The organism is Weissella ceti (assembly GCF_018394055.1).
In the GTDB taxonomy this organism is placed as follows: domain Bacteria; phylum Bacillota; class Bacilli; order Lactobacillales; family Lactobacillaceae; genus Weissella; species Weissella ceti.
In genome coordinates, this window is sequence record NZ_CP074441.1 from 692,059 (window position 1) to 745,614 (window position 53,556).

General features: G+C 42.1%; 74 protein-coding genes (2 of these 74 cut by a window edge). 5 read left to right on the forward strand and 69 right to left on the reverse strand.

Annotation, left to right across the window (positions count from 1 at the left end; genetic code table 11):
* The 55 genes from KHQ31_RS07880 to KHQ31_RS03720 form a co-directional block, all read right to left on the reverse strand.
* Positions 1-266, reverse strand: the 5' portion of a protein-coding gene (locus KHQ31_RS07880) for an N-acetylmuramoyl-L-alanine amidase (RefSeq protein WP_264336068.1). It extends 613 nt beyond the left edge of the window; the window shows 266 of its 879 coding nt (coding positions 1-266); the start codon lies at positions 264-266; its stop codon lies off the left edge, out of view.
* Positions 266-568 carry a phage holin, LLH family gene (locus tag KHQ31_RS03460; RefSeq protein WP_213409598.1) on the reverse strand — a complete coding sequence of 101 codons (303 nt, stop codon included), beginning with the start codon at positions 566-568 and terminating at the stop codon, positions 266-268. Before KHQ31_RS03460 ends, KHQ31_RS07880 begins: the two co-directional genes overlap by 1 nt.
* On the reverse strand, positions 568-816 hold the full coding sequence (locus KHQ31_RS03465) for a hypothetical protein (RefSeq protein ID WP_213409599.1): 249 nt from the start codon (positions 814-816) through the stop codon (positions 568-570). The genes KHQ31_RS03460 and KHQ31_RS03465 overlap by 1 nt, the downstream gene beginning before the upstream one ends.
* 10 nt (positions 817-826) lie before the next feature.
* Entirely contained in the window at positions 827-1,825 is a 999-nt protein-coding gene (locus tag KHQ31_RS03470; protein ID WP_213409600.1) for a pyocin knob domain-containing protein, read from the reverse strand.
* Positions 1,825-2,361 carry a putative phage tail protein gene (locus tag KHQ31_RS03475; RefSeq protein WP_213409601.1) on the reverse strand — a complete coding sequence of 179 codons (537 nt, stop codon included), beginning with the start codon at positions 2,359-2,361 and terminating at the stop codon, positions 1,825-1,827. The genes KHQ31_RS03470 and KHQ31_RS03475 overlap by 1 nt, the downstream gene beginning before the upstream one ends.
* Positions 2,361-3,500, reverse strand: a complete 1,140-nt coding sequence (locus tag KHQ31_RS03480) for a baseplate J/gp47 family protein (RefSeq protein ID WP_213409602.1) — start codon at positions 3,498-3,500, stop codon at positions 2,361-2,363. The genes KHQ31_RS03475 and KHQ31_RS03480 overlap by 1 nt, the downstream gene beginning before the upstream one ends.
* Positions 3,497-3,931: a DUF2634 domain-containing protein gene (locus KHQ31_RS03485; protein WP_213409603.1), complete on the reverse strand. Its 435-nt coding sequence runs from the start codon at positions 3,929-3,931 to the stop codon at positions 3,497-3,499. The genes KHQ31_RS03480 and KHQ31_RS03485 overlap by 4 nt, the downstream gene beginning before the upstream one ends.
* Entirely contained in the window at positions 3,931-4,224 is a 294-nt protein-coding gene (locus KHQ31_RS03490) for a DUF2577 family protein (protein ID WP_213409604.1), read from the reverse strand. Before KHQ31_RS03490 ends, KHQ31_RS03485 begins: the two co-directional genes overlap by 1 nt.
* The gene (locus tag KHQ31_RS03495; RefSeq protein ID WP_213409605.1) at positions 4,224-5,222 is read right to left on the reverse strand and encodes an XkdQ/YqbQ family protein; all 999 of its coding nucleotides are present in this window, start codon (positions 5,220-5,222) and stop codon (positions 4,224-4,226) included. The genes KHQ31_RS03490 and KHQ31_RS03495 overlap by 1 nt, the downstream gene beginning before the upstream one ends.
* Positions 5,222-5,914: a hypothetical protein gene (locus KHQ31_RS03500; protein WP_213409606.1), complete on the reverse strand. Its 693-nt coding sequence runs from the start codon at positions 5,912-5,914 to the stop codon at positions 5,222-5,224. Before KHQ31_RS03500 ends, KHQ31_RS03495 begins: the two co-directional genes overlap by 1 nt.
* Positions 5,915-5,982: 68 nt before the next feature.
* Complete coding sequence (locus KHQ31_RS03505; RefSeq protein WP_213409607.1) at positions 5,983-9,462, reverse strand: tape measure protein; 3,480 nt, start codon at positions 9,460-9,462, stop codon at positions 5,983-5,985.
* A 44-nt stretch (positions 9,463-9,506) separates the two neighbouring features.
* Entirely contained in the window at positions 9,507-9,656 is a 150-nt protein-coding gene (locus tag KHQ31_RS03510) for a hypothetical protein (protein WP_213409608.1), read from the reverse strand.
* 44 nt (positions 9,657-9,700) lie between these two features.
* Entirely contained in the window at positions 9,701-10,111 is a 411-nt protein-coding gene (locus KHQ31_RS03515) for a phage tail assembly chaperone (RefSeq protein ID WP_213409609.1), read from the reverse strand.
* A gap of 73 nt (positions 10,112-10,184) precedes the next feature.
* On the reverse strand, positions 10,185-10,658 hold the full coding sequence (locus KHQ31_RS03520) for a phage tail tube protein (protein WP_213409610.1): 474 nt from the start codon (positions 10,656-10,658) through the stop codon (positions 10,185-10,187).
* Between the two features lie 8 nt (positions 10,659-10,666).
* Positions 10,667-12,016, reverse strand: coding sequence for a phage tail sheath family protein (locus KHQ31_RS03525; protein WP_213409611.1), 1,350 nt, complete (start codon positions 12,014-12,016; stop codon positions 10,667-10,669).
* Complete coding sequence (locus KHQ31_RS03530; protein ID WP_213409612.1) at positions 12,016-12,360, reverse strand: hypothetical protein; 345 nt, start codon at positions 12,358-12,360, stop codon at positions 12,016-12,018. Before KHQ31_RS03530 ends, KHQ31_RS03525 begins: the two co-directional genes overlap by 1 nt.
* On the reverse strand, positions 12,335-12,766 hold the full coding sequence (locus KHQ31_RS03535) for a phage tail terminator family protein (RefSeq protein ID WP_213409613.1): 432 nt from the start codon (positions 12,764-12,766) through the stop codon (positions 12,335-12,337). The genes KHQ31_RS03530 and KHQ31_RS03535 overlap by 26 nt, the downstream gene beginning before the upstream one ends.
* Before the next feature lies 1 nt (position 12,767).
* Positions 12,768-13,187, reverse strand: coding sequence for an HK97 gp10 family phage protein (locus KHQ31_RS03540; protein ID WP_213409614.1), 420 nt, complete (start codon positions 13,185-13,187; stop codon positions 12,768-12,770).
* Positions 13,180-13,563, reverse strand: coding sequence for a hypothetical protein (locus KHQ31_RS03545; RefSeq protein WP_213409615.1), 384 nt, complete (start codon positions 13,561-13,563; stop codon positions 13,180-13,182). Before KHQ31_RS03545 ends, KHQ31_RS03540 begins: the two co-directional genes overlap by 8 nt.
* Before the next feature lie 2 nt (positions 13,564-13,565).
* The gene (locus tag KHQ31_RS03550; RefSeq protein ID WP_213409616.1) at positions 13,566-13,961 is read right to left on the reverse strand and encodes a hypothetical protein; all 396 of its coding nucleotides are present in this window, start codon (positions 13,959-13,961) and stop codon (positions 13,566-13,568) included.
* 17 nt (positions 13,962-13,978) lie between these two features.
* On the reverse strand, positions 13,979-14,980 hold the full coding sequence (locus tag KHQ31_RS03555) for a major capsid protein (RefSeq protein ID WP_213409617.1): 1,002 nt from the start codon (positions 14,978-14,980) through the stop codon (positions 13,979-13,981).
* A 3-nt stretch (positions 14,981-14,983) separates the two neighbouring features.
* Positions 14,984-15,562: a phage scaffolding protein gene (locus tag KHQ31_RS03560; protein ID WP_213409618.1), complete on the reverse strand. Its 579-nt coding sequence runs from the start codon at positions 15,560-15,562 to the stop codon at positions 14,984-14,986.
* Between the two features lie 96 nt (positions 15,563-15,658).
* On the reverse strand, positions 15,659-15,790 hold the full coding sequence (locus tag KHQ31_RS07885; protein WP_264336069.1) for a hypothetical protein: 132 nt from the start codon (positions 15,788-15,790) through the stop codon (positions 15,659-15,661).
* 59 nt (positions 15,791-15,849) lie between these two features.
* The gene (locus KHQ31_RS03565) at positions 15,850-16,065 is read right to left on the reverse strand and encodes a hypothetical protein (RefSeq protein ID WP_213409619.1); all 216 of its coding nucleotides are present in this window, start codon (positions 16,063-16,065) and stop codon (positions 15,850-15,852) included.
* A complete protein-coding gene (locus KHQ31_RS03570; RefSeq protein WP_213409620.1) occupies positions 16,066-17,772 on the reverse strand; it encodes a minor capsid protein in 1,707 nt (568 codons plus the stop codon).
* A gap of 16 nt (positions 17,773-17,788) precedes the next feature.
* Positions 17,789-19,243 carry a phage portal protein gene (locus KHQ31_RS03575; RefSeq protein WP_213409621.1) on the reverse strand — a complete coding sequence of 485 codons (1,455 nt, stop codon included), beginning with the start codon at positions 19,241-19,243 and terminating at the stop codon, positions 17,789-17,791.
* A 10-nt stretch (positions 19,244-19,253) separates the two neighbouring features.
* Complete coding sequence (locus tag KHQ31_RS03580; protein WP_213409622.1) at positions 19,254-20,501, reverse strand: PBSX family phage terminase large subunit; 1,248 nt, start codon at positions 20,499-20,501, stop codon at positions 19,254-19,256.
* Between the two features lies 1 nt (position 20,502).
* Positions 20,503-20,859, reverse strand: a complete 357-nt coding sequence (locus KHQ31_RS03585) for a phBC6A51 family helix-turn-helix protein (protein ID WP_213409623.1) — start codon at positions 20,857-20,859, stop codon at positions 20,503-20,505.
* 380 nt (positions 20,860-21,239) lie between these two features.
* Complete coding sequence (locus KHQ31_RS03590) at positions 21,240-21,641, reverse strand: hypothetical protein (protein ID WP_213409624.1); 402 nt, start codon at positions 21,639-21,641, stop codon at positions 21,240-21,242.
* 38 nt (positions 21,642-21,679) lie between these two features.
* Positions 21,680-21,937, reverse strand: a complete 258-nt coding sequence (locus tag KHQ31_RS03595; RefSeq protein ID WP_213409625.1) for a hypothetical protein — start codon at positions 21,935-21,937, stop codon at positions 21,680-21,682.
* Between the two features lie 3 nt (positions 21,938-21,940).
* Positions 21,941-22,228 (reverse strand): hypothetical protein, encoded by a 288-nt coding sequence (locus KHQ31_RS03600; protein WP_213409626.1) that lies wholly within the window; start codon positions 22,226-22,228, stop codon positions 21,941-21,943.
* Positions 22,229-22,233: 5 nt separating this feature from the next.
* Entirely contained in the window at positions 22,234-22,452 is a 219-nt protein-coding gene (locus tag KHQ31_RS03605; RefSeq protein ID WP_213409627.1) for a hypothetical protein, read from the reverse strand.
* A gap of 3 nt (positions 22,453-22,455) precedes the next feature.
* Positions 22,456-22,953 (reverse strand): SAM-dependent methyltransferase, encoded by a 498-nt coding sequence (locus KHQ31_RS03610; RefSeq protein ID WP_213409628.1) that lies wholly within the window; start codon positions 22,951-22,953, stop codon positions 22,456-22,458.
* 1 nt (position 22,954) lies between these two features.
* Complete coding sequence (locus tag KHQ31_RS03615; RefSeq protein ID WP_213409629.1) at positions 22,955-23,404, reverse strand: hypothetical protein; 450 nt, start codon at positions 23,402-23,404, stop codon at positions 22,955-22,957.
* A gap of 338 nt (positions 23,405-23,742) precedes the next feature.
* A complete protein-coding gene (locus KHQ31_RS03620; RefSeq protein ID WP_213409630.1) occupies positions 23,743-24,399 on the reverse strand; it encodes a hypothetical protein in 657 nt (218 codons plus the stop codon).
* A 6-nt stretch (positions 24,400-24,405) separates the two neighbouring features.
* Complete coding sequence (locus tag KHQ31_RS03625) at positions 24,406-25,206, reverse strand: prohibitin family protein (RefSeq protein WP_213409631.1); 801 nt, start codon at positions 25,204-25,206, stop codon at positions 24,406-24,408.
* Positions 25,207-25,225: 19 nt separating this feature from the next.
* Complete coding sequence (locus KHQ31_RS03630; RefSeq protein ID WP_213409632.1) at positions 25,226-25,846, reverse strand: DUF3310 domain-containing protein; 621 nt, start codon at positions 25,844-25,846, stop codon at positions 25,226-25,228.
* A gap of 26 nt (positions 25,847-25,872) precedes the next feature.
* Positions 25,873-26,223 carry a hypothetical protein gene (locus tag KHQ31_RS03635; protein ID WP_213409633.1) on the reverse strand — a complete coding sequence of 117 codons (351 nt, stop codon included), beginning with the start codon at positions 26,221-26,223 and terminating at the stop codon, positions 25,873-25,875.
* On the reverse strand, positions 26,216-26,365 hold the full coding sequence (locus tag KHQ31_RS03640) for a hypothetical protein (protein WP_213409634.1): 150 nt from the start codon (positions 26,363-26,365) through the stop codon (positions 26,216-26,218). Before KHQ31_RS03640 ends, KHQ31_RS03635 begins: the two co-directional genes overlap by 8 nt.
* Positions 26,358-26,735: a RusA family crossover junction endodeoxyribonuclease gene (locus tag KHQ31_RS03645; protein WP_264336072.1), complete on the reverse strand. Its 378-nt coding sequence runs from the start codon at positions 26,733-26,735 to the stop codon at positions 26,358-26,360. Before KHQ31_RS03645 ends, KHQ31_RS03640 begins: the two co-directional genes overlap by 8 nt.
* The gene (locus tag KHQ31_RS03650; RefSeq protein ID WP_213409635.1) at positions 26,728-27,000 is read right to left on the reverse strand and encodes a hypothetical protein; all 273 of its coding nucleotides are present in this window, start codon (positions 26,998-27,000) and stop codon (positions 26,728-26,730) included. The genes KHQ31_RS03645 and KHQ31_RS03650 overlap by 8 nt, the downstream gene beginning before the upstream one ends.
* 175 nt (positions 27,001-27,175) lie before the next feature.
* The gene (locus KHQ31_RS03655; protein ID WP_213409636.1) at positions 27,176-28,006 is read right to left on the reverse strand and encodes an ATP-binding protein; all 831 of its coding nucleotides are present in this window, start codon (positions 28,004-28,006) and stop codon (positions 27,176-27,178) included.
* Positions 28,006-28,839: a phage replisome organizer N-terminal domain-containing protein gene (locus KHQ31_RS03660; protein WP_213409637.1), complete on the reverse strand. Its 834-nt coding sequence runs from the start codon at positions 28,837-28,839 to the stop codon at positions 28,006-28,008. The genes KHQ31_RS03655 and KHQ31_RS03660 overlap by 1 nt, the downstream gene beginning before the upstream one ends.
* A gap of 17 nt (positions 28,840-28,856) precedes the next feature.
* Positions 28,857-29,327 (reverse strand): single-stranded DNA-binding protein, encoded by a 471-nt coding sequence (gene ssb / locus KHQ31_RS03665; protein WP_213409638.1) that lies wholly within the window; start codon positions 29,325-29,327, stop codon positions 28,857-28,859.
* 11 nt (positions 29,328-29,338) lie between these two features.
* Positions 29,339-30,157: a PD-(D/E)XK nuclease-like domain-containing protein gene (locus KHQ31_RS03670; RefSeq protein WP_213409639.1), complete on the reverse strand. Its 819-nt coding sequence runs from the start codon at positions 30,155-30,157 to the stop codon at positions 29,339-29,341.
* Positions 30,157-31,164 (reverse strand): recombinase RecT, encoded by a 1,008-nt coding sequence (locus KHQ31_RS03675; protein ID WP_213409640.1) that lies wholly within the window; start codon positions 31,162-31,164, stop codon positions 30,157-30,159. Before KHQ31_RS03675 ends, KHQ31_RS03670 begins: the two co-directional genes overlap by 1 nt.
* Before the next feature lie 303 nt (positions 31,165-31,467).
* A complete protein-coding gene (locus KHQ31_RS03680) occupies positions 31,468-31,722 on the reverse strand; it encodes a hypothetical protein (protein WP_213409641.1) in 255 nt (84 codons plus the stop codon).
* Between the two features lie 14 nt (positions 31,723-31,736).
* Positions 31,737-32,150, reverse strand: coding sequence for a hypothetical protein (locus KHQ31_RS03685; RefSeq protein ID WP_213409642.1), 414 nt, complete (start codon positions 32,148-32,150; stop codon positions 31,737-31,739).
* 100 nt (positions 32,151-32,250) lie between these two features.
* Positions 32,251-32,430 carry a hypothetical protein gene (locus KHQ31_RS03690; RefSeq protein ID WP_213409643.1) on the reverse strand — a complete coding sequence of 60 codons (180 nt, stop codon included), beginning with the start codon at positions 32,428-32,430 and terminating at the stop codon, positions 32,251-32,253.
* The gene (locus KHQ31_RS03695; protein ID WP_213409644.1) at positions 32,427-32,585 is read right to left on the reverse strand and encodes a hypothetical protein; all 159 of its coding nucleotides are present in this window, start codon (positions 32,583-32,585) and stop codon (positions 32,427-32,429) included. The genes KHQ31_RS03690 and KHQ31_RS03695 overlap by 4 nt, the downstream gene beginning before the upstream one ends.
* Positions 32,586-32,771: 186 nt before the next feature.
* Positions 32,772-32,969 (reverse strand): helix-turn-helix transcriptional regulator, encoded by a 198-nt coding sequence (locus KHQ31_RS03700; protein ID WP_213409645.1) that lies wholly within the window; start codon positions 32,967-32,969, stop codon positions 32,772-32,774.
* Complete coding sequence (locus tag KHQ31_RS03705) at positions 32,956-33,231, reverse strand: hypothetical protein (protein WP_213409646.1); 276 nt, start codon at positions 33,229-33,231, stop codon at positions 32,956-32,958. The genes KHQ31_RS03700 and KHQ31_RS03705 overlap by 14 nt, the downstream gene beginning before the upstream one ends.
* A 140-nt stretch (positions 33,232-33,371) precedes the next feature.
* On the reverse strand, positions 33,372-33,656 hold the full coding sequence (locus KHQ31_RS03710) for a hypothetical protein (RefSeq protein WP_213409647.1): 285 nt from the start codon (positions 33,654-33,656) through the stop codon (positions 33,372-33,374).
* A 3-nt stretch (positions 33,657-33,659) separates the two neighbouring features.
* Positions 33,660-34,349: an antA/AntB antirepressor family protein gene (locus tag KHQ31_RS03715; protein WP_213409648.1), complete on the reverse strand. Its 690-nt coding sequence runs from the start codon at positions 34,347-34,349 to the stop codon at positions 33,660-33,662.
* A gap of 14 nt (positions 34,350-34,363) precedes the next feature.
* Positions 34,364-34,603 carry a hypothetical protein gene (locus KHQ31_RS03720; RefSeq protein ID WP_213409649.1) on the reverse strand — a complete coding sequence of 80 codons (240 nt, stop codon included), beginning with the start codon at positions 34,601-34,603 and terminating at the stop codon, positions 34,364-34,366.
* 265 nt (positions 34,604-34,868) lie between these two features.
* Between KHQ31_RS03720 and KHQ31_RS03725 the strand changes: the two genes are divergently transcribed.
* The 4 genes from KHQ31_RS03725 to KHQ31_RS03740 all read left to right on the forward strand — a co-directional run bounded on the left by KHQ31_RS03725 (position 34,869) and on the right by KHQ31_RS03740 (position 38,407).
* A complete protein-coding gene (locus KHQ31_RS03725) occupies positions 34,869-35,213 on the forward strand; it encodes an XRE family transcriptional regulator (RefSeq protein WP_213409650.1) in 345 nt (114 codons plus the stop codon).
* Positions 35,214-35,229: 16 nt separating this feature from the next.
* Entirely contained in the window at positions 35,230-35,625 is a 396-nt protein-coding gene (locus tag KHQ31_RS03730) for a hypothetical protein (protein ID WP_213409651.1), read from the forward strand.
* Between the two features lie 52 nt (positions 35,626-35,677).
* Positions 35,678-37,111, forward strand: coding sequence for a hypothetical protein (locus KHQ31_RS03735; protein ID WP_213409652.1), 1,434 nt, complete (start codon positions 35,678-35,680; stop codon positions 37,109-37,111).
* Positions 37,112-37,246: 135 nt separating this feature from the next.
* Complete coding sequence (locus KHQ31_RS03740) at positions 37,247-38,407, forward strand: tyrosine-type recombinase/integrase (RefSeq protein ID WP_213409653.1); 1,161 nt, start codon at positions 37,247-37,249, stop codon at positions 38,405-38,407.
* Between the two features lie 281 nt (positions 38,408-38,688).
* On the opposite strand, the gene KHQ31_RS03745 is transcribed toward KHQ31_RS03740, so the two are convergent.
* The gene (locus KHQ31_RS03745) at positions 38,689-39,195 is read right to left on the reverse strand and encodes a DoxX family membrane protein (RefSeq protein WP_213409654.1); all 507 of its coding nucleotides are present in this window, start codon (positions 39,193-39,195) and stop codon (positions 38,689-38,691) included.
* 755 nt (positions 39,196-39,950) lie between these two features.
* Between KHQ31_RS03745 and KHQ31_RS03750 the strand changes: the two genes are divergently transcribed.
* Positions 39,951-40,115, forward strand: coding sequence for a YjzC family protein (locus KHQ31_RS03750; RefSeq protein WP_213409655.1), 165 nt, complete (start codon positions 39,951-39,953; stop codon positions 40,113-40,115).
* An 826-nt stretch (positions 40,116-40,941) separates the two neighbouring features.
* Here KHQ31_RS03750 and KHQ31_RS03755 read toward each other — a convergent pair.
* From KHQ31_RS03755 to KHQ31_RS03815, 13 genes are all read right to left on the reverse strand, one after another.
* A complete protein-coding gene (locus tag KHQ31_RS03755; RefSeq protein WP_213409656.1) occupies positions 40,942-41,739 on the reverse strand; it encodes an N-acetylmuramoyl-L-alanine amidase in 798 nt (265 codons plus the stop codon).
* Complete coding sequence (locus tag KHQ31_RS03760) at positions 41,724-42,044, reverse strand: phage holin, LLH family (RefSeq protein WP_213409657.1); 321 nt, start codon at positions 42,042-42,044, stop codon at positions 41,724-41,726. Before KHQ31_RS03760 ends, KHQ31_RS03755 begins: the two co-directional genes overlap by 16 nt.
* Positions 42,034-42,273, reverse strand: coding sequence for a hypothetical protein (locus KHQ31_RS03765; protein ID WP_213409658.1), 240 nt, complete (start codon positions 42,271-42,273; stop codon positions 42,034-42,036). The genes KHQ31_RS03760 and KHQ31_RS03765 overlap by 11 nt, the downstream gene beginning before the upstream one ends.
* Positions 42,274-42,276: 3 nt before the next feature.
* Positions 42,277-42,513 carry a hypothetical protein gene (locus KHQ31_RS03770; RefSeq protein ID WP_213409659.1) on the reverse strand — a complete coding sequence of 79 codons (237 nt, stop codon included), beginning with the start codon at positions 42,511-42,513 and terminating at the stop codon, positions 42,277-42,279.
* Complete coding sequence (locus tag KHQ31_RS03775; RefSeq protein WP_213409660.1) at positions 42,503-42,670, reverse strand: hypothetical protein; 168 nt, start codon at positions 42,668-42,670, stop codon at positions 42,503-42,505. The genes KHQ31_RS03770 and KHQ31_RS03775 overlap by 11 nt, the downstream gene beginning before the upstream one ends.
* The gene (locus tag KHQ31_RS03780; RefSeq protein ID WP_213409661.1) at positions 42,639-46,991 is read right to left on the reverse strand and encodes a phage tail spike protein; all 4,353 of its coding nucleotides are present in this window, start codon (positions 46,989-46,991) and stop codon (positions 42,639-42,641) included. Before KHQ31_RS03780 ends, KHQ31_RS03775 begins: the two co-directional genes overlap by 32 nt.
* The gene (locus tag KHQ31_RS03785) at positions 46,988-47,719 is read right to left on the reverse strand and encodes a hypothetical protein (protein ID WP_213409662.1); all 732 of its coding nucleotides are present in this window, start codon (positions 47,717-47,719) and stop codon (positions 46,988-46,990) included. The genes KHQ31_RS03780 and KHQ31_RS03785 overlap by 4 nt, the downstream gene beginning before the upstream one ends.
* Complete coding sequence (locus tag KHQ31_RS03790; RefSeq protein ID WP_213409663.1) at positions 47,719-51,642, reverse strand: phage tail tape measure protein; 3,924 nt, start codon at positions 51,640-51,642, stop codon at positions 47,719-47,721. Before KHQ31_RS03790 ends, KHQ31_RS03785 begins: the two co-directional genes overlap by 1 nt.
* An 11-nt stretch (positions 51,643-51,653) precedes the next feature.
* Positions 51,654-51,839, reverse strand: coding sequence for a hypothetical protein (locus tag KHQ31_RS03795; RefSeq protein ID WP_213409664.1), 186 nt, complete (start codon positions 51,837-51,839; stop codon positions 51,654-51,656).
* A gap of 41 nt (positions 51,840-51,880) precedes the next feature.
* Positions 51,881-52,282 carry a phage tail assembly chaperone G gene (gene gpG / locus KHQ31_RS03800; RefSeq protein WP_213409665.1) on the reverse strand — a complete coding sequence of 134 codons (402 nt, stop codon included), beginning with the start codon at positions 52,280-52,282 and terminating at the stop codon, positions 51,881-51,883.
* 71 nt (positions 52,283-52,353) lie between these two features.
* A complete protein-coding gene (locus KHQ31_RS03805; RefSeq protein ID WP_213409666.1) occupies positions 52,354-52,983 on the reverse strand; it encodes a major tail protein in 630 nt (209 codons plus the stop codon).
* Positions 52,984-52,986: 3 nt separating this feature from the next.
* Entirely contained in the window at positions 52,987-53,334 is a 348-nt protein-coding gene (locus KHQ31_RS03810) for a hypothetical protein (RefSeq protein ID WP_213409667.1), read from the reverse strand.
* A 20-nt stretch (positions 53,335-53,354) separates the two neighbouring features.
* Positions 53,355-53,556: the 3' end of a hypothetical protein gene (locus KHQ31_RS03815; RefSeq protein ID WP_213409668.1), read on the reverse strand. It continues 233 nt past the right edge of the window; the window shows 202 of its 435 coding nt (coding positions 234-435); its start codon lies off the right edge, out of view — the gene reads right to left on this strand; its stop codon occupies positions 53,355-53,357.

The following is a 53,556-nucleotide window of genomic DNA, read 5'->3' on the forward strand; positions in this document are numbered from 1 at the left end:
GATTGACATGCTTCAATTCCAATGTAGTTTGCATTTCCGTATGGTGTAGCTGTGTGCCACGCAATACTTGTTTCTTCTGCTGCCTTCAGCGTTCCGTCGCTTGCTACATAGTAATGAGCGAAGCCGTTTTCTAGCGTATGAGTTGCTAGCCAATTTGAGTAAAATGCAATGTTCGCACCATTTCCGCCGGCGTCATTATGGATAACAACTCCCTTGGGTGCATATCCGCGAGCGATATTTCCTAAACGTGACTCTGCAATAGCCATTACTTGACCTCCCTAACTTGGTTGATGTAGCCTTCTAGTTGTTCTTCCGTGAACTTGTGCGCGATGCCGTTATCCTTCAAGCGTTGGTTTAGCATGTCGATAGCCTCTTGCTTCTTGCGTTCAGGCAAGTAGCGGTTAGCTTGTCCAATTGACTCAACAACTTGAATTGCGAATCCAAGCGCCATCTTGATGCGTTCATTCTTAGACTTCAAACGAAGCGTATTAAAGGCTTCGCGCAAGATAGGACTCAACATTCCGACCAAAATAAAAACGCCCGTTAAGGCGTTAAAGTCAATATTCATTACTGTTCTCCTTTTTCAAGGTACTCAATACGCTTATCGTGGCGTGCCATTTCCAAGTCGATACCATTCAAACGGTTATCGTGCACATCAAGACGTGTATTGATAAATTTTTCAAGCTTTTCTAGGTTTTCGTTAGTTCGATCAAGCGGCTCTTTGACGTTCTTATTCAATAAGTAGCCAAGAGCACCAACCAACGCCGAAAGTACCACGACCCACCCTTGCAGATTGGTCGGCATAAAATTCTCCATGTGTTTTCTCCTAATTTTTCACGATTTCCCATTCGCGCCATTTTTCTTCTGAATTACTGAACGTTCTAGCAAATCGCCAATTGATTTGGAAATAATGCCACGTCTCCTGACGGACGTACCCTTCAGCTTCAAATACCGTCAAATAGAAACTAGGGGTATCGCCAGAATAGGGGTTATTCACAATTGTCATTGCGCGATTATTATCCACAACGTGATATAACCCTTCCTCTCGGATATTATTCAAATTCGTGCCGGCTTGTAATTTAATACGCTCTGTAGGCGCATTGATTTTTATGTCTTTTGTTCCATCAAAAGGGATTCCATTAACTTTTCGTGGCGTTTTCAATTTATTTGTCGTTCCAGAATTACCTGAAATATTACCGATAATGGTTGACGCGAAGGTCATCACGCCTGAAATAGTTGCCGATTCAGTTTTGTTAACGAAATTAGACAAACGTTCCCAAATAGATTGCTTATCTTTATTAATTTCGGCAATTTTTTCTTCTAAGTCATTAACCACGTCATCAACGCGTTCATTCGTAGCTGAAGCTACAGGATCAACAGACGTACTAATTGCTCCTGTGGTTGTTAGTGTGATTTGAGGTCGTGTTGTAAATTCAGTGATTTCAGTTGCTGATTCAGACGGCATACGGAACGCAGTGTCTTTTGAATTAGCAATTGAAATTCCTGCCAAAAACTCTTGGTCGTTGTAACGAGCAACTAACAACAGCGTGTTGATTTGGTAGTCTGCTGCATTTTGTGTGTTGGTAAATACTCCAGTGATAGTAACTGTACTTCCAGTAATTGCAACACGACTAATAGTTGTTACTTGCTTTTCTTTGATGGTCTTCAAAACAGTGTCGTCTAAGCCATCAAGTTCTTCATGTGTAAACGTATCATCTGATGCGATTACGTGAACCCATTCTACTTTGTCCCCTGTTGCTGCCGCTTGCTGTGTTGCTGCTGCGAAACGGGCAGTCATTTTCCATTGACTATATGAATCTGACATTATTCTCCTCCTTTATTTGAGATACTTGCGCTGATTAAGTGATCAGTTCCAACTTGAACCGCACCGGACGTAGAAACTTGGTTGAAGTTGAACGTCGTAAACGTCAGATTGGCGGGCAAATAACGATTAAGCAAAACCTTAAGTCGCTTAATCGCTGAACTATCTGGCGTTTTGATTTTTACTTCAACATGAAATTTTGGCGCATCAACAATTAATTCAGCGTTAATGTTTAATGCCTCTAACACTTGACGTAAATTACCAATCGTAATTGGATTAGGCGGCAACAATTCCATAATCACTTTGTAGCGCCGGGTGTCCAAGTCCAACCCTGCTACGCCTGTAATCCCCAACATATTTTCGAAAATTGACAAACCTTGCGCGTCTGCCAACATCGCGAAATGATTATCACGATTAGTTTCAATCAACTTTTCCAATTCATTTAGCAGCGGTTGCTCAACACGCATGATCACGTCCATGTCGTAGATACCTTCGTAGTAGTCTGGAAGTAAACTCCCTAATCTAATTAGATCAGACATTAAATGACCACCTTTCCCAAGATTGGTAACTGTTGATTTTTAGCGTCTGTTTGAAGCGTTAAATCTTCTTCTGAACCGTTAAATTTAACTCCGTTAACATTGACCACCCCGTCAAGGCTAAGCAGTGCCACGATGATTTGAGAGCGGTATAGAGTGGTGCTATATGTTCGTTCATCTTCAGACATATCACCCCACTTCTTACGAACACTATCGAAATACAACGCTACAGCTTCTTCAATCGCTGCACCAACGTCTTCAATCGTGACGCTTGATTCAGTCTCAACTTGTGCAGCGACGTCAACAACGAAATTGTCAGGCGCTACTACAGTTACAGTGTGTCCAACGGGTGCGATACCGTAACCATTTCCACGACTGTCCATTGGATCAATTCGTGCTTGTACCTTGGCAATCAACTCTTTTGAAGGTGCTAAGAACTGATTATTTAGAATAGTTACTTTTACGCTTCCACCTCCGTTCCAAGTTGGGAACACTTGCACCCCTGAAACGTCGTCCATGCTGGTCACGAAATCGATATAATCCGCAACGTTTCCACCGAACTTGATTACACCATTAGAACGAATTAAACGTTCTCGCAATTCGTCATCAGTTTCTTCATCACGCGCTGGAATGGTGATCTCTACAATCTCGGCATCTCCAAAGCGACTAATAGCAGACAATGGGAGGATTCGACCTGTATAAGAGTTCCCGGCTTCTCCTGTTGTGTCAGCTACTAATGTTGCCATTCCTGCTACATCAGATACTTCAGTCACGATGTAATATACTGGCTCTTCGCCAATACTTGCGAATCTATCACCAACACCGGGCACTAGAGGTTCGCCTATTTCATCAATGAACTTCCCGACTGCTTCTGCTTGTGTAGCTTTGACGCGAGACATGCCGCGCTCTTCAGCTTTATAGTCTAAAAATTGCCCTGTAGCTGTCTGCGTGAACGTCTGCATAGTCGCGTCTGATAATTTCATAGCAAGTTGTGCCATGACATATGAGGCAGGCGCTACGGCGTCATAAATGATGGAACCCTGACGCGTATCCATGTTATCCGGTACACGATCAAGAACTTCATCAAGAAACCACTCATAGTCCATCTTTTGAATTTCAGCTGCTAATTCCTTCGGGCTCATTGCTCTACCTCCATTTCTGTTTCAATTTCGCCAAACATTGTTGTGATTGATACTGTTACCGACAATGTAGTGGCATTTAATTGCGTGATTTCATTAATATCAACGCTGTCAACTCTGTCATCGCCAAGCAACGCTTCTTTTACCATTCGTTCAATTTCAGATAGTACATAGTCATAATCTTTCCCGATTAAATCGTTTAAGTCGTGCCCGTACTGATCATCATAAATTTCAAAAATAAAACGCTCTGTCCGAAGCACCTTATCAATTGCTTGAGACATAGCGTCTTTTTCGTCTATCATTCCGATTATTCGTCCGTTTTGAACAGAGTACGTCAAAGAAGGTGCCGTGTACTCTTCGATTTCATCGCCAAATGCTAAAAGGTCATCTTCTGGCGCTTCGTCTGGGCGATTATCAATAAATTCTTCGTTCATTAACGCCTCCTATCTAATACATAGAAAGATTGACCTTTTCCGTGACGGAGTAGCGTCACACCGTCTCCTACTTGCAGACTATCGTCCACTTCCAAAGACTTGCCATCAATCTTCATCTTGTATTTAGTTCCAACGCGTCCTAGCGAAATCATTGCAGAAGGCAATTCAAGTCCGCCACCGATTTTAATTTCCAACGGTCTGACCGATGAAACTTTTCCGTAAACAATATCTGCTAGTTCGCTATCGTTTCCGCCACGTCCTGCTAATTGTGCAGCCAACCATTCTCCTGCCATTAGTCCAACTCCATTTCTATATCCATAGTCCAATTAGGACCAAAATAATGCGTTACTTTCGTTGCAAACATGCGGCGTGTTCCAATACCAATATCTCGCAAGCTTTGAATGTCAATGTAGAAGCGTTCTCCAGCGCGCATACCTAGCCCGCTGCTTGCTTCCATAGTCCCGATAGCGGTGATTGAGAACGTCTTATCTTCAACGTTCTTTTCTTTCAAACGACGATTAACTAATCGCTCCATTTGAGCGTCGTTAAGTTTATCGTCCGCTTTTTCAACGATTTGTAATGGACCATATCTATCAATACTTTTCGAACTGCTAGCGGATTTAGTTGTGTAAACTGATCGTTGTTTCTTATCCTTTGTTTCGCGAACAAGTTTGATGATGTTCGCTGTTTCGTCAACCGAACGAGTGTAATTCCAGCCTGTAGCCAGCTCTTTGTCGCCAATGACTAAGAATTTATCCCACGTCACTTCTTCAGCAACAAGCTGGACAGAACCGTATACATCACGCAAGAAAACACGTAATCCTTCCCGGCGCTTCACTTCTTTTGCCCATTCACTTAAGCGGTCAAAATGAGTTTGTCCGTCTTGGATTTCTTCAATCAGATTAATTTTTGATTTGCTTAAGTTCTTATAGCTGATACCACCGATAGAACGCATAATCTTTGAGAAACGTTCGCCAATTTTACCAATACGCCACACGATCATGTCTTGGTTCTTCAAATAACGAAGATTATCAAACGCCGTTACAGTAAATACTTCTTTGCTGGAGTAATCGACTTCAAAAACACGTCCTTTAAAAATCTTCATGCCGTCCCACTTAAATTCGACTTTATCTCCGTTTTGAGGGACAAAACCTTCATCTACTTCCAATAATTTGAATTTAAGCGAGCCAGCCGAGAAGTTAACGTCCGTTTCCCAAACGATTTCAGTAGCAAGTGGTGCTACGTCCCAGCGTTTCGTACGGGATTCCATTGTGAAATGTGTGACCGCCATTACTTCACCGCCTTCTTGGACACCCAACCACGCCAACCGCCTTGCATGTTAGTCACATGGTATGGGAATTTTGCTCCTTTGTTGACAAAGTTGATCTTACGTTTGGCGTTACGTTCAGTTTGACCGGGTCCCGCCCCGTATGAATCACGGTGCAATCGTCCGTTAACAGTGACAACTGACCCAACACCAATCTTGCGAGGTGGTTTAGGGCGCTTAGGTGCTTTCTTGGCAACCTTTTTCTTAGCTTTAGCTTTCACGTTCAGCTTGCGCGCTGCAAACTGACGCCATTCCTTAACTTCAAGAGTGAACTTGAATTCAGAATCATTACCGTCAACTTTTCCATAATTGAACTTCTCAATAGTCGCAGGGAAATTAATTTTGCCGCCGCTGATCACAATTCGACCGGGCTTCTTGCTGTCTTGCCAATCGCGAAAGAAATTAATGTATTCAATCGCTGTTCCTAAAGGACGTTTAGCTGTTACCAAATGCGAATGACTTGTATTAACGGGCAAAATCCCTTCGATTGGCATTTGATACAACTTTCGTTCGCCGATTCGATTAACTTCACCAGTTTTCAGAATAGTTTCAGGCTCATTATCAAATTCGATACCAACCATGAATTCAGCAGGCGCAATTGGCAACTCTACTGTTTTATTTTTGTGATTCGTGAAATAAAAACCTACGTGTGCCATATGCACCTCCTTTGTCAATAAACAACGGGCTTCTCACCCCGTTTGGCAGGTATGTTTGCGTACCTTTGTTAATGTGCTAGTCCTGCTTCGTACTTAGCACGCATAGCTGTTTCAAACTTCTCAAGAAGTGATTCTCCACTCTCGCCTTCAGCAGCTTGAATAGTAATAGCCCCTTGACCGAAATTGATATTTACATCATCGCCACTAGATTGAGTGCTTGAGTTGTTAATAGTTCCGCCGATAGCCCCTGATAGGTTACTTGATGGCACGCTTCCTGATGTAGACGGTGCCACACCTGAAACGTTACCAACGGCGGCATTAACTAGACCGTTTGCAGACTTAGTGACAGTTCCTGCTTCGTTGTCCATTCCGACCGCCATACCTTCACCGATATAGCGTCCTACTTGATCACGCATTAGACGTGACGGACTGTGAATTTTCGCCTTAGCACGAGCTGCACGCTCTGCTTCTCCAACCAAACGATTTGCTGCTGCAGTAACAGCTCCAAGAGCGGAATTCATACCGACTGCCAAGCCTTGCCCAATCATCATGCCGATTGATCGCATAGTACCTACAGCACGCATTCCAACGGATCTAATGCTAGACACCAGACGTGTCATTGCTGCCATGGCCATAGGTGTTCCCATAGTCAAACCAGCCGTAACACCCATTGATGCTGCAGTACCCAATTGAGTTCCATTAGATTTAGCAGGCGCAATCGCACTACTAAATGCTGAAAGCAATCCGCCCACGGCATCCTTTGCCGCACTACCAATGGTATCCAGTCCAGCCTTTACGATATCGATAGCCGTAACCATCTCTTTCAAACTAGCAGCACTATTAGCAGCGTTCTTGGCAATACTATTCATTTGCGTGTTCACTAGAGTTAGCGCAGCTAGTAATGCAACAGTACCTGCAGCAGCAACAACTGCTCCTGCACCAAATACAATCATTCCTGCACTGGCGACCAAAGCCCCAGCTCCAACTAGCAATAGCGAAGCTGCTAATAGTGGTAATGTGACAGACAAAATCAAAGTAGGTACTACTACCATCATCATTCCAACGAATAGCAACATAGCTGACGCACCAGCCATCATCATTCCTACCGCTGCGAGCATTGAACTGGCGCCAACCAACATCAAGCTTACTGACAACATCATAGAAGTCACGGTAAGCATCATAATGCCAGCACTAGCAACTAATGCCCCCATGCCGACCATAAGCAGTCCTACGCTCAAAATGCCAAGCCCAACACCTGCGACAAGTGATCCAACGCCAAATACTAGCAACGCGCCACCCAGTGCAAGGAACGCTAGAGCTGACTGTAGACCATACGTCGCGACAATTGGCAACTGCATAGCGAATAATGCAATACCTGCAGCCGCTATTCCGATACCAGTTCCAACTAAGAAGATTGCTGCGCCAAACGCAAGCATTCCGGGTGCTGCAATCGTAAGCATTGGACCAAGTAGCGCCATCATTCCTGCAAGTGCACCAATTGATAATGCGAACACTGCAACGCCAATAGCACCTTCAGAACCAGCTTGAGCAATTGGTGTCATTGCAAGCGCCATAACAGACACTGCTGCACCGAACGCCAAAATGCCGCCTAATCCAGCAGTTAGCTTAGTGCCCATTGTCCCAAGCACCGCAGCCATAATTCCAACACTAGCACCAAATGCAAGCATTGCAATTGCTCCGTCTCCGCCAGTCTTAGCTAATGGTTCGATAGCTCGCGCTAGCAATGCGATAGACGCAATAACAAGTGCTACACCTGCTAATTTCATCAAAGAACCAAATCCTCGCGACATAGCACCAGTTCCTTTGGCAGCCTTTGTTGTTGACTTACCTAAAGCATCTGAAGCCTTAGACGCTTGTTCAGCACCCTTTTTAAAGCCAAACAACTTGCGAGGGTTCAAGAAGCTACCTAGCTTTTTAAATGCACTGCCTGTTCCACCGATAACTCGACCTAACAGCTTGAATCCGCCTGCCATTCCGAAGATACCAACTATCATCGCGGCATTAGCTGCAATTGCACCGATGGCGCCCTTGTCCATAGACTTAAGCCCTTCGATCCATTTACCAGCGTTTTGAGTTATCTCTAAGATTGATTGTCCTAGATCATTTACACCTTTTCTAAACTTCTCATTGTTTTGATATGCGTAAACAAGCATTGAACCAATCGTGAAGATAGCTGTTAACCATGGGTGTTTAGTGACCATATCAAGCCCGCTACGAAGCGCACCCATAGACTTTGAAAAGGCTAAGGCTCCAGCAGAAGCCCCTAGGAATATCCCTGCCATAGGCGCTACTGCCTTTGCAAATGGCGTCAAGAACTTGGCAACATCACCAGCTATACTGAATGATTTTGCTATGGCTTTACCAAATGCTTGAAACATTGGTTTCATTTCGTTCAATTTCGCCTTAATTCCTTGGAATGCTGTAACCAAATTAGGTCCAATCTCTTGAATAATATGCGCCACTGAACGAGTTACGGCAGACTTAGCGACCGCGATCGCTGTAGCGATACCAGCAGTTGAGTCTTTCGCCATCTTGGAAGTGGCAGCCATCTTTTCTCCGCCCTTTTCATTCAATTCAATCAATGCTTTACCGAACTTATCCGCGCTAATCTTACCCTTTGAACCGAGTTCGACCATCTTGTCTTGGGTCATACCCATTTTCTTGGCTAATTCAGGTAATGCTCCAGCGGCTCCGTTGTCAATCAAAGCATTGAACGCTTCACCTTGAATCTTACCTTTACCGAACGCCTTCCCCAGTTGCATAACCGCACTAGCTGATTGTTCAGTCGTACCACCAAAACCAAGAATGGTATCGTTAATTGACTTGTATAACTTGACTGACTTATTCATATCCCCGTTAGCGGAAACGAACGTTTGAACACCTTGAACGGCTGTATCAAGCGCAGTAGGTAATCCATCAATCGCTGTATCTAGATTAGCCATTCCGACTTTAGCTTGGTTCGCACTAACACCTAAGTTACCGAATACCTTCCCAGAGTTACTCAACGTGTCAATACGACCAATAGCGCCATCGACGGAATTACTAACCACTCCCATTCCTTTGCTAATTGCACCGCCGACAAGGCTACCACCAAGCACAGCTTTAAACATTGAGCCAGACTTTTGAGCTTGCTCCCCCAATTGCTGAACGTCTTGTGTCGCCTTTTTAACACCTTCGCTAGGCATTGACCCCATAGATGACTTTAACGACTCCACGGCTTGTTTAGAGGCTTTAAACTCACCTCGCATCTTCTCGACGTTCTTTTCAGCCTTCAGCATGTCTGATGCTGACGCAGTACCAGCTTTCCCCAAAGCTTCCGCGTTAGATTTTGCTTCCTTAAATGCACGCCCTGCTAGTAATGCCATCTTTTCGGCACGTTGCATTTCTGATCCCATCTTATTGTTCTGATTCATAGCGGTGTTAAGTCCTTGAGTAGACTTCTTAACCATATTCATAGAACTGAACATTGATTTTAAGGGACCAGTAAACCGGTCATTAATTTGTAAGGTAGAACTAATTGTCGCCATTTTACTGGTCTCCTTTTTATATGTATCACGGGTTCCCCCGTGTATTAACGCCGGCGTCCTTTCGACTTCTTTTCAGCTCTCTTGCGCTCTTTCTCTTCCGCTTCCGTTCGTAAGTCGATACCAGCGATAATCATCGCTTTCTCGCGCTTACCTAGACCTGACCAGTAATCAGGCGTCCAGTGGAATTGATGCATAGCGTAGAAGTAGTACTCGAAATCTATCCCGTCGCCAGCCTTAATTAGTTTTTTACTTCTTCAACCAAGTCATCGACTGGTTCTTCATCAAAACCACTCAACTTACTGATTTCTTGGTACAATCCTGCCCATTGACCAGCCTTCAACATGGCGCGACCAGTATCAGCAGCGTTTGTTGTTCCGAAGTGTTCTTGCAAATCAGCTTCGTGCAAGTCTGGGAAAGTAATTGCTGTTACTGCCAACAAGTCCATAAACTTTGATTGATCAAGTTGTGTTGACATCACCCCGTTTTGCTTAACTGGGCGAGTTGCTTGCTTTTCAAGTGACTTGTATTCAGTTGCAGAAATAGAACGGATTTCAAATGGTTCTTCGAATTGAGAGAACTTGATTTCCTTTGTTTCTGTCAAAACTGATGCGTCCTTTAGCAAAAATGATTCGATTGACTTTTGTGCCATGGTTAAATTCCTCCGAGAATTAGATAGTTGAGTAGTTTTTGAGTAAATTAAAAGCGTTCCTTGTCAGTTACGACTAAGAACGCTTAGGACCTGTGAACTTGTTAGTAAGTTGGTATCCGTCGAATGAGAAGTCTGTTTCAGCCATCATCAATCCGTCGTCAGCTTCGATGTTGAACAATGGAATTTCGTCCAAAAGAACACCAGTGAGCACGATAGTTTGCTTACCAACAGATGAAGTCTTGTCTTCGATTGTTGTCGTGATAGACATTTCAGGAAGACGACCTGTGTTCTTGTACTTTTCAAGCACTTCAGAAACCCAGATTGAAGAAACCAAGTAACCGTTGATAGTTCCTGACCCTTCTGCAGAAGTTACCTTCTTACCCTTGAAACGTGTACCCAAACGAGCCACGTCTTCCTTGTTCAATTCAACTGATGCTGAAACTTCAGTTGCTTCAATAAACGGGTAGTTCTTCCCGTCAATCTTGACAACGACTGTACCTTCTTTGGCGCTGATCGCGTCGTTTTGGTTCAAAATTTGATTAGCCATATTTCCCCCTAGTTAACGTGTACAGTCATGTACAACTTTTCCATTGCATCAGTTGGTTGAACTGCAATGTTGGCAACTACGCTGTCGCTAGATTCACCCTTAACAACTGAGATGTCGTCAGGTGTAAAGTCTTGAATAGCGTTTTGAGTTTCAAGTTGGGCTAGGTATTCCGCACGGTTAGCCTTGAACAAATCACGTCCAGCGCCGTCGTTTGTTACCTTCCCGATGAAGCTGTCTTCCCATGTTTCGCGTGTGTTGTTTGAGATTGAATCCAATACTCGCAATACACGGTTCTTTGAGAAAGCTTGGTTCTTTTCATCTGTGAACGTGTGCAAAGAGTTAATGTCAGACAAAATCTTCACTTGTTCACGAGCTGAAATGAAGACCATGCGTCCCGCTTGGATCAATTCGATTTGCTTCGGTTCAGAGAAACGAGGCACAACATCGACTGCTCCATTGATTTGCATGTAAGTCAAAGACTTGTTTTCGGGAGCCGCAGCTGAAAGTCCAGCCACTAGTCCAATCATCACTTCGGGACCGTAAACAGTTCCATCTGCCATTTGCACACCGTTTTCAACAACGATGACACCTTCGTGGTCAGGGTCGTATGATTCAGAAGCTGGAATAACCGCTTGAATCTTGCGCCCTTGTTCGTCGCGCATACGAATAGCAGTAGTTGCTAGCACTTGGTGCAAAGCATTCTTAACAGCGAATGCAGGCGCTACCAAAGTGTTAAATTCGTATGTTTCGATGGCGTTAACCAATTCGTCAGTGTTCAAGAACGCTGGATCAGTTGTACCGCCAGCCAATTGAACTTGAACTGGTGTTGCCAGTGTTTCAAGGTCGATTTCTTCTTCGGAAAGTGACGGAACGATGTAAGCGTTAGGCTTCAAATCTTCCGCCTTAGTTACCTTTTGTTCGTCAGTCTTCATACCTTGCAAGTACGTCTTAACTGAAATTGACCCGAAGTCAGCTGGGTCTGGTTCTACTACCACTCGGACATCGTTTCCGATTGTTCCGGGGTGTAGCGCAGTGAACTTCCATGGCAAGACTGCAGACGCTCCAGTCGCCTTCTTACCTGAGTTCAAGTTGAAGACGTATGCCTTCTTCGCGTTTAGCAAAACTTGCTTAACTCCAATCAATGCTTCGCTGTTGATGTCTTGCCCGAAGATTGCTGTAAAGTCTGACGCTGGCGTCACTTCGACAACTCCCGGCTTACCCCAGTTCACGCCGTCCACGACTGTGAAAACGACCCCGCGGTCTGATTCAGCAGTTAATGCACGTGATCCCTTCGAAAATACGTTTGTATATGCTCCGGGCAGAATCTTGTTTTGGCTTGTAAATGGTCCTCCACTCATTAGTTGAACATTCCTTTCTTTAGTTCCAAGACAGCGTCTAGCGCCTCTTGATATGTGTATGTTTCATCGTCTTTCAAAGCGACAATGAACCAAGTCTTTTGAGCACCCTTCGCAGAGCTAACTAGGTGAGCCTTCGTGTAACGCGTGATAGGTCGCACTGGCTTAGTTGGCTTCGCTGGAGGTTCTTCGACTGGCTTTTGTTCTTCTGCGACTTCTTCCTGTTTAGGAATAAGCCCCAAAAGCTTCGTCTTACTCATTCCGTCTTGGTATTCGATACCTTGAGCGTCCAAGTAAGCCTTAATTTCAGCGACTGTGTTATCAGCCGTTGGGATTGTCTTGTCCATGCTTTAGTTCTCCTTTGTAATTTAGTGGTTCAGTAAAACGATCTCCGTAATCTTCATGAACACGAGCGCGGGCATTAAACGTGTAATGCAACACGCCGTCAGTGACGTTAATCGCTTGATTAATCACATGAGCGTAGTTAGGTTCAATGACTTTTAAATTCGCCATTAACCACTCCGCCATGTTGTCCATGTCTTCATTAGGTCGTTTCGGATTAGGGAAATATGCGACATCGAATGCATACATACGCATAGCGAAACCAAAAGTCTCGCCTTGTTGCGTTGATGAAATTCGCGACACAAAAAAAGACGGCTCACTGAATGCCGTCCTCATGTTTTCCCGATAAACCGGTATGTCTGGTAGTTTGTTGTGCAATGTTTGGATAACAAGGCTAGTTACGTCGTCCATATCAACCTCCTAGCGCTTCTCTAAGCGTGTCGTCTAACGATTTACCAAGAGTTCGTCCCCAGCTATCGTTTACTTCGTCTACGGTCGTTTTAAGCATGAAATGCCCCTTTTGGAATCCTACCGTTTTCCCTCCGCGGACAATTCGATGACCGTTTTCGATGTATGGCGCGTGTTCCGTGTTGTTCGAAATTTCAACAGATAGACTTTTACCAGATCGCTTAATGTTTCCAGCTTTCCAGTTACGTCGTAACGTACCAGAATCAACAGGTGTCTTACGTTTAACTTTGTTAAGCGCAACTCCTGCCGTTTTGGTCATAACTTGCTCAACTTCACGGACAATCGCTTCACCGTTGGCTTTGTTTTCGAATTCAGCAACGAATTTCTCAAATTCTTTCGTATCGAACGAACCAAACTTACTCATCGACTGATACCTTTGCCTTTTCATCTCGAACCATAGTGATTTCTTGATGACTGGCATACGACGTGTAGCCTGCGCTAGAACGCTTGTAACGAACGGTATGCCCGTTGGTATCTGTCACATCAATAAGTGAACCGGCAGGCACTGTGACGCTGTTATCAATGAATAACTTCGCGTCGTATGCTTCCGTTCCAAATTGTCCGTCTGAACTAGCCTGTTGTCCGCTCTTAGACAACTTAGCCGGATAGTTTTCAACGATAACTACATCAATAGTTTCAGTTGCACCGTTACGGGTTACTGTCTTAGCCCCTGTAATTTTGACTTTGTCCCGGTACATTCGCTTTAAGATAGGCGCCATCTTCTCAAACTCTTTCAGCATAGTTAACCTCGCAATCTGCGATAACGGATTAACTGGATGCGGAAATCATCATCAAGAAACGACATGCCACCAAGTGCTGACATAGCAACTTGCGGACTACCGTAACTAATTGATGTATCACCTTCAGTAATGCTTGTAACTGCGCCCGAATTACGGTCATCTGTAGACTTAAATACGCCTGTATCAGTAATCCATGCAGACAGCTTCAACATCATTGCCGAATCTAGCTGTGATGGTAGTTCTTCTACTGGCGTATTGGTGAATGCAGAAACATCGTTGATAATCTTATCTAGCGCCACGTCCATAAACATGTTGTAGATAGGTTCATCAACGTTATCCGTAATTGGTTGCAGTACTTTCAGCTTATTAAGCAGTTCATCTTTTCGTGGAAATGCCATGAAGACCTCCTTAACGACTACTTAGCAGCCGCCTTCTTAGGTGCAACCTTTGGAGCTTCACCAACCTTGTGCTTGATCGCAACCATTCCGATGTACTTAGGGTCGTACACACGGTTCCAGTTCTTGACGTTTTCCAAGTCTTGGTTAGTTGGTGTCATGTCTGATACTTCCGCATTAGTCCATGAAATACCACGAGGGTGCATTACAAAGGCACGACGTGTGTAGATACTGTCTGTTCCGCGTGAAGCGTCACGGGCAGTTTCGAACGTTGTCATGTTTGCAGGAGCTGATGTGTTGCGCCCAAATGATGCAGTAGCCAACAAGTATGATGTGTAAGTCCCGTCTTCTGATGGTGTAATGTCATCATCGACTAGGACTGTGTATCCCAAGTAAGTTGGAATTTGTGTCTTTGAGTCTGATCCAACGATGAACTCGATAACGTTTTGCTTTTGCAGTTCAGTGTAAGTGGCTGAGTGCATAACAATCATTGTCAAACGTTCTGAAGCGTCTCCCAATAGTTGCTTAGCGTCCAATACAACTTCAGGAGAAATGTTCCCTGTTGCTGTATGCAAGTGTGTTGATGCCAATGTTCCACCTTCTCCGAACAATCCGTTCAAAGTTGATAGCAAAACGCGTTGTTCACGACGTACCCAGTAATCTGCGATACGGTTCATCAATGCGGCAACTGGATCATCACCAGACATAATTGCAGCCATTTCATTAACAGCCCAAGCACGCCCACGATACATAACTGTTGCGAATTCTTGTCCGGCTGTAATCTTTCCAGTTGAAAGAGCTGTGTCCCCGTCTCCAAGAACTTCATCATCACCGCCGATGTCATTCCAGAACGGCATTGTCACGACAGTCCCACCAGTTGCGATATTTCGAGCGACGCGTTCGTCTGCCATAACTACGCCTGATTGCACTAGCGCAGACTTGTTAGGCAAGATTTGTTGCATGTATTGTTCAAAGATTTTAGGGGTAATTGTGTCAATTACCTTTGTATGTTCATTAGCCATTTTTTATTCTCCTTGTTGTTCTTCCAAATACTTAGTTAGGTTGAAATCCTTCGACTTCATTGCTGTTTCAAGGCTTGTTGCGCGAGATGAAGCAGAGCCGCCAGCTGGTTTGTACTCTTGCTTTGCGCCACCATCGAACAAGTACGCCTTAGTTTGTTGAAGATTTGTGATTTGGTCGTTAAGCCCTACCAATTCGCCGTCGTCATTGAACTTGATGTCATCAGAGTTAAGGAATGCCTTCAAATCCTTCGGATCACGTGCGTTTGTGTTTGCTAACGCTTGTGTTACAGCGCTATCTAACTTAGTAGCCGCTAACGTTTCGTTAAGCGACTTTGTGTCCGCGTCATATTTGGTTTGTAGGTCTGATAACTGAGCAGCCAATGCTTCGTTATCGCCTACTTCCTTTTGAATCTTCTTGATGTCTTTGTCGCGTTGCGTGATTTGCTCCGTCAAGCTGTCACGTTCCGCTGTCAATGCAGCTACTTTGTCGGATTCGGCTTGTACTGCCTTACCCTTAAGTGCCATTACTCCCTTGATTTGGTCCTCGTTAAGTCCCAACTCTTGCAATTCTTCAGTCTTCATACTTCTTCTCCTCGCTTTTTTCTGGTGGTTGCTCCACCTTGGATTTTTGGTACAAAAAAAGAACAGTTTAGCGACGTATTCAGGTCGAGTGTTTACTTAGATATTCTTAACGAATTTTCCGTTTTTGTAGTATCGTTTGCTGAAATCAATACCAAAGATTTGCAACCAACTTACATAAATTTCATTATGATCATCATCAAAATAGCGTGTCATGTAGTGTTTAATCATGTTAACTCCTTGTTTTTGGGTACAAAAAAGCACCTACTAAATTAGTAAGTGCTTAGTTTTTAAAAAATTCGTTCTGCATAATCTTCAGGTGTATCAACCGGTTTGTTTCCTGCGATACTGGTTTCAATCAACGCGGTGATCTTATCCAATTTATCGTCAGTCACTTCTCCGTCGATGTATTCGAATACAGGGAAATCAATTTCGAATGTATCTTTGTATCGTTTCACAATATCTTCGAACTTTTTTTGGTTTTCATCGTTCGGGAAAAATAACATCTATATCAACTCCTTTAGAATTTCGTTGTATGCCTTAATTGTATCTGGGAACAACTTTTTCATTACCTTCAATGCTTCAGGATTAGTAACACGCGCAGATGTGATTTCGGCAAAGATTTCCAAACTCGTTGCATCATAACCTCTATGATGATAAGCGGCACCGTGTCCAGCTCCCAATGGAGAGTCCTTTTTCAACGGATATTCCAACCAATCAGAAATGCTTGCTCGCTCCTTTAGCGGAAGCGACTTCAGTTCCTTCCACATAATTTCATCAGCATCAGCCTTCTTTAAAGTTTTGTTGCTCCACATACTACTTAAATCGTGCTTTTCTTGGAATTCTTCTTTTCCTATTTTTTTATACTCAGCACTCAAAGTTTTCTTGTAATCTGAAGTATATGTTTTCCAATCTTCAACCATTGTGTCTCTTAACTTCGCCTTCATACTAACAAAACCATTCTTCGCATCGATTTGATGCGCAAATTCGTGAAAGAACGTGTTTCCAGCGTTGTCGATTGTGCTGCCCTTTAAATCTTCAGAAACGTTCATCAACACACTATTGCGTGTTGCATTGAAGTTTGCTGTACCGTTATAACTCGCATCGCCCAACACCAAGTGTTCATTCTGGCGTTTAAATAACGCTTGTATGTCATCTGGCGCATTATTTAACATACCCTTGTAAATTGAAGTTTGTTCATCTGACAACAACTTCTCTACGTTCTCACCAAACACCACATCATTTTCATCTTCATTTACGTCTAGATTTTCTTCTACTACGTCATCGCCTAACTCTGCAAACCATGGAGCCGTCGTACAGCGACAGTGGGGATGCATAGGAGGATAGTTAACCCCGGTTTCTTGCTTCTTGGTGTCAAACACTTTACCGTCCAGACCTCGGCAATAATCACATGTGCGGCTTTCTAACGTTGCCATATACTCGTATTTCTCAATGCCAGTATCGTGGTAAGAATCTAGTGTGGCTTGTTCTGCAATGTGCGCGAACTCAGTTGTAATCAACCGATGTATATCTCTACTAGATGCATTCTTAAATACAACGCGGGAGTCTTTGACCATGCGATCTACACCGTGCCCAAGCAACACCCCACGGCTCAATGTCTTAGCAAGCTTGTTAGGCAGCTGCTGCGTCATATTGCCCCACAGACGTTTACTGAAATTAGAACCTGCCCACGGCTTAGATACCACCTTAGCCAATTGATCGCTGTTCAACTTAGCAAAGTCTCCTGAAAAGTTATTCGTTTGTTGTTGCGTATTATAAGTCGTCTGATGATAAGTTTCTTTGTACGTCGAAGATAGTTGCTCCTTCATACGTTCGACTTCTGGGGCTGTGTGTTCCGCCATTATGTTGGATATTTGCCCCTCTAACGCTTGTAGACGACTAACACGACTACGGTAATACTCAAGGTTCAACTCTTGGTCATAACCACCTTCAAGGGATTTTCGTTCCCATTCATCAAGCGTGTTATTCCAAGTCTTTTTGTCTTGTCCTTTGAGAATTTTGTTAGCTCCTTGTGGCGTTAGGTCGCCATCTTCAGTAGCGTATTTGCCCACCCACGCTTGAATTTCTTGCTCAATCTCACGTTGCGCCTTCTTCAAACGCTTTTGATAATCTTCTTCATAGTTTTCAGCGTTCTTTAACGCCTTTTGCTTGGTTTTTAAATGGCGTTTCTGCCAATAAGTCAAATCTGCCATTATCTAACCTCACTTTCTATTCGGAATCATCATCTTCAACGGCTTTTTCTTTGTCGTCATCGTCCTTAAGTTCTTCTGGATCATTGTCGAGCTTGTAATAATCGTTGCCTGTTTCTTCCTCACGCAATAACAATTCGTTTTGCCAGTCAGTAACAAGCGGATTAGCTTTGGCGATTGCTTCAGCTGACGTAACGTCTGCAAGCTTAGAAATAATGTCCGCTTGTTCTGTTTCGTCCTTAACGGCTGCACGCGTCCACACTTGGGAAATACGGCGCTTATCCACCTTCGCGTCTCCCAAATAACGCAATACAGCACGAATTAGTTCAGATAACGCGGGGCGGAACTCTGATTCAACAGCAGAAGACTTAAGTTCTAGCAGTGTGTAAATCATCTTAAGAGCTACGCCACTGCTATTAGTACCTAATTCAACACGCAACGGGTCAACACCTTGTCCATGCAAGAAAATGGCTTCGCGTGTGCGGTCTAGCAGGTTGTTACGTGCTTCGATAGGAATATCAATCGTTAACGTATCTAGCCCTGACTTGTCGCCATCTCCGTACTTCTCGATGTTAATCACTTGATCACGCTTCAGCTTAGCTTTGAACTCGTCTGCACTTCCTGCTTCACCGTAATTAGTCAAAACCAAGATGACTTGTTGCACATCGTCCACATCGTTAACAAAGCCACTGTATACGCGGTCGTACACGTCAATAAGCCCTTTGTAGCGTTGTAAGTCTGGCGTTCCGTCTTGGTTGTTCATAAACGGAATGAATGGCACACGTCCGAAGTCGTGTTGCAACTCACTTGCTGCTTCAACCGTTTCACCGATGTTCACATCAATAACAGGCACACGTTCATCTGACATCAAACTGTCGTAGTCCTTACCCTTTTCTCGCTTAAAGAATTGAGCTGTTGTATCAGTCCAGTATTCGTCATAGATATAAACTTCACCCGTTTCAGTATCGAGCGCTTCATAGGTGCGACGCACAGCTAATAGCTTTTCGACTAGGCTTTCGTCATAAATTGGCGTGATTTGTGACGGATCAATAGTGGCATAACGGAACTCGTTCGTTTCATCGTCTACCCAGTAATGAATCCAGCCTGTACCTGCGTTAGACGCATCAACAACCAAGCGATTAAATGTACGGTCGTAATTGTCGCCTAGCGCGTCTAAGACACCCTTGTTAAGCGCGTCGTCCTCCACGTCAAAGGTTGGTACAATACCGCCAACATATTGACTCTTTTGGTCAACTAGAATGCGGTGATAGCCATTACCGATACGATTATCAGCCTTACGAATTCCGTCGCTGTTCTCCTTGCCGTTATCATCTAACTTGTCCTTACCACCATTCTTCTTGGTGATGTCGTTTTCGTTGTTGTAATAACGGACGCTTTCTTTATAGCGCTTAGCAAACTTGTTTCGTTGGTCATCTGTGTTTTCAAACACTAGCTTTGCTACTTCTAAATCCATGCCGGTCTCCTTACCAAGCCATCTTAGTGCGTGGCTTTAATAGTTGTTCTACTGCGTAACGAGTTGAGTCGATACTGTGATTATTTTTATCCGGGTATTGTCCACGTAAGTTTCCGTTCGCGTCCACTTCAAGCTCATATCCTGTGAACTCTCGATGAATGTTTGGTGTTCTGCGTGGATCAATAATGATTTCGTTTAGGTCTTGCAGCCACTTAATACCGTGGTCAACTGAACCGGGTCCCTTTCGAGCAGGGCGTAACTTCATGCCCTTTTCTCGGAACTCTGCGATTGTTCTTGGTTCAGCACTATCTGCAATCACTAAGTCATTCATGCCGTTAATACGCTTGATGTCGCTTACTGCACGCTCATTTGATAGTCCAGTACCGTATACTTCATTCATGGCGTACAAACGTCCACGAGCCTTGTCAAAGTACCATTCAACGTAAGCCAAAGGATCAGCAGCGAAACCAAAGTCGAGTCCGCGGTAAATCTTGTCAAATGAATTGTGTTCATCGTCTGTGATTTCGCGACTAGTGATGTTGTGGAATACTTCAGCACCAGTTCCGACCACTTCTCCAAGGTATTCGTGAGCGTATACATCAGGGTTAATGCGCTTAGTTTCTTCTGCTTCAGTGATAAACGCTTCACCCAACCACTCAGGCGGTACAGATAGATATGTACTTGAATGAACATAGGTATCTTCACGCGTTGCTTGGTCAGTTACATACTGATTTACCCAGTTAGTAGCCGATTTAGGTGGGTTATACGTGTAAATAGCCATCTGATTTTGACCACCACGAATAATAGACTGGTTAATGCTACGAATTGCTTCGCTGCCTTTAAATTCAGCAACTTCTTCGTAATGGATATACTTAGCAAAACCACGTTTGAACTTGATTGACTTAAGCTTAGCTGGCTTATCAGCACCCTTGAACAAGATACGTTGTCCTGTTGGCTTATATTCAAGCTCTAACGGATTAACACGCGTCTTCCATAGGTGTGACACGCCCAACTTGTCTATTGCCCACTGGTATTGTTCAAATACCGAACCGCGCAACGTGTCGGCAACTTGACGAAGCACAACGACGTTTGCATCAGGGTCAGCCATAACTCCCATGATTAGCAAGACTGAAATAAATGATGACTTAGTAGAACCACGCCCACCCTTGAACCACCAATGCGTATATGTACCTGACTTAAGCAGCAGATATGCATCGAAGAAACTAGGCGCAATTAACGCACTAAGTCGTACTTCCATATCAGTCGCTCCTCTTTCCGGCAATGTCGTCGATGATCTCAACAGGCTTAACATTAACTTCTAGCGCTTGATTCTCTCCAACGCCTGACTTATCTAACAGGTATTGCGTTGCTTGCAATCGAGCAAACTCGCTCTTTCCGTTGAACGCTAAGCCTTGCATATTACGCATCAATTTACCTGTGTTCATCACAAGGGTTTGGCTTCCCATTTCAAGGACGGCTTCCTTAAATTCTGACGTGTGTCGCCAGTTATATAGGGTTTTACCAGATATTTTTAACTTTTCTGCAATCTGACCGAACGTCAAAACACCTTCAAACACCAATTCCACCGCTTTTAATTGTTTTTTATTAAGCGCCATAGCCTCCCCCCTCTATAAGTAATTTGTTGTAATAGTTGCAATAAAAAAAGAGCAACCGATTGGCTACTCTTTAAACTGATAGCAACGGAATCGAACCGTTGAATTATCTGCCCAACACAGACTGCCACACGTCTCTCTCCTGACGTTTACTCTATCAACATTGAATGAATTTCTATCCGATATTAGTTCTAACAGCTATAACAATCTAGAATGCAGCCGCTTTTTAAATGTCGCAGCTGTGTTTCGCTGTTACCTAATTATCGAACAATATCATAATACAACGGTATGTCTGCAAAGTGCTTGCAATATTTATGCAGTAATTCTGCAAGTTTTATGCAAAAAAAGACGCCTAACCGAAGCTAGACGCCATTTCTTACTATTTATTGGTTGAAATTCACCCACGGCTCAAACAATACTGCGAACTCTAGCAATGCATGATGCTTGTTGTAGTAGAAACTCCTATCACCCATGTTCAGACGTTCTATAACCGCCATATCGTCCAGCTCGTCCTTGAAGCACAGTTTGAGTACTGTTGCATGTCGAGAGGTCTCGCGGTCGCTCATAACGTTAATTACAGCGTCTACGGCTTCAGTAATCACTTTGCTGTCGGCGTATTCAACTAACTTGTTTTCTTGCGCATTTCCAAATGACGGACTAGATGGCATACCGTCATAAGATACCGCAGAGGGCAAGACGCTTGATAACGATGCTTTTCGCTTATGCGTTTGGAAGTCATCGCTTAGCCATTTACGCGTTCTTTTGACTGTTTCATTCTGTTCCATGATGTTATATCACTACCCCCTATCAGTATATAACTACGTCATCTAGCCAGTTCTGACTGCCAACGCTCCACAATGTTTTTTAATGCCGTGTACGGATCAGCAGCACTGTCTGAATCTAATCTGCGAAGGTCTTGTGAGAATTGCTCCCAATCTACTTCGCCAAATTGTGACTCTGCTTGATTAATTCGTACATATTGTGCGCTGCGTGATAAAACTCGATTATCTCGGCGTGATGCTTCGACAGTAAGTGATGTTCCATCAGCACGTTGTTCAATATCTAAAATCTTTAAACGCATTGCTTATTCCTCCCACGAAACCGTGTAAGATCCGCTATCCATAAACTCGCCACTCGGCTTTCTATGGGTAATGGAATACCCCAATTTTTCCAATTCACGTTGCACATCTTCGCGTTGTAAAGCCGCAACTTTTAACTTGTCGTACCCACTGAAAGTGACTTCGTGGTATGTTGAACCGTTTTCAATATTGCGCTCAATGGCATCTAGAATATTCTGTAAACCTTCTTCAGAAGCCTTTTTCTCCAAAATATTCTTATCAGTCCGTTCTCTTGCTTCTTCTGCTGTAATCATCACTATTATCCTAACTCTAAATATTCGTCTAAACGCTTACGGATATGACGTTCAATGTTCACATGCGCTACAGGTTGTTTTGCAAACCATTCTGCAAACTTCGGATAGTTGTCAACCTCCCACAGAGTTTCCAAAAAGTGGTCCCAAGCTGTGTAATAAAAGTTTTCAATTCGATATTCGTCGCCCATGTCCTTAATCTCTTTAATCATTTCATCAAACGTCATCACTTACTCCTTTACCATTGATTGTTTAATAAACACGCAAATATACGTCTTTTTTACTCGGTTTTGAATTGTGGCCACGAGTTCATCAGGAACTAAATTCAGCACTTCGCTCAATTTAATTTGATCGCTATTCCATTTGAAAATAAGCGTACCGTTATCAGCTAGCAATCGAGCAGCTTCTTCAAACCCACGTTCTAAATCACGCTTCCAAGTTACCTTGTCCAACACGCCATACTTCTTTCGGAGCCAACTGTTTGGGCCAGCACGCAACAAATGTGGTGGGTCGAAGATGACTTGATGAAACGACCCTGACATAAATGGTAGCCCGTTAATATCAGACCAATCAGCCTGAATATCTGGGAATACTTCATGCTCTCGAATGTAGCCACGATCAACAAACTTAATCGCTTCGAATCGTTTATCAACAAACACGGCTAATTCATTTTTCTTGCTTGGCCACATCATGCGTCCGCCTGCGGTCATATCTAAAACAGGCTTCATATCACTTAATCTCCTGTGGCGTACCGCCAATTTCATCGACGATTGCATCAGCTAACCGTTTAGAAATACCGTTTTCGTAGCTGACAACATGTTCAAAAATCGCCCTTCCGTGAACTGCTGTTTCAGATAAAGCACCTGTACGCATTGCGTAAATTAAAATCGTGTCACTGCTCCACGGCGCTACCTTTTCCACATACCAACGCGGCTCGCGTTCAGGCAGTAGCTTTTCAATATCCAGATAGTGGTTGATGATAGCGTTCTCGCGATCTCGTTTTTCTTCCCACTTCAACCAGCCATCATCAGAATTAGAATGGTAAACAAAGTTAGCTAATGTATCATTTCGAGAAATCTCGCTAAGAAATCCATAAATAGTTCCATCACCATATTCTTCTACAAGCTTATCCAACTCTTCAATCACTGCTTGAGGTGCGTGTGTAATCTTATTTGTCATTCTTATTCTCCTTGACCAACAAATACACGTAACGGATCATCAACGCGGCAATAACGAACCAACACAATTTAAAAATAAAATATGCCATTACTTTTTCGCCTCCTTGACTACTTTTACGAACACTCCAACGGGAACAGCTAACACGATTAACGCCAACGCTCCGAAGAACGGCGCGCTAAACAACAATGCAAGTACAACTACAATCGCAAGCACCCCAATAAACGCGACTACCACTAAAAGAATCAACATCAAAATCAATGAAATAATAACTTCAAAAATCCAACCTTTTTTGTAATCGCGAACTAACTCTTCGAACCACTCATCAAAAGCTTTCTACATTACTTCTTACCCGTCCTAATATCATTTTCTTCAATATATTTTTTTCGTTGCAATATAGCTTCTTCTTTCGTATCGAAACTACCAATGAACTTAGACACCCCAATACGTTTAACAACCGCACGATACTTGTTCCCTACTTTGTACACACCAACGTCATCGCGTGTTGAATCCCGCTTGTTTAATGCTTGTAATTGAGGGTCAGCCCATCTTAGGTTGCTGCGCTCATACCCTCGGTTAGGATCAATTCTATCTAGCGTCAAATCTTTCTCCCAACCGCTATCAAGCGCCCAGTCTTTGAAATTCCAGTAATTTTTTAGGTATTCTTCTACCTCAACACCTCTACCGCCGTAATTAGGATAATCTTTGTTCTTAGGGTTGTAGCACCTAACAAGGGCAGAACGATACGAATTGAAAAGATGTTTAAACTCTTTCTGTTCTGCTCTCGGGATAGTGTTATGAGCGCGTAAGTTGCCGCAAGGTAGTGACCTAACACTCTGCCTCAACCTATTTGAATTCGTGATAAATTCAGTCCCGCATTCACACCTAACTAGCCATTGAGAACGACCTTTTACAGTCCCTTTAAACTCCAAAACAACTACATTTTTAAATTGTTGTCCTTCTAAGCGCCTTACTTGATTAACCTTAGTTTTAGCCATGCGACATTACTTCTTAGTAGTATCTACGATAGCTTCACCGGTTTGAACTTCAATCCAGCCCCATTGCATACGGGCGTCTGCTTCCTTGTCGGCGATTGTCTTGTCAGTAACTGAAGCACTTAGCAATTCGTTAGCCTTAGCCTTACCTTCTGCCTTTGTGATTTCAGCCTTCTTTTCAGCTTCCGCGTTAGTTTGAGTAGACTTGGCGTTCAATTCAGCCTTCTTGTTGTCTTGTCCCGCGATGATCAAACCATCAATAGACTTCTTAGTTTGGTCGTCCAAATCAGGAGTACCAGTTGAAACGTCTTCGATGTTAAATCCTGTCTTTTCTACCTTGTCTTGGAACGCCTTCAACAAGTCCCCTTGCATCTTAGTAGCGTCTTCAGACATAACGTCTAGAACGTTGTATTGAGACACGACACTACGTCCTGCTGAGATTAGTTGTTGCTTCAACCAACCCTTTTCAATGCTTTCAATTGGTTGAGAACCAAACTTCTTGTACACTTCAACTGCCTTTGATTGGTCAACGTTGTAAGAATAGGTGACCGGCATGTCGAACTTCTTACCGTCCTTAGTTGATAGCGTCACCTTGTCTTCGTATGTTTGTGTCTTAACTGGGTATTGAGTAACTTGCTTCAATCCCACCCAGTGGACCCCTTGAGAAAGTGGTTCGTCCTTAACTCCGCCATTCATTGAGTACATGATTCCGACGTTTCCGTTATCGACCTTTTCAAGACCGACTGCGGCACCAATTCCCAAACCTACCAATACTACTCCTGCGATAATGCTCTTAGCCGCGTTGTTCATAATTAAATTCTCCTATTCGTTAGTTAGATTGTTCGTTTTCATCGACACCGTATGTGTCTTTGATCAATGCGTTGATTTCTTGCTTAGCCTTGCGCAAGTCCTTAATTCCGTCCTTTTCAGGGTGTCGGATAACGTACTTAATAACGTTGTAGACGTGTGCCGCCTTAGACCCGCGGAACTTCCACAGAAGCGTCGGCATTAGGTCTTTTAGTTGTGTTCCTGCTTCGTCAATGACGTACCACTTAGGCTTCTTCACAGCGTCGTGTTCGCCATTTTCTTGCACTTTTTCAACTGCATTACTTGCTTGTTCTAACGTAATGCCACCGGGTACAGTCGGGCGAATAGGCTTAACTAAAGTTACTTTATTCAACCAGTTCCACCACTTCGCAGGATATTGTGCATTGTATTCGTAATCAACCGACTCAATGTTTTTGATTCGACCGTCTGCGTCCAATGACACTCCACGCAAAACCATTGTTCCATCTGCTGGCAGAGCACTGTAACGGTCTTGTCGATTTATGATTGGGCGTGGTTTTCCGTCATTCCAAATATGCCATGGATTCTTTAGCGTAACGGGGTCAAGCGCTCTAACGCTTTTATATTTTTCGTCCCAATAAACTGCAATATCTAGCTTCGTCATAACACTCTCCTTTAGTAAATAATCATTCACTTAATATCCATCAAACCGCGGTTTAACAGCTGTAGACGCTTTAATTCACGCGAGTTATCTGGCGCTTCACTAACACTTCCGTACTTCTCGATGACCACATCACGAGCATCGTCAATCTTGCGAATATGTGCGTCGATTCTATCGCGCAAAGATCGTTTCTTTTTCTCGTCGGGTGAAATCACTAGCCCGTACATTTCGTTAGCAATTGTTTCACGGTATCGTTTTAGATAACCTGCATTGCCTAGCGTCTGCCCTGAAACTCCAGCAATCACAGCAACGTCCGCATGTTGTTTTCCACTGCGTCGATGCTTTTCGTATTCGTCATACGACATTTTCAATTTAGGCATTGTATAGTCCTTTCTTGAGTTTTTTATCTCGCGCTTTTTTCGCGTTCAGCATTGACTTAATTCTTTGCCAATCATTTGGACTAAGAACTGTTTGCTTACGCTCTAGCGTGCTGATTGCATTCTTAACTTCAACGTCAATCATCGTATTCACCATTTTCATAAATCGTTACTTCAATTCTGGGATTGTCTTTGTCGATAAAGAAAATTTCAGACCAGCCTGCAATTTCAGACCAACCATCATTTTTAATTACCTCTGCCGACATCATTCCGTCTTGAATAAATTTCTTCGCAAAGGCGATGTTGTCCATGTCTTTGCGTTTATTTTTTGCATACCATTCGTATTTAATCTTGACAGGAAACTTCAACTCAACGCCGCCCAAATGTAGACAAGCAGCATGTACCTTAGCAGTGTTGTCTTGCTTGATGCGATTACCTACTCGATAGTTCGTTCGCTGTGCATTTGTGTAGTTGTTTAGGTCTGTCAATTCCCCTTGGATAGTAAACTTAATCATTATTCACCTCGTCAGGTTTACGACGTACATTTACGCTGTTGATGTCTTCCATGAATCCTGAGACACTGATAACTCGACCTTCTTCGTTCACCGACACGGACTCAAAGCTAGTGATGTATTTTAAATACTTTTTGATATGCGACTTCACGGTTGTATTCACATACCAAGAATCAATTTCTGAGTCGTAAAACATATCTGTTCGACGGCGATTCTTCGGAATATCCAAACACGCTTCTACCGCTTCAACATCTTGACCATTCAGCATGATTTTCATCGTTTCAAATTCCTTTCACGTTGTTTTGTGTTTATATACCCTTAATTCTTAAATTAAGACACCTGTCGCGCGTTTTATATCCCGTTTAATACAAACACCCCAGAAAGGAACAAAATTAATAACAGGTACGTTTATTTGATTTTTAGATATACGGGCAATTTTCGAACTAGAACCCAACGTTTTCACGCTTGTCTGACGTAGCTTCCGTGAACTTAACAACGTGACCAGTAGACCCTTTAAGAATTCGGCTTACGATTTTCGGATTGTACATGCGCGATAACTCGTCACTGGTGTGATTAGTCGTCACGATTGTGTTCGTCCGTCCGTTCAGGATTGTGAACAAGACACGTTGGTTAAAATCACTGGCTTCTTTGCTGCCGCTTGTAAACAAGCTTTCCGAACCCAAATCATCTAGAACCAGATAATCAACTTCAGTCAGCAACTTCACAGCGCGTTCTTCTGTCCACCACTGGTCTTGATTGTTAAAGCTGTCTTTGATCAAGCGGAACAAGTCGGCTGTTGAAATAAACAAGCAGCTAACGTGTGGCGTTGAGTACTGGTTAATCATCTTGATAAGCCCCATAGCTAAGTGCGACTTCCCAGCTCCAGGCGTTCCCGTGTAGATTGCGTTGAACTTCTTACCCTCACGCACATACTGGCTAGCGAATGACTTCGTAAGCGCCAAAGCCTTTTCAGTTTCACTGCCTGCTGTGGTTTCGTAATTGTCAAACTCGGCGTCCCACAGAGTGCTGTCACCAACAATCGACTTATTGCGGAGTAGATTAACTGTGCGTTGTCGTTTATGGTGTTCGCCTGCTTGTGCTGCCAGTTTCTTGTTTTCCTCTAGCATTTTTTCGCTTTGGCATTTCTGACAAAACGGCTTAGCTCCTTCACGATTCAACAGCACTAATTCATCGCCGTGTGTCTCGCAGTATTCGCCTGTGGGCTTGATTAGATTGTCTAGCACCTTGTTAAGCGCTTCTCCCATGCTTTGCATTAGAACAGTCCTCCATAGCGTCCTGCGTCCTTCTTAGGCGCTTGTGTTGGTGTCTGGTTCAGATACTTATCAAACTTGTTGCTAAACAGCGTTGATGGTTGCAGATACTTCTCGTATTCTGTCCCCGTCCAATTAGTGACCATGTTATCGACAACAATCTTGAAATCATCAAGCGTTGCCTTTTCTCCAAAACGAGCCTTGATCAACTTCTTGTTTGCTGCACTACTTGCTTTGTATCGCTTGCCAGTTTTTTGATTTAGATACTCGATAATTTCTGAGTAAGGAATTTTTTCCTGTTCGGCGGGCTTGCCCGACAAAGGGTTTATATATTCTTTATCTTCTTCTTTATCTATATCTTCTTCTGTTGCGTGACGTGACGTGACGCGTGACGTGACGACCGTTTTTTCGTCGTTTTTACCATCTTCAACATGCCCTAAAGCCTTCTGGCGCTTGCGTTCACGGTATGTTTTACTACGCTTAGCGCTATCTTCCCTGATTTTATCCATACCACTTACGTTTTGGTGCTTCTCCCAATTATGAATTTCAATCAATCCATCTTCGTTCAAATCAATCATTCCAAACTTTTCAAGTGCCTTTAAAGCTAAGCGAATAACATTCACGGGCTTGTTAAATAAGGTTGACAACATTTCGTCTGAATACGGCATATTACGCTGTATATAAATCAATCCATCATCATTTGTCTTGCCTGCTAAAACTAGTAAACGTATCCAAATCACGATTACTGCATCAGCTTCTGGCATTGATTGAATCAGACGGATTTTTTCATCATCGAACATTGTTGTCTTTAATTTAATCCATGTGATTTCTGCCATATTTTCCACCTATACCACTAGAAAGGAAGGTCGTCATCAGTCACATCAATTCCCCGACCGTTTTCGAACGGGTTTGACTGTCCTCGACCGTTTTCCAACGGGGCAGAACGGTTTTCCGACGGGGCAAAACCGTTTTTGGACTGTTTTTGTCCGTTTTCCCCATTGCTTGACTTGCTGTCTAACAATGAGAAATTATCAACAATCACTTCAGTAACGTACACACGTTGACCGTCTTTATTCTCATAATTACGTGTTTGAAGTCGTCCTTCTACAGCAACTTGTGATCCCTTCGAAGTGAAGTTTGCAAAGTTTTCTGCTGACTTACGCCAGATAACACAGTTAATAAAATCTGCTTCACGCTCTCCGTCGGAATTTGTAAATTGACGATTAACCGCCAATGAAAATGTTCCAACTGCTGCGCCTGATGTCGTGTATTTCAGTTCTGTATCGCGTGTCAAACGCCCTACTAATACAACTCGATTAATCATGTTCACTCCTCCTACAGCACTGGAATATTACGCAAGTCAACTCGATGATTGATGTTGTAATAGTCACTATGTGCTTCTGCTTTTTCTGGTGCTACTTCACCATCAATAACCGATACAATGCGATCTTGATTATTGTTGATTTCTTCCATACCTAGCTCCAACAACCCGTCGCTCACTTGGTAGAGTTCTGCGTTAGCGTGTCGGTCCTTCGTCACTGCCAAAATGTAGCAAGTGAACTTTTTACCAGTCATTTGGTAAAGCATTTCTTGATAAGCTGCCATTTGTAAGTGGTAGAACTTAGCCGTCATGAAGTCTTGATAGCCGCCATGATACTCACTGTATTCACCGCCAATGACGCCCCCCTTTTTCTGCAACGTTTTAACAGTCTTGATGTCGATAAAGTAACCTAAATCAAAATTGACCATATCCAACTTTCCAGCCCATTGAATCCCGCCAATATCGCCTTCGATGATGTACTCACGATCTGGCGCGTTTTCAATCATCGTCATAATGTTGTTGTCTGATTCAATACGCTTAATCATTTCATCTGCCTTCAGATAATCAGCTTTAAGCGTTCCCTTCTTAGTCAACATCGCGTCTGCATTTTCAGTTTTAAACGCTTCGTGCGCTTCTGGTGATTCGAAGTAGCTGTGTACATAGTTACCAACTAACAATGCTTTGGGGTCATCTGGGAATGGGTTATACGTCCCGTGCATTTGTGCCAACGCTGCTTCTTCCCCGTTTTGTAGGAATGACTTCATCGTTGACGCGTGCATTTTCTTAAACGCTTGATCTTTGTCGTAATAATTTTCTTGTGTGATTTCAGACATTACTTATCACCGAATTCAGGCGGGAATGCGTCTTCAAGGCTTTGGTCATTCGCCGCGGCTGCTTGTTCTGCATGGGCTTCTAATTGCTCCATCATTGCAGCTAGTTCTTGCTTTCGTGCCCCAGCAGGATAAGAAACACCTGCAGAACTTAGGTATTGCTTCATTTCAGTTACTGTCATACCTGCATCAGGTACCGTTTCAACTGGGACAGGTTCTGGCTTTGCTTCTGGTTGTGGCTCTGGTTCAGTCAACAATTCTGTTTGACGTTGAGCTGCCAAGTCTGCCAATGCAGGCGCTGCACTAGTTGTTTCTGGCGTCACATCACCACGTTCAACCGTTGATTCTTCATTGTCCGCTACGATCGCTTGTTGCATTTCAGTATTAAGCGGTGCATATGTTGATAGCATCTTCTTAAGCACCGTCTTTTGCGCCATTGCGTCGAAGTCTGACTTCCAAGGGCTAGAATTGTAGCCGAATGACTTACTGTATTTCTTCCCGTGGGCATGCACCTTTTCATATGACCAGTAAATCGTCTTCTCAAAGCCATTTGATAGCTTCATGTAAGCGAAGTATCCAACAGGCTTCTTGCTTTCGTCAGGCACTGCTTCTGCGTCGATTTCAAGCGCTTCTGATAGAGGATTAAAACTTACGAATTGCTCCGCGTAAATTTGTCCGCTGTTAAGCGCTGTAACTTTACCAGAGCGCAAAGCTAGTTGGATTAGCCCCTTATATCCTAGTTGGAATTGTGCTTCTTGCTTGTATGGCACGATGTATGCAAAACCTAATGACGGTTCGATTGGCAAGTCTAACGTTGCCGCAACCATAGCTGATTGCATAATGCTCTTAGGCTCTGCTTTAGCTAACAATTGATTTTGGCTTGTCACGTTCAACAGGCTAGTAATGAATGACTTACTGTTACTTCCCATTACTTCATCAAACTTGTTTCGTACCGCTGGCATTTCAAAGAATGACTTCACATTGTTGTTGCTTTGTTGCACTTGATTCATAATACTTTCACCTCGATTTTGAAATAATCTGCCATGAATTTGGCATGTTTATGCGCTTTGTCAGTTCGTAAGTATCTACCACCTACGACATATACTTCGTCGCCTGTATATAAAGCGTTGCCGTCAATATCTACGCCAACTAAAACAGGTGCATCTTCTACCTGAAAGAACGAGTCTGACATCATCACACCTCGTTTTTATCTTCGTAATAAGCTAGTAAATCGTCCTCAGAAACGTGTTCCTTGATTTCAGGCGCTTCTACATAGCTATCAATAATTTGTTCATCTCTTGTCATATCAACTCCTAAAAGACGTTAGGAAATTCTTCTGATTCCCATACTTGAATAGATACTGCCGTAACATTCCAGAAGCCTGATTCGTATAATGTGCGTATTAACGCGTTACGATCACATGACTTCCAGTCTTGATACGGGAAGTTTTTCAGTCCGCCATCACGATACAACTTACGCATTTTATAGCGCGCGTTTCGTGGTTGCTGCCGTACCTTTTCAACCAAATCTTCTTTAAATTTTTCAGGCGTCTTTTCGCCTATGAACATTTGAATAACTTCCATTAGCGTCGGTTTAAGTTGTTTAGCCCAGCTTGAAATTCAAGCCACGTTTCTAGCGGCTTAACAAACTTCTCAACATTTGAAGGGTCAAGTTTGATAGTTGCGTTAATCTTGCTTGGCTTAGGCACTAGTGACTTGATGTGATTACCCAACATGCCAGCTGTGTGCTTCGCTGTGTCTAGCGTTAGGTACTCAAACGCCTTATACGTAGCGTCTACCACATTGTTAATCGCCACAGTTTCATCTGTGGGCTTTTCAATGTATCGCGCTTGGTACTTTTCCCAATTTGCCAATAGGTCACCAAATTGCCCCTTAACGTTCATAACTGAACCTTCTGAAGCGTTTTGAATTTGGTCGACCAATCGCAACATAACGCCGCGATCAACTGCTTTGATGTTTTCCAATGGTGTTGTCATGTATTTTCTCCGTTTTCTGTGATATGCTTAACGGATAAATTTTTGTGAGAAATTATTTATCCGGAGAGTGTAATCAGTTGCCGCTGATTGCGCTCTTTTTTTATTGTTCTGTAATCAAATCAAAGTAGTTGGTCATTTCACCGAGAGACGGGAATACCCCAACACCGACGTCCAAAGAAGTCGTGTTTGCAATATCACCATTTACCAGAAATGTCATTTTGCGGTCGCCTTCTTCGTTAATCAGATCTTGTAGAATTTGAATAAATTCGCTTGTCTTCATTGCATTTCTCCTTTATATACGTTGTCGATATGCCAAATCTTGTCAGCGATTGCGTCGAAGTTATCTCCAACTTGTTGCCAACCTGATGTTGCTAATGTGTATGCAACGTGAGCAGCAAGTACTAATGCTGATGCACACATAATTCCGTAAATCATTTCTTTTTCTCCCAGTCTTCGCCATATAAAGCGTGTGATAAGTACCCTAGTCCGAAGAAAAACAGGCACATGTAAATCGTTCCAATCATTTTTTATCCTCTCTCATTGCCCAAAGAATAATGAAGCAAGAGAAGATGCCGAGTAAAAAAATCGCTAACGCCACTATCTTCGGTAACATTTCCATACTTAACGCTCCAATCCCATAAGATCGCGAACAGATACGTTAAACAGGTCTGCCAATTGCTTTTGGCGTTCCTTATTAGGGAACTCCACGCCATTTTCCCAACGACTAATCGTCATCTTTGATACGCCAATCGCGTCGCCGACGTATTGTTGTGACCAGTCGCTGTCGTATCTCAATGTTCCAAGGTTATTCGCTGTCATCTTCGCCCTCGTTTTCGTCAATGATTTCGTCAATGCTTTCAAACACGTCATCTAAGATGCTTTGCATTGTCTCGTCAATAAACTCAACAGACTTTCCGCAATCACACAAGTTGCGCTTGCGTAGTTCCTTGTGAATCGCCAAAGCTCCCAAAGCTGCTTCAACACCACCGCGACGCATTACTTCAAACAGCGCGTACTTTTCCACTTCTGTCATTTCTTCCAACTTCGCTTCAACCTTTTCTTCAATACCTTCATCAAACATATTCATTTCTCCTTTTATGCCAAATTCTTAAGTGTCTTGTTTACTGATTGGATTAGCTCCGCCTCAGTCTTAGGCTTGTTAAACAGTCGTGCTAATAAATCACTCATAATTCTCCTGCCTGTTTTCTCGTGCGCAACGCTTTATTTACCTTCTGGATAGACGGTGTGTTTTTCTATCCATTCATTCAATGCCTTAACGGGATATACCCGCTTTTGTTCTCCGTCAGACGGAATTTCCACATATGGTACTAAGTGCTTAATGCGTTCCCAGTATGTTCGTTGAAAACCCGACTTCTTATAAGCTTCACTTTCATTTCTATAAACAAGTTGCTCAGACCCGCTCTTCAAATCAGTGACTGCTTTATGGAACATGTTGTACATGCTTTGGAAGCTGTTAATCAAAAACTCGATTTCTGTTGGTGTCATGGCCTACATCTCCAAAGTAGTTTGCTTAATCTTGAAAACAGTTGCCGTTGATGGCGTCCAATTTTCAATTAGATCAACAACGCTATCGAAGTGCTTATCGCGTAAATCGCGTCGGACACGAACCCCTGTGATGTCTAGGATTTGTCGGCTTAAGTCTTGGCGCAATGCCCCGACATGTTCCTTGTAATCCAATCCGTGCACTTCTGCGTATTCGCGAACCTTTCGATTTACGAACTTACTAACATAGTCGTAACGTGCTGAACTCAGCACTTGGTTGCCGTCCAACTCGGTCACACGATCGCCCAGTTCTTTCACTTGTCCTGCTAACTCGCCATTACCTTTCGCGATCAATGCGATTTGTTCCTGCGTCGTTAACGGACGTGCTGCAATCTCACGCAACTTCTTTTCTGCGGCAATGAAGTAGTTACGGATTTTACGTCCTGCTTCATTATTTTCAACAATCGCTAATTCCTTAGCCATGTCTTTGGTTAGTCGGTATTCAATTCGTGTCGATTTACCAATCACAATTTTGTGATTCGTAAAATCATCACCCTCTCGGAATCCATATTGTTCAATTCGTTGTTTAATCCAATCGCTGAACTTACGCTTGTTTCCTAACTTCTCATGAAGTTCACGGGCGTCGATATATTCGCTCCCGTTTTCATCATTCGCGATTTCAATAATTTCGTTCATCGTTTTATCTCCTTCTACAGATAACTGCTTAACTTGCTATTTCGTTCTTTCAGGATTGCGTCTACATATCGTTCAGCATTCCCCAAAATCTTGTTTGTGGTCTTTTCAGACGCACGCCCCTTCGTCACGCTTTCCCATGTAGATTTGCTTGTAAAATTCAAGTACACATCTTTTTCTTTAAGTTGTGCTGCTTTAATCTTCCCTAGCACGATTCCCACACGATCCCAGTGCTCTTGCGGTACGATTGCTACCATTTTTCACTCCTTTCCGTGCTTTTGCACTGTTCTTTTGCTTTACTTGCACTTAACTATGTGCAATAATATACACATAAATAAGCTTTCAAGAAGCCTTGATAACAACTATTACGCCAATAACCCGTTGTTTTATGCAGTGCTTTTGATTTGCTTTTTTGCATTACCCCTAAGCACATGTATTAATTTATCACTAAATTAAGTGCATGTCTACTCTTTTTCACTTTTTTTAGTGCAGAAAATTAAACAATTGGAGTTAAACGTTGATATGAGTACATTTGAACGAGTTAAAGAAATTTCAGAGAAACACGGATATAGCAGTTTACGTACTCTTGCAGAAACCGCAGGATTAGGTACTAACGCTATATATAACTGGAAAAAGAGTGAACCCACAACAAAATCAGCAAAGGCAGTCGCTGATGTATTGGGTGTGTCAGTGGACTATCTATTAGGTAATACTGATAATCCTACCGCTTCTCATTCAGACCAAGAACCTGTTGACCTACAAAAAGTAGTCGACAATGAAGACTGGGACAAATGGTTATCAAGTGGAGGTCGCCCGCTTACTGACCATGACAAGAAATTACTAATGGCGATGTTTGGGAGCGAATAACGGGAGTATCTAACATATGAATAAAGATGAGTTGATGAATGAATTGGTTTCCTCTATAAAGAACCGTGGAGTCAACTTTGTTGGGTTTGATCACTTGGATGCTATCGCTGTGGTTAATCCAGATAGAATGATTGGTGCGTACGACAAGAATAGAGCCACCCTATTCGACGTAACCCATGAATTCATGCACTTAGAATTAGGTCATATAGAACGTGGTAATGGTTATGACTTTACAAACGAGCAAGAAACGACATGTAACGCCGTCACTACTCAATACCTATGGGACATGTTCTTGTTCCATGGTGGTTCAATCGAATACGCACAGCATTTCATTGAGGTATCTGGCTGCCCAGACTATTGGGTGGATAGAATAATCACTCCTGATGTCGACCTAAGTTGGGCATTCGCGTAAATAATAAATACGTGCTAAGAACCACGTTAAAAGCTTTGTGGAGTTTTTGTATATGGGATTAATAAAACTAATTAAGGACCGCAACAGACGTATACGAGAGGAAGCAGCACTACAAGAACAACTTGCTTTAGATGAATACAATGAAAACATTCGTTTGATGACCGAGTTGCCACTTCAAGACTTCCTAGTTCAACACCTTCAATACAATCAAGATATTCTATTGAAAAAGAACGAAGATCTGTATTTCACATTAGGGGTTCTTGAAACTGATGAGCCTATCTATTGGTATGAAGAACGTACTCGGACTGAACGCGTTGGTTATTCAGGTGTAACAACTAACGTGCGGATTATGAAAGGTGTTAGTTATCGCGCAGGTACTGTTAAACCAATCAAGAATACAATTACCGAGAATAAGATTATCAGAACTGGTCCACTGTATTTAACTAATAAGCGATTGATCATGTTGTCAGATACGAAACCTGGCACTATCCGATTATCCAGCGTAGTTAATATTATTCCTTACAGTGATGGTGTTTGCATCCAAAAAGACAGCGGAAAAGACGTTGTGTTGACAGGTTTTAACGGTGAACTTTTCACTATTTTGATGAAGCGAATGATTACAGAAGATTTATCTCCGTCAAACACCTCACCTATTCAAACGCATCAGGAGACAAATGATGTGGATGTGGAACTTGATCAATCTATTGGATTCACTGTGACGTACAACGAGAACAAAGGTCAACCAATCAAGCCGCTAGATTTACCAGACCATCAATTACGTCCTGAAACAGAGAAAGTTTTAACAGGCATTAAAGTAGATTTCGATAGCCGATACAAGCCGTCTGAATACAATGTAGACCCCACTATTCCTTCTAACCCCACTTCTGGCGTTGTCGTATTACTATGGTGGTTAACTAAAAACGACATTAGAACTAGCCACGTTCCTAGTTATTTTTACTTTAAATACGGAGTCACTGCTGATCAACTTATTCGCATCGCTAATATAGACGGTTACATGAATGAGTTAGAAATATCAGAAGCAGGGCGCGCTCATTTAGAAGCAAACGACGACATAATAGACGAACATCGTGGAAACCCTAAAAAAACAACTAAAAAAGCAAAGGAACTCGCTAATGCCTACACGAGTTCTCGTATTGATTTTGATAAAATTACGTCAAAAAAATTTGACGACTTATCTGATGGAGACTTCAAACGCGCACAAGATTTGATGTTAACTGCTGCCGAGCTAACTAAACAGAAGCGATACTCTGATAGTATTTCAGCTGTATTGGAATGTTTAGCGTTAGGTTATCAAATTCCGGGCGTTTGGAACCGCGCTGCTATAAATGCGCGATGCATGAAGGACTTAAAATTAGAAGAACATATTTTAAGGCTAGGTATTCAACAAAGTTTAGTTGATTTTGATGAAGAAGATGAAAAGCTTGTCAAGAGATTAAATAGAGTACTTGAATTGCAAAATAAATAACGTATACGTGTATTAAACCACGCTAGGTAGCGTCATTCAGGTTCGAGTCCTGATGTGGTTTATTGACCTAGATATGTCTTAAAACTGTCTCTCCTATTGTTATCGTGCGCAACGCGTTAACAAGGAGAAATTATTATGAAGTACGAATACACTAAAGAAAAGCGCGATCCACAAATTCAATGGTATAAAACAGAATCTGGTAAACGCTGGCGAGTTAAGTTTTCAGTTATGAAGAAAGGCACACGACACCATTTGCAAAAAAATGGTTTAAAGTCGTTTGCTGATGCGCAGTTAGTAAAAGCTCAAATGCTAACCGAGTTAGATCGTAACAACTTTGTTTACTCGAAAAATACCACTGTTCAAGAATATTGGCTTGAATACTATGACAGTAAGTCACAATCAGACGAATGGCGAGCAACAACAGCCCAGTCTTTTAAGAACGTGTTTCGGATTTACATTCTCCCCTATCTAAGCGATCGCAAATTATCCGAGTTAACGCGCCAAGACATTCAAAATTGGCTCAATAAGATAAGCATCGAAAAAGATTTGAGTAAATCTACTGTTCGAAATGCTAGAACAATGTTAAAAGCTATGCTTGAGCAAGCTGTAATTGATGACTATCTACCCAAGAACCCCGCCCGGAAGATTTCTATTATAGGTCGCGAAGAAAAAGACAAATCTATGACTGCTGATGAGTATCAAAAAGTCAGAGAATATATGGCTGATACAAACAAGACGACTGCCATAGAACGAGGAATTTTCGAATTGTCATTGTATGGTTTGAGGCGTGGTGAAATCGTCGGTATGCGTGTTCAATATATTACCCCTACTTCAGTTGAGGTTGCCGGTCAATTAAATAAGTTTGGCGAATACACAGAAACGAAGACTGGAAAAAAAGGCGAACGCACTATTCCCATAACGCCCGATACGTATCGAGTACTATCTGAAGCGTTAGAAGAAAGACGTCAACAACTTTCAACCAAAGAGTCGCGTATATTAAACGCTTCTGATTATGCATTTTCTAAGCGGGACGGAAAACAGTTGACCGGAAATTATGTGTATAGGCTTTTTGAAAAAATGTCTGCTGATTTAGGGTTTAACGTTCACCCTCATAAAATGAGGCATGCGTTTACGACGATCGCATTCAGCACCCCGGGACTTAATCCCAAGGATATTATGCACATACTTGGACACTCTAGCTTGAAAATGTCGATGCATTACAACACAGGAACAGACGAAGGTATGGAGAAAGTGGTGAATTCTACATTTGGTAGTTCCGCGGAAGTTCCGCATTAATTCCGCAAATATATCAAATATAGAAAAAACCGCAATGTATAAATGCCTATACACTGCGGTTTTATTGTTAAAGGATGTCTACGGCTTAAACATATCGTTCAATCCCATGAGTACATCCTCCTTCTATATAAGTATGTTGAAATAATAAAAACCACTATACAGTACCCAAGATAGGCTGTATAGTGGTTTTTTCATATTTTTTTGAGTCATGATTGTTAAATCTAAAACCTTTATAAAAAGGCGATTATCAACCTCCGAAGTATGTGAGGTCACTTCGTCATCTATTCGGCTGACTCTTTATGTATGAACGGAAACTTACGGCGCAGATATGGTGTTACCCAGTAATCTAAACCAATCTTACCAGCATTAAATCCTGCAGTAAGAATAATAAATTCAATAATGATAAAGGTCGGGTTCACTGACACCATTCCTGAAAGCAAGTATGTAAAGTTCATAACTAGTCCAAAGAACGCTGCAGCAAGAGTGAATGTTCCAAAGATCAAACCTAATCCAACAAACACTTCACCCCATGGCACCATCAAGTTAAATAAAGCTGCATCTTGCCCATTATCCGTCATCAACTTCAAGAATGATTGGAACCACGGATATGCAAATGGTTGTTCCGGACTACCTTGGTTAATCGCACCAGTGATAAGTCCTTCGGCATGGAATCCACCTTCCATAAATACCTTACTTAGACCGGCTGTTAACCATAGGTATCCTAAATAAAGGCGTAATACCAACAACATGTAGCTAGCCTTACGGCTGTTTCGTAATAAATGATTCATTTAATTTACCCCCTTAACAAGAGAGTTTAGCATATCCTTTTTCTATTTACTAACTTAATGTAAGCTTAAATACACCTTCACTTATTTAAAGTATGCAAAATCGGTATATATTTTTAGTTTCACAAATTTCTCAGCTTCACAAGCCTGCCATTCATACTAACCGCTTTACTTTCAGCGCCCACGATACAAACATTGGTCTAATTCTATAACTTCACTAAAAAAATATATTACTAATTGATTGAAAAATTTATTTAAAAAAATAAACAAAAAAGCAATATATTTATTCTTGTATTTAAGTTGTTGCATAGTTATTTTTCGTCTTTCTTTTCTGGGTTAGGTTCTGATTCTGGAATATTTGTAATAATCATTTCCCATTCATGCAAATCAGATAGCACTTCCTTCTATAGAAATTAGCTTATGTCCCATAAGCGTTCAATAGCTATTTTCATAATTTACATATCTTAATATACAAACAAGTATCTTCTAATATAATCATCTTCAACATAAGCAATCGTTAGGTTTAAACTATTTTCTCAAAGCCACATTTAAGGTGATATAATATGTTTAGCTGTCTGTTAGTCAAGTTCAAAAACCCACTGAATGAACTTTACTGAACGTTTTTAGGCTATTCACAATGTAGATTAACTTAAATTCCTATCTCTTGTAAAATTCAGTTTCTCCTGATAAAATAAATTCACCATAAACAAGCCTTCGCCATAGGTGTTTGTGGAATATATTTAGAAAGAGGTATTTATATGCCTAAATTAATTAACCCTGGAACAGATAACCAACGTCCAGGACATTACACTGAAGTTGGTCCTCGTGGAGGAGCTGTAGCCAAAGGACACAACGCTACAATTCAACAAGGTGATCGCTTGCCACCTACATCTGCTGCAGGAAATAAGTGGCGAAAAGGCTAAAGCACTTCGTCTAACTTGTGTACATTCACATAATAACAATTTATTAAATGTAGCGTTAAAAATGTGGATTCAACTTATATATATTTCGTTATTAGCATTGTCGTTATGTTGGCGCATGTAATGGGTCCCTATTAGTCTGTTTCTTTGATATGAACGACTAAAATTTTTTCCTGCTGAATATTTATCAAAGAGCTGTTACGGTTGTAAACGTAATGGCTTTTTTATTTGCTTCCCGTTTCTTTATGGTTCACATTGTCTATACCAAAGGTAAAATTGACCACTAAATCAAATAATACGCCTACTTCTTATGAATATACGTACGCTAGGCAGACATTCATTGTCATAAATTGGATACATATTTATTACATGACATACCTACAGCCAGCGTCACGCAAAGTGTGACTAAGATAATTAATGATAATAATTTTGGAATAGATACTGAATACGTCAGAAAACACTTAGGACATGCTGATATATCCGTAACGCAAAAGAGTATAAAAAACACTCGATTTATTCTAATTTTTGTATCACTTTTGTTCCGACTTGCTTCAAAAGCACACGTTTTGTGCCACTTTTTTGCTACTTTTAACGTTTTTTTCTTACCCTTTGTTGCTTTTGAAAACAAACAAAAACCGCTATATATCAACGTTCAAAGCTGATACATAGCGGTTTTCATTATCTATTAGCGAATCTTCTTACCCCAATTCAAAAACGTTGATTTAAAGCTATTTATAGCACCATTGTACCGAATTAGTTCCGAACAAAAAAGCCCCTATTACAGATAGAATTTATTTTCTACCTATAATAGGGGCTTTTCTATATTCAACTATTTGAAATTGCCTTGTTTCAAGTGCGGCTTCTTTCCTTTGAAGTTAATTCCGTAGAATTCCACTTCCCAAAGGTTGGCATTAATCTTCTTCTTCAAGGTTACTCGCGCCCCCTTTTGGAAGATGACGCTATCCTTCTTTCCGTCAGGTAAAATCAGTTTATCCTTTTCATCATAGATACGTGCCCAGTCATTTAATGTAACAACTTGGCCAACCTTATACTCAGGCTTAGGTGCTTCAGCAATCTTTTCACCAGTAATAGCTTCTACTAGATTTTTTGCTAATTCATCAACACGCTTAGTTAGTGTTGAAACGTCCTTAGAATTAGTAATAAATCCTAGCTCAACTAATCGATAGCTGATTCCACGATTGGCTAGTACGTTTAAATTAGCTAAGTTGTTACGCTTATTGATACCACGAGTGGAACTAACTCCTCCCCACCAACCAGCATACTTCTTTACAACATTAGCAATGTCTAAATCGTCCTCATCGGCATTGAAAGCAGATGAGATGATCACATGCCCACCTGTAGCAGAAGCAGACGCTGCGTCCAAATGGAACTCAGTAATTGACTTGTACGCAGAACTCACTGAGTAAGCACCATAACCTGCCACAGTATCTTGGAACATATCACGCTTGGTATCATAGAACTCAATCGTGTTCTTCTTCAACTTACCAGCATACTTCTTCATAGCTGGATGTAACTTACCACGAGTCCAATCACGTTCAGTTGTCCCATTGCCCATTGCACCTGGGTCTCCAGCACCATGTCCCATAACTACTAGATATTTTGCCATGTTTCTTCCTCCTTACGAACTTGATTAATGTATCCTTCCAATTGCTCTTCTGTGAACTTACGGTCGATGCCGTTATCCTTCAAGCGTTGGTTTAACATGTTGATAGCCTCTTGCTTCTTGTGTTCAGGTAAGTAGCGATTAGCTTGTCCGATGCTTTCAACTACCTGAATTGCAAAGCCAAGTGCCATCTTGATACGTTCATTCTTAGACTTCAAACGTAGCGTATTAAATACTTCGCGCAAGATTGGGCTAATCATTCCAATAAAAATAAAAACGCCTACAATGGCGTTGTAATCAATCTTCATTTTTAAATACCACCTTCTCTACAATAGTTAGTCGTGTTTCGTGTTGGTTCAATTGTGCACTGTGAGATGTGCGCATTTCGCGCATTTCGTCACGCATTTCTTTAAGAGGCTGTGTTACGTATTTATTTAATAGGAAACCAAACCCGCCAAAAAACGTCCCTCCTAGTCCCACGCATGCACTCATTAACGCTAGCCAACCCGTGGCTGTTGTGGGCCAAAAATTCTCCATGTATTAGACACCTTCTTCCTCTGTGATGTCATCTTCAACTTCGAATACAGCATCATCAAAGGCACGCTTATCCGCACGCACTTTCTTCTTGTTTGCGTCGTACAACTTTTGATCCATGATAGTCATGCTGTTAGTTGTGTTTCCGTTCCCGTCAGACGTTACGCTGGCGTAAAAATTAGCCACGATCGTTCCTTCGATTTCTGAGTTAGCATTTAGCGTCACTGACTTGTTAATCTTCATTTGTAATTTCCCCCATGTTTTCGATTTCAGTACGTAGTTCTTGGTTTTCGTTTGTCAAAGTATCATTCTTAGCCTGTAAATCCGCTAATTCGATACTTAGATTAGCCACCTTCATTCCTAAATTGCTAATCACTTGTTGCAAATGTTGTTCGTTCATCTTCCAACATCTCTACTTTCTTAGTTAGTTGTTGCACTGCTTTGTACAGCACAGACGTGTAATCGTACAATGACACTCCTTTTTCATCGGGAGATAAAATAGCTGTATCAGCTTCATCTGCGATAACCCCGATTTCAGTTTCGCCAGCTTTGGTATATTGACGTATTTGGGTTCGATTAACGATATCTAATGCATCTTCTTCAAACGCTTGAATATCAGTTTTGGCAGACCGAACAGAATTAACAGCAAATTGAGATGCTCGAATTGGCAAAAACGCACTATCGTCATCACGCAATGTCACACACACGGCCGCCTTGCCATACGGATTTAAGTACAAATTACCGTTACCAACGTCATCTTTCCCCCGCAGAGACATTAAATGATTTCGCCACAGTCGCAATCCCGTAGTCGTTTCTACTCGGGGGTTGTGCCAATGGACAATCGAACCGCTAAACTTTGTGTTTCCGTCGTAACCAACTACGCCCAACGTACCACGGTGAGCACCCGTGCCTAACTTGGCATAATCGCCAATCTGGATGGTTGTATCTTTTGTATTAAGTATTCGAGCGGTGTTAACTGTCCACAAATGTCCTGTGTCGCCGAATAAATTCTTTGCATTGATATTAATAATGTTGGCTTTCAACCCGTCCAAAGTACCAAATGAGATTTTTCCAGCATCAATATTGCTGATTTTAGCGCTGTTGATTGAAGCATTTGCGATTTGAGCATTACCAATTGAACCGTTTTTCATAACAGCGCCGTCCATCCAGGCTTTACCAGTGATTGTGACATTACCGTCAAGAATGATTTTGTTACCTGCAATGCGTGTACCACTGCCATCTCCATTTATCCCTGAGATTAAAGCGCCTGTATTGTCCTTAATTCCTAGTGCGAAATTATCCTTGAACAATTGCAAGACAGTGCTTTCGCTAGTTGTATTTCCTGGCGTATATTGGTCACCTGTCAACTCCACAGTTCCGACATATGGTCGTGATATGTTAGCTGTTACGTTACCTCTAGCTGTGTACAACAACATACCGTACGCTGTATCGGTGTTCAATTTAATTGATTTTGCGTAGGTCGTCCATTTGGAATTAACGCCAACTTTCGAAGTGTTTCCCAACCAACCAGTTATATTGTTGTGTCCAATTCGCACACCAGATGAGTTGTATTCGTCATAGTAAACAGCCAATTGATCTGTTTCAGCACCTCCGCTTGAACGAAACAGTACATCAACTTTGATAAATACATTGTCCATACCATTTCTAGGTATTTGTGCGGTTTGAACTCCAAAATATTGGCTAGTGTACCCGCTAGTATTAATTGTCAGCGGTCGAATACCTTTGTACAACGAACCACCTACATACCACTTGTCTTCCCAACCGGGATAAGATGACCATAATTTACGGCCCTCACTTAGGTTAGAATCGATAACCAAATTAAGTGCTCCCATAGTCATTCCGAGAGCGTCAGCTGACTGAGTAATGGCTGATGTGTATCCTTTAGTAACTGATGTAATTTCAGAATTTAACAATCCCTTTAATTGGGTAACTGTCGAGCTATCACCTGCGATACGATCGGAAATTTCTTTTGTAATCTGTGAAGATGTTTGCGTCTGCTTGCTCTCTAAAGTAGTCACGTTGCCATTCAATTTAGTCACTTGAGATTGGATACCTGTAGCTGTCTGAATAGACTTCGCAGCATCAGCTTTGGCAGTAGTTGCAACTGACATTCCGTCCGCCGCTAACTTAGCGACTGCCTTCAACCCGCTCTTAGGATCATTAACTAAGCCTGTAATACCGTCTACCCCTACCTCTAACGCTGAAACACGCTGATTATTATTGTAATTACCCGCTACGTAATCGCCAATTTTATCAGCAAACACAACCATTGGTTGCGCCAAATAATTATTCATACCCTCTCTGGCTTCAAAAGTAATCGTGACTTGTGTCGCGTTCGAAGGAACGTTTATTCCTTCCCATTTGCGATGTTGCCCTGAGGTGGTAGTACTACTCCACTCTTTGAAATAACCCTCTTTATTATCAATCATAATCAATGTGCCAGAACTATCTTGAAATCTAATCCAAAGATTGGCATATTGAGCCTTCCTTCTAGTTTCAACCCACCATGACATTGACATTTTTCGATTTTCCGTAGGCGTACTTGCGATTTGCACGACTTGCTGAAATCCTACATATGTTTTTTCAGGAGCGTTCATAGTGGCGAACCCTACTGTGGCAGACCCCAACTCGGTGCTCAACCATGATCTATACGGCGCTCTACTTCCGTTACTCGACTTCAACTCCCACCCTTCCAAATCAGGATTAAATTCAGTGTTGATAAGTTGATTTACTTGTCCCTTAGAATTTGCTTTCAATTTTAACTCAGCGACAGATTGGGTAATCTTATTGCTTTCTAATTTCAATTGAGAAAGCGTATTATCGACTGACTTATTCTTAGCATCATAGTCAGTCTTGTTTACCTTCAGATTAATCGCCTTGTCGATTACGTCAATCTTAGATTTGTTGGCTTGAATATTGCCGTCAGTCGTCTTTTTATAGTTAGACACATCGACTTTTACTCCGTCAGCAGTTGCTTTAACTTCTGACAACTTAGTAGTAAGAGTTTGTGTCTGCTTATTCAATTCAGCTTGACTAACTTTCCCCCGTAACTCTGTGTCGGTCTTTTCGATAGCTGAACTGTTCAACTTAACTTGGTCGCCTAACTCTTTCTGCGCCCTGTTTAATTCAGCCGTAGCCTCATTCAACGTTTCCGTTACAGACTCTTTAGCGATAGACACTGCATTGTCCATAATCTTTTGAGCATTAGCATCAGCTTCTTGCAGGAGGTTGTCTCCTTTAGTTGCTAGTTCCTTCCGCTCTTTTTCAGCTTTATCAAGTTGTATACGTGTTTCTTCTCGGAATTTATCAGCTTCTTCCTTTTGCTTTGCGTCCAACTCTTCCGCAAAACTCTTAGCATCCTCAATCTTCTTGTCCACTTCCAACGTAATGCGCTTTTGAGTTTGTGTATCAACTAAATCAACCCATTGTCCATTGATAAATTGACGAACACCTGATTCTTCTCCGTCTTCCCAGAACCACAAATCACCTTCCTGAGGATGTTTAGGAGGATAACGTCCATAGTAGTTAGTATTCTTTCCATTTGCTGAACGAACAGCATTAGTGGCATCTTCTCGAATTTGAGTAATCTTAGACATCAAATCATTCAATAAATTTTTATTAGAAGATGCGAATGATAACTTAGATGCACCGACGACCAGATTAGTGACACGTTCCATAATTGGATCGTAATGAATTTCATTAACAATAGCCGTGATATTAATCTTGAATTCAGGGACATACACAGTCACCGTATCAGTCAGTTGAACTGTCTCTAAGTCTTTGAACACATCTTGGTAGTCTGCGCTATCTTGCAAGCTCAATACATCAATATCTACCGTAACTTTAGGTTTGTCTTTCCCTGTGTTTTGAGATTTCGTGAACCAATTAGATGCATATGCATCAATTTTCTTCTTGATGTCTGCATCGGTTGCTTTATCCGGAATTTTGATATGCTCTGATACGTCCACTTGTTGTGTGAAAATGATTGGATAATTGGCAATATGCTTACTTTTTACAATATCGCCATACACGTATCGCGTTTTTTCTTTCTCAGTAATTGAAACCACAGGCACGACTTGAGTAACAATCTCAGACGTATCTACTTCGTACTCAAGCCCCTCGATATTTTTCCCTAGGCGAAAAGATGTAACATTGTCACGTCCTCGTCTTTGAAGCATGGACACACGCCTATTTTCGCGCTTTAATTCTCCTCCCCAACGTTGCAAAAACGACCCTTCTACACCGGCAATCGCCTCCATAGGACTCACGCCGTTCAACTCTGTAGAAGTAATACGAGAAATGTCAGAGTAGAATTTGAACATGTGCCTGTCCACGGTTGCTTCTTCAATTTTCCGCATGGCCCATTGGCCGTCGCCTTCTATTTTTAAACGCTTAATCAAATTGTGATTTAGATCGTAAGTGATTGAGTAGGCTGTGATTTCAATTGTTTTAGAAACCACATCTAATTTTGTGCGAGCGATACGGAAAGCGTGAGAATTATCAAGAGGGCTTGGTTTTGCCAAGATAATCCGACCGGATTCAATTTCCTTGTAATACTGACCACTTGTAGGATAGGTTGCCGTTAATTGGAACATTCCATTTCGTTGCTCAGTAACATCTACATTAAATAATTCTGACAAACTTCCTAAGCCATTAGTTCGGAAATCAACTTCACTTTCTAAATGTAATGTAGGTATCATACAGTCCTCCATTTCGGTGTAACGATAGCAGTTCCGCCTGTCACACTAATTTTATTTGTACCAGGCTTGAATGTTGGAAATGGCCCGATACGCATTTTATTGTTCTCGTTTATAGCTTTTCCTGCATCCATTCGATACACAGTCTGTAGTGCACAATCTAGCTCGATATTCCCTGTTACATTTACGAATAAATACTCTCGGTCATTAACAAATAGTCTAATGTCACCAGACCCTACTAGTTTGATATTTGGCTTTGCATCAAACAATGTTGGGTTGGTTAGTGTCAACGTAGAAGAACCAACATTAACAGTCGCAACGTTACGCAAGCGTTTGAATGGCGCTCCTGTAAACGTCACTTCAAATGCATTCATATTTGAAACTAGATTAGTTTCGCTAATGCGTTGCACCCCCTGTAACAGTAATTGGTACTCGTAATCTTCATCAAAGAAAAACACGCCAGTTACATATCGACCAGTATCAATGGCGTTCATAAACGCTGAATATTTAGCGTTATAATCAGATGTGTTTTTAGATTCAATCATAAATTGCATCTTAAATTCACGATTAGAATAATTCTTGTTATCCAGAACCAACGCACGATCAATCATAGGCAGTTCAGAATTAACAACAGTCTTACGCATGGGAAAAACAGTCTCTTCCCAATCAAATAAAGTTACGCCATTGGCTAGTCCTTTGAATTTTCCAATTGTAAAATCATTATCTCTCATCAATTCCCCCTTCCGAATACGTTCCCAGCATTCTTTGATTGCTCATTCATTGTTGCTTGTACCTTATCAGTCAACATCTTCACTGTTCGTGGCGTTACGTCAGCCATGACTTGAACGTTAACTACGTTCTCTACCTTAGTAATACCACCAGAAGAAACAGTGTTGGTATTAACGCTACGTCCCACTTGATTGTTGTCTGACAAGCGTTTCATATCACGACGTTGAGCCATAATTTGGTTAGTTTCGCCAGCGTTAAAGATACGTGTACCTGTCGGCAAGTCCATTTTTACGTCACGACCAGTCGGCATAATTTCTTTACCATTTGGCAAACGAATAAGTTCTCGATAATTAGGACCCTTTTGGTCGTTAACTTTTACTGGCCCACCCATAAAGTACGGGTCTCCAGTTGCACGTTCTGCTCTTGTGGTAATCATTTCAATGAACTTTTGAGTCTTATTGGGAATACTGTCCAAACTACGTTGAGCCGAACTGACCCCTTGATAAGTATTATCAACCGCTTCAATAGACTTAGACGGCACATTCTTTCCGATAACCGAATCCAATGCGGCATTACCTGTATTGGCTGCTTGAACTGTACTTGATGCATCAGCCTTTAGATACTTTAACGCTGGGTTGTTTGCATTGTATTCGTTCAACTTAATTCCCGCTGAGGTTAATTGTTGGTGAACGTTAGTGTTGTCTGCCAATAATTTCTTTACTTGGACAGGTAATGCATCCCAATCTTTTTGCGACTTGATTGCTTCATCAAATTTGGCCGATGCATGGTTGGTAGCTAACAACTTCTTAATTTCTGGACTTAACTCGTTCCAACTTTCGATACTGTCTTGCGCTTCTTTAGACACAATAGGCGTATTAGACTCCGTGATTAACTTTTTGACCTGCGGTGTTAAATCTTCCCACAGTCGCATATCCTGCAGTGTTGCTTCTATTACATCCCCAGAATTAGAACCCATAATTATTTTCTTAACTGGGTCTGGAAGCATGGCGAATTCTGCCATAGCTGTTTTGTCATTTAACAAGACTTGAGCTACGTTACTATTTACTGTCGCCTTCTTTTCTTCAAGAGACATAGAATCCCACTTTTTAGACTCAATCGCAGCCTCAGTAAACATTTGTCTAGCATTAGAACCGATATTAGCTTCTTTAGCCGCTAACTTCATTTGGTCCCAGCCTTCTTTTGACTTCATAGCCTTTTGAACTTCTTCAGGTGCATTGGTTTTCAATTTACCAGTCTTAGGATCTAGCACGATAGAGTTCCATTTATTAACAGAGTCACGCGTTTTTTCATCTGCCTCTTCTGATGCTGAAACTACAGCTGACATATTTTGTTTAGCGCTAGCGCCTAGCTTATCGTATGCCTTTTCAGCCTCTTCCAAAGTTGTTCCCATCTTAGTGAAATGCATACGCATCGCATTTTCATTTTCACCGTTGGCCTTCATTAATTCGTACGAACGAGCAATAGATCTTTCATTAGCCTCTTCTTGCTGAGCATCTAAACTACCAATGATGTTTTTGTATTGTTCAGCGGACATCATACCTTGGTCGTAATATTTTTTAACAGTTTCTCTTTGTTTGTCATATGATTCGACAGTTTTCGCAGCAACATCACCTAGATTTTTAAACGCTTCTCTTCGCTGTTCGGCACTCAATTGAGACACATCTCCGTTAAGTGAGATGATTGCTTGCTTTTCTTGCTCTGCAGTTAACCCCAAGCTTTTTACAGTCAATTCATTCATACGTAATCGAGATTGATGCATAAACTGTTGTTGCTCGGCGGTTTCCTTTCCAGATTGTTTTTGAATCGCCTTAACCGTCTCACTTATACGCTTTGCTTCATCTTCAATTTCTTTATTATGCTTCTTGAACTCTTCATTTGCTTTGCTTAGGGCATTTTGCAAATCTTTAGGTAGTTGGTTGAACCCTTCTTGCATTTCGTCATTAGATTTCTTAACGTTTTCAGAAACATTTTTCGACATATCTTCGAAAGCCTTAGATACTTCCTTTGAAGTTAGCTTCGCATCGTTCGTTGTTGATGCAAGCGCAAGATTGATGCCATCTTGTGCAGACTTAACACTATCTAGAGACTTCTTTGCACTATCGCTTACATCACTGCCCCAACGCTTAGCATTAGCTTGTCCTTCTATCCACTTGATACCACCGATTGCCAAACCTAGCCCGGTCACTACACCAACCACACCTACCGTCGCTGGGCTCAACGCTCCGAAAACTTTCAGACTATTCGTAGCGCCACTAGCCATTGCATTCAGTCCACCTGTAGCAGTACTTGCGGTTGTTCCCAATGCACCTACTGAGATAGCCGCACTTTTTGCCGCATTCATACCTTTAAACGCAGCGATAGTTGACACAGCACTTGTCGAAACTTTACCTAAGATAAACGCTGTAGGTCCGGCCGCCATTGCCAATAGCCCCAACTTCACGATAACTTTTTGTGCCTCAGGATCTAAATCACTAAACGCGTCAGCACATTGTTCAATAAACTTCGTAATGTCACGAAAGGCTGGCGTAACAATACGTGCAATAGCAATACCTGCATCTTCCAGAGACCCAAACATTTGTTCAATTGAATTATTAGCATTGTCTTGCATTGTACGTGCCATTTCGTCCGCTGCGCCTGCAGAGTTGTTAAGAGACTCAGTGAAATCATCGTATACACCTGGCGCTTCACCTACTAGGGCCATCATTCCAGATAGTGCTGTTTGCCCAAACAATATTTTCAAAGTAGCAGCTTTTTGTTCATCAGTAAGATCCTTCATACTTGTTTGTAATTCGCCAAGAATCTTACCGAACGGCTTCATCTTGCCTTGAGAGTCAAAAAACGTGATACCCAAATCTTCCATAGCACCACGCGCTTCCTTTGTAGGCTTAGCCATACTAGTAAGTGCCATACGCATTGTCGTACCGGCTTGTGACCCTTTGATTGAATGGTTAGCCATAACACCAATAGCGGCACTGGTTTCTTCCACTGACATGTTCAATTGGTGCGCAACTGGGGCGATATACTTCATCGCTTCCCCCAATGCTGATGTATCAGTAGCGGCACTAGTTGCTGTTTTTGCCAAAACGTCAGCTACTCGTCCTGCCTCACTAGCCTCAAGTCCGAACGAACGCAATGTTCCTGCTGAAATTTCAGCCGCTAAACCAACATCCTTACCTGATACGGCGGCCAAATCCAAAAGCCCTGGAGTTGCCGCCATAATTTCATTAACTGAAAACCCAGCCATGGCTAGATTTTCCATACCTTGTGCAGTTTCACGAGCACTAAATGCTGTATCTTTACCTAATTGACGGGCTTGTGACGTAAGAGTTTCGATTTCTGCGCTGGTAGCTCCAGAAATGGCTTTAACACGACTCATTCCTTCTTCGAAGTCAAAACCAACTTTTAATGCCATAGTTCCAACCGCCGCCATAGGTAACGTGACTTTTTTAGTTAGAGAGCTACCAACCTCAGTCAATTGCTCGCCTGCAGAATTTAACGCACCAGTCCAACCCTGTGTCTTAACTTGCATCTCAGCCATTTCACGACTAGTATCTACAAATTGTTGCTTATAGGCGTTCAATTTAACTGTACTTTGCTCATATTCCTGACGCAGCTTAGCTTGTTCGCCTTCTGTCAATTTGGACATCTTTGCATTATCATTCAAAACATCTCCATAAGATTTATTAATCTTACTCATATTCTGAATAGAATGACCAAGCATACCTACTTTCGCCTTGGTAATCTCAAGCTCTTGCCCACCACGGCGGGTAGCTGATGCGAAAGATGAAAACCCCTTCACTCCGCCCTTAATATCACGTTCTAACTTACTAACACCATCGGTTACGCCTTTTCCATCAATTCCGACTTCAATTCGCAACTTACCTAAACTCATATCTCCCGCCATGGTTGACCTCCTTACATATTTTCTACTTGCGCTGACGTCATCTGAGTGAAATCAACACGCTTAGTTGGTTGTTTTTCTTCATCCTTCTTCTTGTCGTCTAGCAACATCATGAGCATTGAAACATCAGTCTTATACACTTCGTTAATTGTGAAGTTTGGATAATTACGTACAATTGCAACTACGAACTGTTTCAACATCTTAATCTGCTTACGAATGTTCTTTAGCGACTGAGAAGGCGTTAGGGTTTTGACACCTTACCGGTATCGTTTGCTGAGTATTGATCCATCACATATGTTTGAACCAACGGAACCAACTTATCCATTGCATTACCGTTTTCCATTAGTGCATCAACAGTCACGCGTTTGTCGTCAAATAAATCTGCAATCAATTCCAAACGGCCGCGCAGTACAGATGTACCAGTTGGCATATCAACAGTTTCAGGAACAGCTACATCATCCATGTTTTCTCCGTTGTTTGCTCGATTGACGTAATCTTCAAACTCAGCTTGTTTAGCGAAAGCAACAGTTAGCTTCTCTTCGAATTCCAACCAACTAAACACGCTTTTCAATGGGATAAAATCTTGCGAAACGACCTCGTCTTTGCCTGTTTCTTGATTACGAATCTTAATTTCTAACATCATTACTTCCTCCTCTTATATGTACAGGGCGTTCCACCCATTCGGCAGTCTATGCATACTGGCTCAATCGGATACTACTTATCAGAAGTCTTTACGGCTGCAACCTTTCCTGCAACAGCTTCGAACAACTTGTCCTTACCAGGACCATCTCCGATACGTGTAACAACTACTCCCCCGTCAAATTCAGAACCTGACTTGATGTAGTTTTGCGCTGAGAATGTGTATGCCGCACCTTCAGGCTTAAATTCTTCATCTGCGTCCATAGTCTTAGCTGAGAAACCTTCAGGACGTGACAGCACACCGTTCAACAACGCAATGTAAACCGGGTCTCCATTTGCTGTATGTGATTCAGCAATAATGGCCATCTTTGGTGCCTTAGTATCCTTACCCATAATGATGTTTCCATCAGTAGTGATAGTGCGCCCTAACCACTTAGCTTCAACTTCCATAGGAACATCAAGCAACGTCAAATCTGCTGTAACCTTTCCTGTCCCTTGGGCATTTTGGTAGTAAACAACGTCTGAAGCTGATACTTGCGTTGGTTCTTTTGACAAACCGTTCAGCTTAATTTCTTGTGTCCCACCTTCACCTTCACGGCCTTCAACGACAAACTTTTCAACTGTTCCAGCTCCTGTTTGCATGAATACGTGCAAGCGTTGGAACCCGTACAGAATTCCACTGTTCAATGTAAATGACTTAGCCATTCTCTAATTCTCCTTTGTTGTAAAACGATATCGACGCACTACTACTTGTAGGTAATCGATTGCATCAGAAAAGGCGTCCCCAAATCTGAGAACGCCTTCCTTTAGTAATAATTTTTCAATCTTGTCTGAAACTTCCAGCGCCGTTTCAAAATAGCCAGCCTCCACATTAATTTGGAATTCAAACAATCGCTTGGTTGGCTTGTTACTTGCCCATTCCTTTGGTGACCCATAATTACCAGGAATAATCACAATATTTGCCCCGTCTTCGATTGGTTTAATGTCCTCTACAATGTGCAGTTTGGCTTTCTTGCCAGCGGTAAGTTCCATAATTTCAGCATTATCATTGATCAACTTGATAACACTCCAGATATCTACTTCTGCAACGATTTCACTACCGCCTTTCTAGCAATCATTCGTGCCGCTACTCCAATTGGCGCAAGCGTACTTTCTAGTTTTCCGAACCCCTTAGGACGTATGCGCCTAATGCCACCGTTCGTCTTACGGGCGTACCCGAATTCGTTCAAGTGGACTAATTTCACACGCTGTTTAGGACCTTTCCAACCAATTGATACG

Excerpts from the sequence above, each read along its gene's own strand:
- KHQ31_RS03460 (WP_213409598.1), bottom strand. The coding sequence starts at position 568 with ATGAATATTGACTTTAACGCCTTAACGGGCGTTTTTATTTTGGTCGGA.
- KHQ31_RS03465 (WP_213409599.1), bottom strand. The coding sequence starts at position 816 with ATGGAGAATTTTATGCCGACCAATCTGCAAGGGTGGGTCGTGGTACTT.
- KHQ31_RS03470 (WP_213409600.1), bottom strand. The coding sequence starts at position 1,825 with ATGTCAGATTCATATAGTCAATGGAAAATGACTGCCCGTTTCGCAGCA.
- KHQ31_RS03475 (WP_213409601.1), bottom strand. The coding sequence starts at position 2,361 with ATGTCTGATCTAATTAGATTAGGGAGTTTACTTCCAGACTACTACGAA.
- KHQ31_RS03480 (WP_213409602.1), bottom strand. The coding sequence starts at position 3,500 with ATGAGCCCGAAGGAATTAGCAGCTGAAATTCAAAAGATGGACTATGAG.
- KHQ31_RS03485 (WP_213409603.1), bottom strand. The coding sequence starts at position 3,931 with ATGAACGAAGAATTTATTGATAATCGCCCAGACGAAGCGCCAGAAGAT.
- KHQ31_RS03490 (WP_213409604.1), bottom strand. The coding sequence starts at position 4,224 with ATGGCAGGAGAATGGTTGGCTGCACAATTAGCAGGACGTGGCGGAAAC.
- KHQ31_RS03495 (WP_213409605.1), bottom strand. The coding sequence starts at position 5,222 with ATGGCGGTCACACATTTCACAATGGAATCCCGTACGAAACGCTGGGAC.
- KHQ31_RS03500 (WP_213409606.1), bottom strand. The coding sequence starts at position 5,914 with ATGGCACACGTAGGTTTTTATTTCACGAATCACAAAAATAAAACAGTA.
- KHQ31_RS03505 (WP_213409607.1), bottom strand. The coding sequence starts at position 9,462 with ATGGCGACAATTAGTTCTACCTTACAAATTAATGACCGGTTTACTGGT.
- KHQ31_RS03510 (WP_213409608.1), bottom strand. The coding sequence starts at position 9,656 with ATGCATCAATTCCACTGGACGCCTGATTACTGGTCAGGTCTAGGTAAG.
- KHQ31_RS03515 (WP_213409609.1), bottom strand. The coding sequence starts at position 10,111 with ATGGCACAAAAGTCAATCGAATCATTTTTGCTAAAGGACGCATCAGTT.
- KHQ31_RS03520 (WP_213409610.1), bottom strand. The coding sequence starts at position 10,658 with ATGGCTAATCAAATTTTGAACCAAAACGACGCGATCAGCGCCAAAGAA.
- KHQ31_RS03525 (WP_213409611.1), bottom strand. The coding sequence starts at position 12,016 with ATGAGTGGAGGACCATTTACAAGCCAAAACAAGATTCTGCCCGGAGCA.
- KHQ31_RS03530 (WP_213409612.1), bottom strand. The coding sequence starts at position 12,360 with ATGGACAAGACAATCCCAACGGCTGATAACACAGTCGCTGAAATTAAG.
- KHQ31_RS03535 (WP_213409613.1), bottom strand. The coding sequence starts at position 12,766 with ATGGACGACGTAACTAGCCTTGTTATCCAAACATTGCACAACAAACTA.
- KHQ31_RS03540 (WP_213409614.1), bottom strand. The coding sequence starts at position 13,187 with ATGAGTAAGTTTGGTTCGTTCGATACGAAAGAATTTGAGAAATTCGTT.
- KHQ31_RS03545 (WP_213409615.1), bottom strand. The coding sequence starts at position 13,563 with ATGCTGAAAGAGTTTGAGAAGATGGCGCCTATCTTAAAGCGAATGTAC.
- KHQ31_RS03550 (WP_213409616.1), bottom strand. The coding sequence starts at position 13,961 with ATGGCATTTCCACGAAAAGATGAACTGCTTAATAAGCTGAAAGTACTG.
- KHQ31_RS03555 (WP_213409617.1), bottom strand. The coding sequence starts at position 14,980 with ATGGCTAATGAACATACAAAGGTAATTGACACAATTACCCCTAAAATC.
- KHQ31_RS03560 (WP_213409618.1), bottom strand. The coding sequence starts at position 15,562 with ATGAAGACTGAAGAATTGCAAGAGTTGGGACTTAACGAGGACCAAATC.
- KHQ31_RS07885 (WP_264336069.1), bottom strand. The coding sequence starts at position 15,790 with ATGATTAAACACTACATGACACGCTATTTTGATGATGATCATAATGAA.
- KHQ31_RS03565 (WP_213409619.1), bottom strand. The coding sequence starts at position 16,065 with ATGTTATTTTTCCCGAACGATGAAAACCAAAAAAAGTTCGAAGATATT.
- KHQ31_RS03570 (WP_213409620.1), bottom strand. The coding sequence starts at position 17,772 with ATGGCAGATTTGACTTATTGGCAGAAACGCCATTTAAAAACCAAGCAA.
- KHQ31_RS03575 (WP_213409621.1), bottom strand. The coding sequence starts at position 19,243 with ATGGATTTAGAAGTAGCAAAGCTAGTGTTTGAAAACACAGATGACCAA.
- KHQ31_RS03580 (WP_213409622.1), bottom strand. The coding sequence starts at position 20,501 with ATGGAAGTACGACTTAGTGCGTTAATTGCGCCTAGTTTCTTCGATGCA.
- KHQ31_RS03585 (WP_213409623.1), bottom strand. The coding sequence starts at position 20,859 with ATGGCGCTTAATAAAAAACAATTAAAAGCGGTGGAATTGGTGTTTGAA.
- KHQ31_RS03590 (WP_213409624.1), bottom strand. The coding sequence starts at position 21,641 with ATGGAACAGAATGAAACAGTCAAAAGAACGCGTAAATGGCTAAGCGAT.
- KHQ31_RS03595 (WP_213409625.1), bottom strand. The coding sequence starts at position 21,937 with ATGCGTTTAAAGATTTTAGATATTGAACAACGTGCTGATGGAACATCA.
- KHQ31_RS03600 (WP_213409626.1), bottom strand. The coding sequence starts at position 22,228 with ATGATTACAGCAGAAGAAGCAAGAGAACGGACTGATAAGAATATTTTG.
- KHQ31_RS03605 (WP_213409627.1), bottom strand. The coding sequence starts at position 22,452 with ATGACGTTTGATGAAATGATTAAAGAGATTAAGGACATGGGCGACGAA.
- KHQ31_RS03610 (WP_213409628.1), bottom strand. The coding sequence starts at position 22,953 with ATGAAGCCTGTTTTAGATATGACCGCAGGCGGACGCATGATGTGGCCA.
- KHQ31_RS03615 (WP_213409629.1), bottom strand. The coding sequence starts at position 23,404 with ATGACAAATAAGATTACACACGCACCTCAAGCAGTGATTGAAGAGTTG.
- KHQ31_RS03620 (WP_213409630.1), bottom strand. The coding sequence starts at position 24,399 with ATGGCTAAAACTAAGGTTAATCAAGTAAGGCGCTTAGAAGGACAACAA.
- KHQ31_RS03625 (WP_213409631.1), bottom strand. The coding sequence starts at position 25,206 with ATGAACAACGCGGCTAAGAGCATTATCGCAGGAGTAGTATTGGTAGGT.
- KHQ31_RS03630 (WP_213409632.1), bottom strand. The coding sequence starts at position 25,846 with ATGACGAAGCTAGATATTGCAGTTTATTGGGACGAAAAATATAAAAGC.
- KHQ31_RS03635 (WP_213409633.1), bottom strand. The coding sequence starts at position 26,223 with ATGCCTAAATTGAAAATGTCGTATGACGAATACGAAAAGCATCGACGC.
- KHQ31_RS03640 (WP_213409634.1), bottom strand. The coding sequence starts at position 26,365 with ATGATTGACGTTGAAGTTAAGAATGCAATCAGCACGCTAGAGCGTAAG.
- KHQ31_RS03645 (WP_264336072.1), bottom strand. The coding sequence starts at position 26,735 with ATGATTAAGTTTACTATCCAAGGGGAATTGACAGACCTAAACAACTAC.
- KHQ31_RS03650 (WP_213409635.1), bottom strand. The coding sequence starts at position 27,000 with ATGCTGAATGGTCAAGATGTTGAAGCGGTAGAAGCGTGTTTGGATATT.
- KHQ31_RS03655 (WP_213409636.1), bottom strand. The coding sequence starts at position 28,006 with ATGCAAAGCATGGGAGAAGCGCTTAACAAGGTGCTAGACAATCTAATC.
- KHQ31_RS03660 (WP_213409637.1), bottom strand. The coding sequence starts at position 28,839 with ATGGCAGAAATCACATGGATTAAATTAAAGACAACAATGTTCGATGAT.
- ssb (WP_213409638.1), bottom strand. The coding sequence starts at position 29,327 with ATGATTAATCGAGTTGTATTAGTAGGGCGTTTGACACGCGATACAGAA.
- KHQ31_RS03670 (WP_213409639.1), bottom strand. The coding sequence starts at position 30,157 with ATGTCTGAAATCACACAAGAAAATTATTACGACAAAGATCAAGCGTTT.
- KHQ31_RS03675 (WP_213409640.1), bottom strand. The coding sequence starts at position 31,164 with ATGAATCAAGTGCAACAAAGCAACAACAATGTGAAGTCATTCTTTGAA.
- KHQ31_RS03680 (WP_213409641.1), bottom strand. The coding sequence starts at position 31,722 with ATGTTCATAGGCGAAAAGACGCCTGAAAAATTTAAAGAAGATTTGGTT.
- KHQ31_RS03685 (WP_213409642.1), bottom strand. The coding sequence starts at position 32,150 with ATGACAACACCATTGGAAAACATCAAAGCAGTTGATCGCGGCGTTATG.
- KHQ31_RS03690 (WP_213409643.1), bottom strand. The coding sequence starts at position 32,430 with ATGAAGACAAGCGAATTTATTCAAATTCTACAAGATCTGATTAACGAA.
- KHQ31_RS03695 (WP_213409644.1), bottom strand. The coding sequence starts at position 32,585 with ATGATTTACGGAATTATGTGTGCATCAGCATTAGTACTTGCTGCTCAC.
- KHQ31_RS03700 (WP_213409645.1), bottom strand. The coding sequence starts at position 32,969 with ATGACAGCGAATAACCTTGGAACATTGAGATACGACAGCGACTGGTCA.
- KHQ31_RS03705 (WP_213409646.1), bottom strand. The coding sequence starts at position 33,231 with ATGTTTGATGAAGGTATTGAAGAAAAGGTTGAAGCGAAGTTGGAAGAA.
- KHQ31_RS03710 (WP_213409647.1), bottom strand. The coding sequence starts at position 33,656 with ATGACACCAACAGAAATCGAGTTTTTGATTAACAGCTTCCAAAGCATG.
- KHQ31_RS03715 (WP_213409648.1), bottom strand. The coding sequence starts at position 34,349 with ATGAACGAAATTATTGAAATCGCGAATGATGAAAACGGGAGCGAATAT.
- KHQ31_RS03720 (WP_213409649.1), bottom strand. The coding sequence starts at position 34,603 with ATGGTAGCAATCGTACCGCAAGAGCACTGGGATCGTGTGGGAATCGTG.
- KHQ31_RS03725 (WP_213409650.1), top strand. The coding sequence starts at position 34,869 with ATGAGTACATTTGAACGAGTTAAAGAAATTTCAGAGAAACACGGATAT.
- KHQ31_RS03730 (WP_213409651.1), top strand. The coding sequence starts at position 35,230 with ATGAATAAAGATGAGTTGATGAATGAATTGGTTTCCTCTATAAAGAAC.
- KHQ31_RS03735 (WP_213409652.1), top strand. The coding sequence starts at position 35,678 with ATGGGATTAATAAAACTAATTAAGGACCGCAACAGACGTATACGAGAG.
- KHQ31_RS03740 (WP_213409653.1), top strand. The coding sequence starts at position 37,247 with ATGAAGTACGAATACACTAAAGAAAAGCGCGATCCACAAATTCAATGG.
- KHQ31_RS03745 (WP_213409654.1), bottom strand. The coding sequence starts at position 39,195 with ATGAATCATTTATTACGAAACAGCCGTAAGGCTAGCTACATGTTGTTG.
- KHQ31_RS03750 (WP_213409655.1), top strand. The coding sequence starts at position 39,951 with ATGCCTAAATTAATTAACCCTGGAACAGATAACCAACGTCCAGGACAT.
- KHQ31_RS03755 (WP_213409656.1), bottom strand. The coding sequence starts at position 41,739 with ATGGCAAAATATCTAGTAGTTATGGGACATGGTGCTGGAGACCCAGGT.
- KHQ31_RS03760 (WP_213409657.1), bottom strand. The coding sequence starts at position 42,044 with ATGAAGATTGATTACAACGCCATTGTAGGCGTTTTTATTTTTATTGGA.
- KHQ31_RS03765 (WP_213409658.1), bottom strand. The coding sequence starts at position 42,273 with ATGGAGAATTTTTGGCCCACAACAGCCACGGGTTGGCTAGCGTTAATG.
- KHQ31_RS03770 (WP_213409659.1), bottom strand. The coding sequence starts at position 42,513 with ATGAAGATTAACAAGTCAGTGACGCTAAATGCTAACTCAGAAATCGAA.
- KHQ31_RS03775 (WP_213409660.1), bottom strand. The coding sequence starts at position 42,670 with ATGAACGAACAACATTTGCAACAAGTGATTAGCAATTTAGGAATGAAG.
- KHQ31_RS03780 (WP_213409661.1), bottom strand. The coding sequence starts at position 46,991 with ATGATACCTACATTACATTTAGAAAGTGAAGTTGATTTCCGAACTAAT.
- KHQ31_RS03785 (WP_213409662.1), bottom strand. The coding sequence starts at position 47,719 with ATGAGAGATAATGATTTTACAATTGGAAAATTCAAAGGACTAGCCAAT.
- KHQ31_RS03790 (WP_213409663.1), bottom strand. The coding sequence starts at position 51,642 with ATGGCGGGAGATATGAGTTTAGGTAAGTTGCGAATTGAAGTCGGAATT.
- KHQ31_RS03795 (WP_213409664.1), bottom strand. The coding sequence starts at position 51,839 with ATGTTGAAACAGTTCGTAGTTGCAATTGTACGTAATTATCCAAACTTC.
- gpG (WP_213409665.1), bottom strand. The coding sequence starts at position 52,282 with ATGATGTTAGAAATTAAGATTCGTAATCAAGAAACAGGCAAAGACGAG.
- KHQ31_RS03805 (WP_213409666.1), bottom strand. The coding sequence starts at position 52,983 with ATGGCTAAGTCATTTACATTGAACAGTGGAATTCTGTACGGGTTCCAA.